The 54,431-nt window shown below is 32.0% G+C and carries 63 protein-coding genes; 60 read left to right on the top strand and 3 right to left on the bottom strand.

Features of this window, described 5'->3' with window-relative positions:
- Positions 1–279 (top strand): transposase (locus KQI16_RS07815; protein ID WP_216433350.1); only part of this gene is annotated, 279 nt, incomplete at its 5' end.
- Positions 280–444: 165 nt separating this feature from the next.
- Here KQI16_RS07815 and KQI16_RS07810 read toward each other — a convergent pair.
- Positions 445–1,236: an IclR family transcriptional regulator gene (locus KQI16_RS07810; protein WP_216433348.1), complete on the bottom strand. Its 792-nt coding sequence runs from the start codon at positions 1,234–1,236 to the stop codon at positions 445–447.
- A 435-nt stretch (positions 1,237–1,671) separates the two neighbouring features.
- Here KQI16_RS07810 and rlmD point away from each other — a divergent pair, with 435 nt between their 5' ends.
- Together rlmD and dcm are read left to right on the top strand one after the other, a co-directional pair.
- A complete protein-coding gene (rlmD, locus tag KQI16_RS07805) occupies positions 1,672–3,036 on the top strand; it encodes a 23S rRNA (uracil(1939)-C(5))-methyltransferase RlmD (RefSeq protein WP_216433345.1) in 1,365 nt (454 codons plus the stop codon).
- Between the two features lie 377 nt (positions 3,037–3,413).
- On the top strand, positions 3,414–4,382 hold the full coding sequence (gene dcm / locus KQI16_RS07800) for a DNA (cytosine-5-)-methyltransferase (RefSeq protein WP_216433343.1): 969 nt from the start codon (positions 3,414–3,416) through the stop codon (positions 4,380–4,382).
- A gap of 31 nt (positions 4,383–4,413) precedes the next feature.
- On the opposite strand, the gene KQI16_RS07795 is transcribed toward dcm, so the two are convergent.
- A complete protein-coding gene (locus KQI16_RS07795) occupies positions 4,414–5,211 on the bottom strand; it encodes a hypothetical protein (RefSeq protein ID WP_216433341.1) in 798 nt (265 codons plus the stop codon).
- A 12-nt stretch (positions 5,212–5,223) separates the two neighbouring features.
- Positions 5,224–5,433, bottom strand: a complete 210-nt coding sequence (locus tag KQI16_RS07790) for a helix-turn-helix domain-containing protein (RefSeq protein ID WP_216433339.1) — start codon at positions 5,431–5,433, stop codon at positions 5,224–5,226.
- A gap of 172 nt (positions 5,434–5,605) precedes the next feature.
- Between KQI16_RS07790 and KQI16_RS07785 the strand changes: the two genes are divergently transcribed.
- The 57 genes from KQI16_RS07785 (at position 5,606) to KQI16_RS07505 (ending at position 53,800) form a co-directional block, all read left to right on the top strand.
- Positions 5,606–6,394 (top strand): ImmA/IrrE family metallo-endopeptidase, encoded by a 789-nt coding sequence (locus tag KQI16_RS07785; RefSeq protein WP_216433337.1) that lies wholly within the window; start codon positions 5,606–5,608, stop codon positions 6,392–6,394.
- Between the two features lie 52 nt (positions 6,395–6,446).
- Entirely contained in the window at positions 6,447–6,827 is a 381-nt protein-coding gene (locus KQI16_RS07780) for a helix-turn-helix domain-containing protein (RefSeq protein ID WP_216433335.1), read from the top strand.
- 14 nt (positions 6,828–6,841) lie between these two features.
- Positions 6,842–7,210, top strand: coding sequence for a hypothetical protein (locus tag KQI16_RS07775; protein WP_216433333.1), 369 nt, complete (start codon positions 6,842–6,844; stop codon positions 7,208–7,210).
- 16 nt (positions 7,211–7,226) lie between these two features.
- Complete coding sequence (locus KQI16_RS07770; protein WP_216433332.1) at positions 7,227–7,913, top strand: ImmA/IrrE family metallo-endopeptidase; 687 nt, start codon at positions 7,227–7,229, stop codon at positions 7,911–7,913.
- A 206-nt stretch (positions 7,914–8,119) separates the two neighbouring features.
- Positions 8,120–8,347: a hypothetical protein gene (locus tag KQI16_RS07765; RefSeq protein ID WP_035380418.1), complete on the top strand. Its 228-nt coding sequence runs from the start codon at positions 8,120–8,122 to the stop codon at positions 8,345–8,347.
- Between the two features lie 216 nt (positions 8,348–8,563).
- Positions 8,564–8,887, top strand: a complete 324-nt coding sequence (locus tag KQI16_RS07760) for an HTH domain-containing protein (RefSeq protein ID WP_216433331.1) — start codon at positions 8,564–8,566, stop codon at positions 8,885–8,887.
- A 20-nt stretch (positions 8,888–8,907) separates the two neighbouring features.
- Entirely contained in the window at positions 8,908–9,159 is a 252-nt protein-coding gene (locus tag KQI16_RS07755; protein WP_216433330.1) for a hypothetical protein, read from the top strand.
- A 14-nt stretch (positions 9,160–9,173) separates the two neighbouring features.
- Positions 9,174–9,902, top strand: coding sequence for an antA/AntB antirepressor family protein (locus KQI16_RS07750; protein WP_216433329.1), 729 nt, complete (start codon positions 9,174–9,176; stop codon positions 9,900–9,902).
- A 151-nt stretch (positions 9,903–10,053) separates the two neighbouring features.
- The gene (locus tag KQI16_RS07745) at positions 10,054–11,217 is read left to right on the top strand and encodes a DEAD/DEAH box helicase (RefSeq protein WP_330654175.1); all 1,164 of its coding nucleotides are present in this window, start codon (positions 10,054–10,056) and stop codon (positions 11,215–11,217) included.
- On the top strand, positions 11,214–11,579 hold the full coding sequence (locus tag KQI16_RS07740) for a VRR-NUC domain-containing protein (protein ID WP_216433328.1): 366 nt from the start codon (positions 11,214–11,216) through the stop codon (positions 11,577–11,579). Before KQI16_RS07745 ends, KQI16_RS07740 begins: the two co-directional genes overlap by 4 nt.
- Positions 11,501–13,093 carry an AAA family ATPase gene (locus KQI16_RS07735; protein WP_216433326.1) on the top strand — a complete coding sequence of 531 codons (1,593 nt, stop codon included), beginning with the start codon at positions 11,501–11,503 and terminating at the stop codon, positions 13,091–13,093. The genes KQI16_RS07740 and KQI16_RS07735 overlap by 79 nt, the downstream gene beginning before the upstream one ends.
- 19 nt (positions 13,094–13,112) lie before the next feature.
- A complete protein-coding gene (locus tag KQI16_RS07730) occupies positions 13,113–13,568 on the top strand; it encodes a DUF669 domain-containing protein (RefSeq protein WP_078682710.1) in 456 nt (151 codons plus the stop codon).
- Positions 13,569–13,573: 5 nt separating this feature from the next.
- A complete protein-coding gene (locus KQI16_RS07725; RefSeq protein ID WP_078682709.1) occupies positions 13,574–15,265 on the top strand; it encodes a hypothetical protein in 1,692 nt (563 codons plus the stop codon).
- A gap of 203 nt (positions 15,266–15,468) precedes the next feature.
- Positions 15,469–17,343, top strand: coding sequence for a DNA primase family protein (locus tag KQI16_RS07720; protein ID WP_078682708.1), 1,875 nt, complete (start codon positions 15,469–15,471; stop codon positions 17,341–17,343).
- Positions 17,344–17,540: 197 nt separating this feature from the next.
- Entirely contained in the window at positions 17,541–17,843 is a 303-nt protein-coding gene (locus KQI16_RS07715; protein WP_078682508.1) for a hypothetical protein, read from the top strand.
- 1 nt (position 17,844) lies between these two features.
- Positions 17,845–18,261 (top strand): DUF1492 domain-containing protein, encoded by a 417-nt coding sequence (locus KQI16_RS07710; protein ID WP_078682509.1) that lies wholly within the window; start codon positions 17,845–17,847, stop codon positions 18,259–18,261.
- A 396-nt stretch (positions 18,262–18,657) separates the two neighbouring features.
- Positions 18,658–19,038 carry an HNH endonuclease gene (locus KQI16_RS07705; protein WP_078682604.1) on the top strand — a complete coding sequence of 127 codons (381 nt, stop codon included), beginning with the start codon at positions 18,658–18,660 and terminating at the stop codon, positions 19,036–19,038.
- 421 nt (positions 19,039–19,459) lie between these two features.
- Complete coding sequence (locus KQI16_RS07700) at positions 19,460–19,876, top strand: RNA polymerase subunit sigma-70 (RefSeq protein WP_442861804.1); 417 nt, start codon at positions 19,460–19,462, stop codon at positions 19,874–19,876.
- A 4-nt stretch (positions 19,877–19,880) separates the two neighbouring features.
- The gene (locus KQI16_RS07695; RefSeq protein ID WP_078682512.1) at positions 19,881–21,116 is read left to right on the top strand and encodes a site-specific DNA-methyltransferase; all 1,236 of its coding nucleotides are present in this window, start codon (positions 19,881–19,883) and stop codon (positions 21,114–21,116) included.
- 1 nt (position 21,117) lies between these two features.
- Positions 21,118–22,458, top strand: coding sequence for a DNA (cytosine-5-)-methyltransferase (locus KQI16_RS07690; RefSeq protein ID WP_286172971.1), 1,341 nt, complete (start codon positions 21,118–21,120; stop codon positions 22,456–22,458).
- A gap of 115 nt (positions 22,459–22,573) precedes the next feature.
- On the top strand, positions 22,574–22,750 hold the full coding sequence (locus KQI16_RS07685; RefSeq protein WP_180376979.1) for a hypothetical protein: 177 nt from the start codon (positions 22,574–22,576) through the stop codon (positions 22,748–22,750).
- A 2-nt stretch (positions 22,751–22,752) separates the two neighbouring features.
- The gene (locus KQI16_RS07680) at positions 22,753–23,646 is read left to right on the top strand and encodes an amidoligase family protein (protein ID WP_216433322.1); all 894 of its coding nucleotides are present in this window, start codon (positions 22,753–22,755) and stop codon (positions 23,644–23,646) included.
- A gap of 26 nt (positions 23,647–23,672) precedes the next feature.
- Complete coding sequence (locus KQI16_RS07675; protein WP_216433320.1) at positions 23,673–24,086, top strand: gamma-glutamylcyclotransferase family protein; 414 nt, start codon at positions 23,673–23,675, stop codon at positions 24,084–24,086.
- A 102-nt stretch (positions 24,087–24,188) separates the two neighbouring features.
- Complete coding sequence (locus KQI16_RS07670; protein ID WP_084478276.1) at positions 24,189–24,362, top strand: Spo0E family sporulation regulatory protein-aspartic acid phosphatase; 174 nt, start codon at positions 24,189–24,191, stop codon at positions 24,360–24,362.
- A 96-nt stretch (positions 24,363–24,458) separates the two neighbouring features.
- Positions 24,459–24,941, top strand: coding sequence for a phage terminase small subunit P27 family (locus KQI16_RS07665; protein WP_216433318.1), 483 nt, complete (start codon positions 24,459–24,461; stop codon positions 24,939–24,941).
- The gene (locus tag KQI16_RS07660) at positions 24,934–26,484 is read left to right on the top strand and encodes a terminase large subunit (protein ID WP_216433316.1); all 1,551 of its coding nucleotides are present in this window, start codon (positions 24,934–24,936) and stop codon (positions 26,482–26,484) included. The genes KQI16_RS07665 and KQI16_RS07660 overlap by 8 nt, the downstream gene beginning before the upstream one ends.
- Before the next feature lie 11 nt (positions 26,485–26,495).
- Positions 26,496–27,755, top strand: coding sequence for a phage portal protein (locus KQI16_RS07655; RefSeq protein WP_216433314.1), 1,260 nt, complete (start codon positions 26,496–26,498; stop codon positions 27,753–27,755).
- Between the two features lie 4 nt (positions 27,756–27,759).
- On the top strand, positions 27,760–28,503 hold the full coding sequence (locus KQI16_RS07650; protein WP_216433312.1) for a head maturation protease, ClpP-related: 744 nt from the start codon (positions 27,760–27,762) through the stop codon (positions 28,501–28,503).
- 33 nt (positions 28,504–28,536) lie between these two features.
- Positions 28,537–29,820 carry a phage major capsid protein gene (locus KQI16_RS07645; protein ID WP_286172970.1) on the top strand — a complete coding sequence of 428 codons (1,284 nt, stop codon included), beginning with the start codon at positions 28,537–28,539 and terminating at the stop codon, positions 29,818–29,820.
- Positions 29,821–29,947: 127 nt separating this feature from the next.
- Positions 29,948–30,595, top strand: a complete 648-nt coding sequence (locus KQI16_RS07640; RefSeq protein ID WP_216433308.1) for a hypothetical protein — start codon at positions 29,948–29,950, stop codon at positions 30,593–30,595.
- Between the two features lie 163 nt (positions 30,596–30,758).
- Positions 30,759–31,235: a hypothetical protein gene (locus tag KQI16_RS07635; RefSeq protein ID WP_216433306.1), complete on the top strand. Its 477-nt coding sequence runs from the start codon at positions 30,759–30,761 to the stop codon at positions 31,233–31,235.
- A 39-nt stretch (positions 31,236–31,274) separates the two neighbouring features.
- Positions 31,275–31,847, top strand: a complete 573-nt coding sequence (locus tag KQI16_RS07630; RefSeq protein WP_216433305.1) for a head-tail connector protein — start codon at positions 31,275–31,277, stop codon at positions 31,845–31,847.
- Positions 31,844–32,170 carry a phage head closure protein gene (locus tag KQI16_RS07625; RefSeq protein ID WP_216433303.1) on the top strand — a complete coding sequence of 109 codons (327 nt, stop codon included), beginning with the start codon at positions 31,844–31,846 and terminating at the stop codon, positions 32,168–32,170. Before KQI16_RS07630 ends, KQI16_RS07625 begins: the two co-directional genes overlap by 4 nt.
- On the top strand, positions 32,163–32,555 hold the full coding sequence (locus KQI16_RS07620; protein WP_216433301.1) for an HK97-gp10 family putative phage morphogenesis protein: 393 nt from the start codon (positions 32,163–32,165) through the stop codon (positions 32,553–32,555). The genes KQI16_RS07625 and KQI16_RS07620 overlap by 8 nt, the downstream gene beginning before the upstream one ends.
- On the top strand, positions 32,552–32,896 hold the full coding sequence (locus KQI16_RS07615; protein WP_216433299.1) for a hypothetical protein: 345 nt from the start codon (positions 32,552–32,554) through the stop codon (positions 32,894–32,896). The genes KQI16_RS07620 and KQI16_RS07615 overlap by 4 nt, the downstream gene beginning before the upstream one ends.
- Complete coding sequence (locus KQI16_RS07610) at positions 32,889–33,461, top strand: major tail protein (protein WP_216433297.1); 573 nt, start codon at positions 32,889–32,891, stop codon at positions 33,459–33,461. The genes KQI16_RS07615 and KQI16_RS07610 overlap by 8 nt, the downstream gene beginning before the upstream one ends.
- A 239-nt stretch (positions 33,462–33,700) precedes the next feature.
- A complete protein-coding gene (locus tag KQI16_RS07605; RefSeq protein WP_216433295.1) occupies positions 33,701–34,225 on the top strand; it encodes a type III toxin-antitoxin system ToxN/AbiQ family toxin in 525 nt (174 codons plus the stop codon).
- A 77-nt stretch (positions 34,226–34,302) separates the two neighbouring features.
- Positions 34,303–34,626: a tail assembly chaperone gene (locus KQI16_RS07600; RefSeq protein ID WP_216433293.1), complete on the top strand. Its 324-nt coding sequence runs from the start codon at positions 34,303–34,305 to the stop codon at positions 34,624–34,626.
- 47 nt (positions 34,627–34,673) lie between these two features.
- A complete protein-coding gene (locus KQI16_RS07595) occupies positions 34,674–34,820 on the top strand; it encodes a hypothetical protein (protein ID WP_216433356.1) in 147 nt (48 codons plus the stop codon).
- 12 nt (positions 34,821–34,832) lie between these two features.
- Complete coding sequence (locus KQI16_RS07590) at positions 34,833–36,896, top strand: phage tail tape measure protein (RefSeq protein WP_216433291.1); 2,064 nt, start codon at positions 34,833–34,835, stop codon at positions 36,894–36,896.
- Positions 36,896–37,600, top strand: a complete 705-nt coding sequence (locus KQI16_RS07585) for a distal tail protein Dit (protein ID WP_216433289.1) — start codon at positions 36,896–36,898, stop codon at positions 37,598–37,600. Before KQI16_RS07590 ends, KQI16_RS07585 begins: the two co-directional genes overlap by 1 nt.
- Positions 37,600–39,504, top strand: a complete 1,905-nt coding sequence (locus KQI16_RS07580; protein ID WP_216433287.1) for a phage tail spike protein — start codon at positions 37,600–37,602, stop codon at positions 39,502–39,504. The genes KQI16_RS07585 and KQI16_RS07580 overlap by 1 nt, the downstream gene beginning before the upstream one ends.
- Positions 39,505–39,516: 12 nt before the next feature.
- Positions 39,517–40,674: a hypothetical protein gene (locus tag KQI16_RS07575; RefSeq protein WP_163195591.1), complete on the top strand. Its 1,158-nt coding sequence runs from the start codon at positions 39,517–39,519 to the stop codon at positions 40,672–40,674.
- Positions 40,675–40,685: 11 nt separating this feature from the next.
- On the top strand, positions 40,686–42,374 hold the full coding sequence (locus KQI16_RS07570) for a hypothetical protein (RefSeq protein WP_163195592.1): 1,689 nt from the start codon (positions 40,686–40,688) through the stop codon (positions 42,372–42,374).
- A gap of 16 nt (positions 42,375–42,390) precedes the next feature.
- Positions 42,391–42,801 carry a phage holin family protein gene (locus KQI16_RS07565; protein ID WP_011838206.1) on the top strand — a complete coding sequence of 137 codons (411 nt, stop codon included), beginning with the start codon at positions 42,391–42,393 and terminating at the stop codon, positions 42,799–42,801.
- Complete coding sequence (locus KQI16_RS07560; RefSeq protein WP_216433284.1) at positions 42,794–43,279, top strand: HNH endonuclease; 486 nt, start codon at positions 42,794–42,796, stop codon at positions 43,277–43,279. The genes KQI16_RS07565 and KQI16_RS07560 overlap by 8 nt, the downstream gene beginning before the upstream one ends.
- Positions 43,280–43,298: 19 nt before the next feature.
- Positions 43,299–43,970: an N-acetylmuramoyl-L-alanine amidase gene (locus KQI16_RS07555; RefSeq protein ID WP_216433282.1), complete on the top strand. Its 672-nt coding sequence runs from the start codon at positions 43,299–43,301 to the stop codon at positions 43,968–43,970.
- 107 nt (positions 43,971–44,077) lie between these two features.
- Positions 44,078–45,367: a recombinase family protein gene (locus tag KQI16_RS07550; protein WP_216433280.1), complete on the top strand. Its 1,290-nt coding sequence runs from the start codon at positions 44,078–44,080 to the stop codon at positions 45,365–45,367.
- Positions 45,312–46,640, top strand: coding sequence for a recombinase family protein (locus tag KQI16_RS07545; protein WP_216433352.1), 1,329 nt, complete (start codon positions 45,312–45,314; stop codon positions 46,638–46,640). The genes KQI16_RS07550 and KQI16_RS07545 overlap by 56 nt, the downstream gene beginning before the upstream one ends.
- A 250-nt stretch (positions 46,641–46,890) precedes the next feature.
- Positions 46,891–47,112, top strand: coding sequence for a hypothetical protein (locus KQI16_RS07540; RefSeq protein ID WP_216433278.1), 222 nt, complete (start codon positions 46,891–46,893; stop codon positions 47,110–47,112).
- A 139-nt stretch (positions 47,113–47,251) separates the two neighbouring features.
- The gene (locus KQI16_RS07535; RefSeq protein ID WP_216433276.1) at positions 47,252–48,961 is read left to right on the top strand and encodes a hypothetical protein; all 1,710 of its coding nucleotides are present in this window, start codon (positions 47,252–47,254) and stop codon (positions 48,959–48,961) included.
- Between the two features lie 52 nt (positions 48,962–49,013).
- The gene (locus KQI16_RS07530; protein WP_216433274.1) at positions 49,014–49,490 is read left to right on the top strand and encodes a stage II sporulation protein M; all 477 of its coding nucleotides are present in this window, start codon (positions 49,014–49,016) and stop codon (positions 49,488–49,490) included.
- A gap of 14 nt (positions 49,491–49,504) precedes the next feature.
- Complete coding sequence (locus KQI16_RS07525; RefSeq protein ID WP_216433272.1) at positions 49,505–50,137, top strand: ATP-binding cassette domain-containing protein; 633 nt, start codon at positions 49,505–49,507, stop codon at positions 50,135–50,137.
- Positions 50,138–50,313: 176 nt separating this feature from the next.
- Positions 50,314–50,724, top strand: a complete 411-nt coding sequence (locus KQI16_RS07520) for a hypothetical protein (RefSeq protein ID WP_216433269.1) — start codon at positions 50,314–50,316, stop codon at positions 50,722–50,724.
- 133 nt (positions 50,725–50,857) lie between these two features.
- Positions 50,858–51,940 carry an efflux RND transporter periplasmic adaptor subunit gene (locus KQI16_RS07515; RefSeq protein WP_216433267.1) on the top strand — a complete coding sequence of 361 codons (1,083 nt, stop codon included), beginning with the start codon at positions 50,858–50,860 and terminating at the stop codon, positions 51,938–51,940.
- Entirely contained in the window at positions 51,930–52,628 is a 699-nt protein-coding gene (locus tag KQI16_RS07510) for an ABC transporter ATP-binding protein (RefSeq protein ID WP_216433266.1), read from the top strand. Before KQI16_RS07515 ends, KQI16_RS07510 begins: the two co-directional genes overlap by 11 nt.
- A complete protein-coding gene (locus KQI16_RS07505; RefSeq protein WP_216433264.1) occupies positions 52,616–53,800 on the top strand; it encodes an ABC transporter permease in 1,185 nt (394 codons plus the stop codon). Before KQI16_RS07510 ends, KQI16_RS07505 begins: the two co-directional genes overlap by 13 nt.
- The last annotated feature ends 631 nt before the right edge of the window (positions 53,801–54,431 follow it).

Here is a 54,431-nt window from a genome sequence, read left to right as displayed (position 1 = left end):
ACCTCAAAAAAATTTAATCGTCAAAGAAAAGAAGCCTTAGACAGAATAATTAGTGATGAAGGTTGCTTGCTAAGAATGAATAGGAGTATTCAAGCAGAAGGTTCCTTTGCGCAAGTTAAACAAGATATGAATTTTAGAAGGTTCATGTGTCGTGGACAAAGAAATGTTTTAGCCGAAAGTACATTGCTTGCAATGGCGCATAATATAAATAAAATTCATAGAAAAATCCAAGCAGGCCGAACTGGACAACATTTATTTGAAATAAAGAAAACTGCATAATTAATTTTAAAAAAGTCTTTTTTCTTAGGCTTATTAAAGTGCGCCTTTTTTAAGAAATAATTTTATTTTGTCAGCAAAGATTCGAATCTTCTCTTTTTATTGAAAAATAGGAGCTGTCGCTAGCGTTTTTTCACCCGCTAATGCGACAGCCCCAAGGTTTATTCTTTAATAATCACCATAAAGCAGCATATCTGTATTTACATGATTTTCAGTAAGGTATTTTTCTATTTCTGAACGAACTTCTAACAATAGTTTTTTTGTTAATTCAATTTTTTCTGAGCTTGCCCTAAAAGCAGGAATGCTAACGCTAAGAGCTGCAACAATCTTTTCGTTATTAAATAGAGGCACGGCTACACAATGCTGATAATCATTAAGTTCGCCAAACTCTGAAGCAAATCCATCAATTTTTATTTTAGCAGTCTGTTTATATAATTCATCAAAATTTGTTACTGTATTTTTTGTATATGCTTTTAATCCCTCAGGATATAATTCTTTTAATTCATCTAAATTTTTATTACATAATAAAGATTTACCCATTGCTGTACAATATGCAGGAAACTTCTTTCCTATAGAAGAGACAAGTCTAATAGGTTCATCTGATTCTACTTTTGCAATATAAAAAACTTCATTTTTATCTAAGACTCCCAATTGACATATTTCCTTAGCTTGATTTACAATGTACTGCATTTGCATCTTTATAAATTTAAATACATTTGTGTTATTAGCATAAGAGATACCAACACTATAGGAGGATATACCTATACTGTATCTTGAAGTGTTTTTATCTGCGTATAAAAACTTTCTTTCAGACATTGTATGAACTATAGGGTAAATAGTACTTATAGGAGATTTAATCTTATCAGAAATTTCAGTAAGGGTTAGTCCTTCTGGATGTGAAGATAATAATTCTAATATATCAAGAACTCTTTCAGTAGGTCTATGTTCAGTTTTTTTCATTGCAATTTTACCTCCTATTATATAAAAAAATTATAACAAATATGATAAGCTAAAACAATAAAGAGGAGTTTTCTTTCATTTGGAAATGAGGAAAAATGTTTATAAAGAAATAAAATTAAAATGAAAATGAAAATGATTATCATATATATATAACAAAAGTATATATTTTGTATTTTTATAGTATTAAATTAGTATAAAAATAATAAAAAATAAGAAAGTTTACAAAAAATTAATATTTATATTTATATAATTTACAGTATAATGTATAATATCTAAGAAATATGATATAATAAAAAATAGGAATTAAATGGCAACTAATTCTGAACACGGCATCGCATGGTGCCATTTTTTTTTGTATTTCATTATTATATATGATATTATTAGGTGAATTTTAGAATTATGATATTATGAAATAATCTATTTGAGGTGATAGGTTTGGTGGAAAAAAATAAAGAATATATATTAGATATAGTTGGAACGGGATATGAAGGAGAAGGTATAGCTAAAATAAAAGGATATCCAATATTCATAGATGGAGCTATCGAGGGAGAAAAAGTAAGAGCATTAATAGTAAAGGTTAAAAAGAATTTTGCTTATGGAAAATTAATTGAAGTTATAGAAGCATCAGAAGATAGAGTTGAGCCAAAATGCCAATATTATAAGAGATGTGGCGGATGTTCTGTTCAACATATGAATTATAATAAACAATTGAAATATAAGCATGAAAGAGTTAAAGACTGTATATCTAAAATTGGGGGCTTAGATGAAAACTTAGTTAAGTTTCCTATTGGAATGGAGAAGCCTGAAAGATATAGAAATAAAGTTCAGCTTCCAGTAGGCATTGTGAAAGGGAAACTATCAATAGGTTTTTATGCTCCAAGAAGTCATAATATAATAGATTTAGATAGCTGCCTAATACAAGATAAAGTTGCAGATATAGTTACAAAGATAGTTAGAGAATGGATGGAAAAATATAATATAGATCCTGCCAGCATAGATGGAATATTTAATAAAAAGGGACTTATAAGACATATTATGATTCGTAGAGGGTTTAAAACGAATGAAGTCATGGTAGTTTTAGTTTCTACAGATGAAAAAGTTCCATATATTAATGAGTTAATAGAGGAACTAAAAGAAAATATAGATGGTTTAAAGAGTATAGTTTTAAATATAAACAAGGCAGAAACTAATGTAATATTAGGACAAAAGTGTATTAGCTTATATGGAGAAGATACAATAACTGATTACATTGGAGAATTTAAATTTAATATATCACCATTATCCTTTTTTCAAGTTAATCCTAAACAAACAGAAGTTTTATATAGAAAGGCTTTAGAATACGCAGGATTAACTGGAGAAGAAACAGTATTTGATGCCTACTGTGGAACAGGTACAATAACATTATTTTTATCTCAAAAAGCAAAAAAAGTTTATGGCGTAGAAATAATAGAAGAAGCTATTCACAATGCAAGGAAAAATGCTAACAGTAATTCTGTGGATAATGCAGAGTTCTTTGTTGGTAAATCTGAAGAAGTAATTCCAAACTTAATAAATGAGGGAATAAGACCAGAAGTAATAGTAGTAGATCCACCGAGAAAGGGATGTGATATAAAATTATTAGATGCAATTGGGGAAGCAAAACCAGAAAGAATAGTTTATGTTTCCTGTGATCCAAGTACTTTAGCTAGAGATTTAAAAATATTAACAGAAAAGGGCTATGAAGTTAAGGAAGTTCAGCCTGTAGATATGTTTCCACACACTAGCCACGTTGAGACGGTCGTATTGATAGAGAAGAAATAGCTTGAAATCAAAGGCTTGGGGCAATTTGCCCCTTTTTTTCATGTGTGTTTTATGTTTCCGTAGACTAAGGTTTTGAAGGGATTTGAACCCCGGGGGTTCACTTTTTCGCAAATATAAATTGAGAGATAGCAGTTGGACGGATATTTGCGGGAAGGTATAGGAGTTTATGTATTTGTTTGTATGGATAAAGGGAAAATAGATATACAATTTTAATATTATTAAATGTTATAATACATTTGAGAAATTTATATTAGATATAGAATTAAATAGCTTTACTTATTGAATAGAAGAAGTTATTATGTTATAAGTGAAGCTGATTATATTGAGTTTTATAAGAGTAATGTTGGTAAAATTTGAGGAAGGGAGGGTATATCTTAGTGTTTAAAGATTCAGTTACATTTATAGATTTATTTGCAGGAATCGGAGGGTTTAGAATTGCATTGGAACATTTTGGTGGAAAATGTATTTTTTCTTCAGAAATTGATAAGTATGCCTGCATGACCTACAGAGCTAACTTCGGTGATATGCCACATGGTGATATAACTAAAATAGATGCAAAAGATATACCAAGTCATGATATACTTTGTGGGGGATTTCCATGTCAACCTTTTAGTATTAGTGGTTTGCAAAGAGGATTTGAAGATTCAAGAGGTACACTTTTTTTTGAAATTGCGAGAATTGCAGCTTATCACAAACCTAAGGTTTTATTTTTAGAAAATGTTGCTAATTTAGAAAAGCATTCAGATGGGGCTACTATTAGCCGCATGATTAGTATTTTAGAGGAAATCGGCTATAATGTTTTCTATTCAACATTAAATGCAAGTGAGTATGGAGTACCTCAATCTAGGAAAAGAGTATATATAATTGGATTTAGAAAGGACTTAGAAGTAACCAAATTTGAGTTTCCTAAGCCATCTTATAAAGACGTTGCGTTAGAGGATATTTTGCTTCCAGATGAAGAAACGAAGGATTATTTAATAATTAGAGATGATATTGTAATGAAAGATATAGTTGTTGAGAAAAGACAGCTAAAGCCAATAAGAATAGGTACTATAAATAAAGGAGGTCAAGGGGATAGAATATATAGTCCTAAAGGTCATGCAATAACTTTATCAGCAGAAGGTGGTGGAGCTGGGGCAAAAACTGGTGCATATTTAGTTAATGGAAAAGTAAGAAAACTTGCACCTAAAGAATGTAGAGCCGTGCAAGGGTTTCCAGAAAAATTTATAATACCAGTGTCAGATAGTCAAGCATGGAAGCAGTTTGGAAATTCTGTAGCAGTTCCAGTTTTAAAAGAAATCGTAAATAAAATTACACAAGTTGAACAGATATACAAAAAAAGTTAGAAGTAGTATAGCTACTTCTAACTTGTACAACTTATTTTAATGAATTGATAAATAGTATTAAGTCACGGTTATCTTGAGGTTTAATACATTCAACTGAAAAAATAACATTAGGATTATTAGTACTTCCTAATTTTCTAATTTCGTACATACCTTCATCTTCTTTAAATGTCAGTTGACAATTGATATCAGTTATAGAAAATTGATATTTGTTAAGTTGGGCATCTGATTGAAGAAATATTTTTTTGCCTTTTTGAGTTAAATAAAAAGGATTTGGGTGTTTGTTTTCAAAGTATTCTTTTACATCATTAAAATATTTTTGTGGTAGTTCACTAGAACCACTTTTTTTTCTTCTAAAATTTGCAGTAACATTAAAGTAATCACCATATTTTTCTATTGGGAATATAACAAATTCATTTTTATAGTAAGTTATAACAAATCTAACGCCTTTTTTTATATAATGATTTTTAATCCATTCTGTAAAGTAGGATATTGGTAGGTCGATTTCTAAAGCTCTTGTACTAACATCTTTATATAAATTGAAATTATTGTTAATATAATCCTTTATTAAGTGGGCATATTCATTTTCAGGAGTTTTATTTTCAGGACTATAAATGAATTTATCGCCTTCTATCAAAAGAACAAATTGACCACTTTGTGCTTTTGGCATTTTAGATTCAATTAAGAATTTAACTCTATTATTTACCATGACTTCAATATCAGATGTGGTAGAATCACTTTTGCCTTTTCCTATGAATTTTATATCATTGTTTCCAAAATTGCTGTTTAGAAAATTTACACATTCATTTTCGAAAATTTCCCAATTTGTCATACAAAATCCCCCTTAAAATTTAAAAAGTTCATATATTTGAATATCTAAAGCTATAGCTATTTTTTCAATATTGTTTAGTGATATACTTCTTGTCCCCCTTTCGACTGAACTTATATAAGTTCTATGAAGTCCAGTAAGTTCAGCTAATTTTTCTTGAGAGTATCCCTTGGCTTGTCTAAATTTTTTAACGTTTAGACCAAATCTTTTGCATATATTATCCATAAAATTCCCTCCAAATTAATTTTATAAAAAACACATACAATAAGTCTACATACAATAAGTAACATTGGTGTTGAATATGAATATTTGATTTTTGGATTGACAAGGAATAATATGCCATATTATAATGATGTTAGCAATAAAGCATACATGCATTTATGAGAGGGATGGTAGATTGATTCAATTGGATTTTAAAACTAAAAATAATGGGACTCCTGTTCTTAAAAGAGCAGAGATAGATGATTTAGCAGAAAGAGTTTTACAGGATTATAATTCAAAGGTTCTTCAGGAACCATGCAGTTTAGATGTTGAGCATTTTTCAGAATGCTATGCAGGATTGGAAATGGACTATCAAGATTTAACACATAATCAATCCATATTAGGAATGACAGTATTTAATGATTGTTATATTCCTGTATATGATGCAGATAATAATAAAGCGAAAAGAATACCAGTAAATGAAGGGACTATATTAATAGACAATAGTCTTCTGAATGAAGAACAATTAAGAAGAGGCCGTTTTACCCATGCACACGAGATAGCACATTGGCTTTTACACAGACATATTTACACAATTAATAAAATGCAGATGACATTATTTGATAGTGAACCCCAAAACGAGCCGGTGATAAAGTGTCGTACAACTGATATTGAAAGTACAGGGAAAAGGCAGCTTGTAACTGATGATGATTGGATTGAATGGCAGGCGGATTATATGGCTTCAGCATTATTGATGCCTAAGAAAATCTTTAACAGATATGTAACAGCTAAATTTAAGTCAGCAGGTATGGTGGGAATGTGTTATGAAATGGGAACTGATTTTGAAAAAGATTTATGGGCAGATGTCTTAAGCCGTGAAATTGCAGATATATTTGACGTATCTTTAACAGCTGCAAAAATAAGACTTAAAAATTTGAATTTCATTAAGGAAAAACAGGAATATAAGCAGTTTTCTATTATTTAAGTGTTCAAAACTCAATATTAAATAAATTTGACAGTGGAAGGAGGTGTATATTATGAGTAGTAAGTTTGGGGATTTTATTGCAGAAAAGAGAAAACAAAAGGATATAAGTCTAAGAAAGATGGCAGATTTGCTAGATATCTCTCCAGCATATTGGAGTGATATTGAAAAAGGGAGAAGAAATCCACCTAATATAAATAAGATGGAGGAAATAGCAAAAATATTAGGGCTAACACCAGAAGAAACAGATTATATGATTGATATAGCATCTGAAGATAGGGATGAAATCCCTATGGACTTACCTGATTATATCAAAGAAAGTGGTTTGGCTAGAACTGCCCTTAGAAAAGCACGTAAAATCGAAAGTGAGGGGAAAAGTGATATTACAGAAAAGGCTTGGCTTGAATTTATTAAAGCCTTAGATGAGAAAGAGTAGAGAGGGGGATACTCATGAATGATTATTTTAAATGTATGATAGAAGAACAGTTTTACCAACAAATTTTTGATACTTTACAAGATGAAATAATGAATAACTATTCTGAGTATGACTTAACATTAAGAGCTAGAGATGTAATAGAAGTTTTAGAAGCTGAATTGGATAATATAGAAATACTAAGGGTCAATAACATCAAGCAAGATGATGAAGAAGTAAGTTTTGATATACTTGTTAATTGCGATATAGAAATAGGGGATTATTTTGCTAAAGAAAATATTTCAGAGTCAATACGCCAATGGTTTAAATTAAGCTGCAGTGCAGTATTAGATAATGCTTCATTAAGTGATTTTGTTATAAATGACATAGAAGCTTACAATAAATAAAGGGGATGGGGGTATAATGAATTTGAATAATGATTTAGTTCCCATCATCAGAAAAGGGGGTATAGATAAAGAAGCAGCTAAATTTTTGCAAAAATACTATCCACAAGGTTTGAAAGAACCAATGGCAATACCAGTAGAAGATATTGCAGAGCTTAAAATGGGACTTGAAATAGACTATGTAAATATCGATAGAAACTGTGATACTTTAGGGATGATGATATTTTCTGATGGATGTGTGGAACTTTATGATAAGGATACTCAGCAAAATATTGTAAGACAATATAAAAAAGGAACTCTTCTAGTTGAAAGCGATCTTTCTGAAATAGCAAATAGAGGCAGAGAAAGGTTTACTGTTACCCATAAAATGGTTCATTGGGACAAGCATCAATTAAGATTTATGACCCTGTCCTATAAAGATAAAGCTATGGCAAAAGCCTGCAGATGTCCTAAACAAAAAGCATACAAGCCTAAAACAGCAGATGAGTGGATAGAGTGGCAGGCTGATAACATAGCAGCAGCAATCCTAATGCCAGCAGAAATGTTTAGAATAAAGGCAGAAGAGTTAAGAGGAAAATATTGTAGATTAAAAGGAATTAGTCAATCAATAATAAAAGATTTAATAATTGATGAATTAGCATCCACATTTGAAGTATCAAAACAGGCTGCTGGAATAAGATTAAATACTTTGGAAATTTCAATGTAAAGATGACAGCAGGAGCTATAGCTCGTGTTGTTATTTTAAAACAAGGTGTTCGCATGTGAGCGTGCATAAAACAAATGTGTAAATTTTACGATTACATTATCTTAATGGTTAAATGCATACAAGTTATAAAAGCAAGGAAAAATTTTTTAGTTATATGTTCGCTTAAAAGCTGACATGACACGAATGGAAAAAAGATGGAGGTGCCTATGGTATTAGAAGAAGTGAGAGACAAAGGAAAACATAAAAAGCTATTATTTAAAATTCTTATTGAAGAAGATGCTTTCTTAATATCAATAAAATGCAGAGAGCATAAGGAACCTGTTTTAATTGATATTAGTTCAGTTATAAGTCCATATGTGGATAAGACGACAATGGTACGAATTAAAGAAGTCTGTAAGTCTATTTATAAGAAGAAAAGAGAAGAAGCATCTTAAATAATATAAAAATCAAATAAAATCCAATCCCTTGTGAGCTGCTTAGATAGCCGGATTGAAATGTAAATGTGCACTTAAGGATTGTTCCTTAGCACATAACATTTCTCCGGCTATTTTTTTGCTGCAGAAACTAAAATTTTTTTAAATAAGCAAAAAGTCTGCATATTTAACTTTTATTCTTATATCACAGAGCAAAGGAAAGGGGGTGAGAAAGCGATGGGACCAAATGAAAGACGCATAGAAATCATAGAAAGATTATGTTATAGAAGGCAAGACACAATGGCTAACTTAGCAAATGAGTTTGGGGTTAGTATTAGAACCATTAAAAATGATATTGATATCCTATCGCTTTCTTACCCGATAGAAACTATTCGAGGACGACATGGTGGAGGTATCAAGATTGCAGATGGTTATAAGTTAAATCAAAAATATTTAAAGCCAGAACAAGTGGAATTATTAAAAAGATTAAGTATCATGCTGTCAGGTGACGACCTTGCCGTAATGAATAGCATTATCAAAGACTTTGCTCTAAAAGCATAAGGGTGAAGGAGGTGGAATTTATGACTGATATAAATTTAGTTCTTGCAGAAGAACTGGAAAGACTTGCAGCAGAATATCGAGCAAAAGCAAAGAACTATACAATGAATGATCAAATAAGCATTCAAGATATAAGCATGGTGCTAACAGAGAAAATAAAAAAAGGTAAAATAGCAGAAATTAAAGCACTATTAAGAAAATATGGTGCAGAAAAGCTAATTGAAGTTAAACTTGAAGATTATGCTGATATTTTTGAAGATGCTAAAAAAATATAAGGGAGGAAAAAGTTATGAATGAATTAATTAAAGTAAATTACAGTACAGAAGAACCAACAGTATCAGCAAGAGAACTTCATAAGTTTTTAGAAATAGCAACAGAGTTCAGGCATTGGTTTCCAAGGATGTGTGAATACGGGTTTAAAGAAGGAATAGATTATACCCCGGTCATTTTTGACCACCCCCAAAACCATCAGCCAATAAGGGACTATTGTTTAACAATACCTATGGCAAAAGAAATATGTATGATTCAAAGGACTGAAAAAGGGAAAATGGCAAGGCAGTATTTTCTTTCTATTGAAAAGGCATGGAATACACCTGAAATGGTAATGTCAAGAGCTTTGAAAATGGCGGAGAATCAAATTCAATCTCTAAAGCTAATAAATTCTAAATTAAGCGTTGAAAATGAAATTATGAGACCAAAGGCAGAGTATTTTGATGAACTGGTAGACAGGAATTTGCTTACTAATTTTAGAGATACAGCAAAAGAACTAAATATAAAGGAGAAAGTCTTTATAAAATTTCTAATTGATAATAAATATATTTATCGAGATAAGAAGGGAAATTTAAAACCATATGCTGATAAAAATAACGGTTTGTTTGAAATAAAAGAATCGAAGAATGATAAAACCGGCTGGGTAGGAACACAAACGTTAATTACACCTAAAGGTAGAGAAACATTTAGATTATTAATTAAAGGATTAGTTGATAGAAATGTTGTTCAGGCAGGTGATAAAAAATAAATGTAAATATGTATCCGCTGTATCAAATCTTTCAAACATAAGAGGGGGTGATGCCAAATGTTCAAGATAATTTTATACCCACATCAGGAAAGAACACTGAATCAGTCAAAGGATTACAGAAGGGTTGCATATTATCTTGACATGTGACCTAGTGGGATTAGGCAAGACATTTTTAGGTTCAGAGAAAATGAAACAATTAAATGCACCTTATAATCTTCTAATCTGCCAAAAGTCCAAAATCAAAGATTGGGAAGAACATTTTAAAAACTACTATGACTTAAAAGTTATAATTTTTAAGAATCAATCCATAGAGAGTATACCGCAAAATAGTGTAATTATTATTAATTATGATTTGGTATGGCGAAGGAAGCAATTACAAAAGCTAAAGGATTTTACATTAATACTTGATGAATCGCAGTATATCAAAAATGAAACATCCAACAGGGCAAAATTTATTTTAAGCCTTAATCCTGCAAATGTAATTCTTCTTTCTGGTACTCCAACAGGTGGAAAATATGAGGAACTGTGGTCACAGCTTAGACTTCTTGGATGGAGCATAAGTAAAAAGTCCTTTTATAATCACTACACAATTACAGAAAAGATTGATGTTGGAGGATTTAAAATTCCAGTTGTAAAAGGCTATAAAAATGTTGATAGGTTAAAGGAAAAACTAAAATCCCATGGTGCAGTATTTATGAAAACAGAAGAAGTATTTGACTTGCCGGATCAGATTGAACAGGTTATAACAATCGAGAACACAAAGGAATATAAAAAGTTTAAAAAAGACAGAGTTATTACGATTGATGGTGAAACCTTAGCAGGAGATACAGCACTTACAAAGTTATTGTATCTAAGGCAGTTAACATCTATTTACAACTCAAATAAACATCAGGTGCTAAAAGATATCTTTGAATCCAGTAATGATAGATTTGTTATCTTCTACAATTTTAAAAGAGAGTTTGAGATTATAAAAACCATCTGTTTTAAGATAGATAGACCCATTTCTTATATTAATGGAGATGGAACAAACCTTGAAAATTATGAAAATAAATCAAACAGCATTACTTTGGTTCAGTATCAATCAGGAGCATCTGGAGTTAATCTGCAGAAGTCAAATAGAATTATTTATTTCAGCCTTCCGCTATCTAGTGAATTTTGGATGCAGTCAAAAAAGAGAATACACAGGATAGGGCAAAGTAGGACCTGCTTTTACTACTATCTTATTACAGAAAACAGCATAGAAGAAAAGATACTTGAAGTACTAAAGGAAAGGCGGGATTTTACTGTGGAGCTATTTGAAAAGGAGATGTTATGACAGAAAAACAGTTTCAAACTAAAGTTATAAGATATTTAAAATCACTTCCTAATACTTGGTTTTTCAAGGTGTGGGGTGGGGGCTTTCAAAGAAGCGGTATTCCAGATCTAATCTGCTGTATAAATGGAGTTTTTCTAGCAATTGAGCTGAAAGCAGAAAAAGGAAAACCAACAGAACTTCAAAAAATGAATATAAAAAATATAAATGAAGCAGGAGGCATTGGAATAATTTTATACCCTAAAGGATTTGAAGAATTTAAAAAACTCATAGAGGGGGTGCTGATGTGCAATTTTCCCACAGCAGAGTTGAATGCTTTGAAAAGTGCAAGTACCAATTCAAACTGCGATATAAAGACAAATTAAGAACAATACCTTCACCGGCAGCAGATAATGCTTTAATTGCAGGTTCAGCTTTACATCTTGGGATTGAGGAAGGGATAGAGGCAATGGAGCAATATTATTATAATCAGTATCCGGTTATTACTGATGCTCATGTAAATGAAGTAATTAAGCTTACATCATTAGTAAAAAAGGCTCAGATTGTAATAAATACAATGCTTCATAATAAAGAGCCGACAGAAAAATATGAATTTAAAATTGATTTTCCAGAATTTATAGGATTTGTAGACTTTATTATTCAAACACAGGCTGGAAGTCTTAGCATTTATGACTTTAAATACAGCAATAATATAGAGCATTATCTGGAGTCAAAACAGCTGCACTTATATAGGTATTACTTAGAAAAACTCGGCTTTAAGGTATCGGAAATAGGATTTATTTTTATTCCTAAAACAGCTATAAGGCAAAGGAAGACTGAGGATTTATATCAGTTTAGAAAAAGGCTTCATGAAACTTTAGAAGATATGGAAGTTAAGGTAATTCAAATTCCATATGATGAATCTAAGGTTCAAGAATTTAAGCTAAGATGCCAGGAGATTATTAATGAAAAAGAATATGAAAAAACACCATCAAGACTTTGCGATTGGTGTGAATATCAAAGTTATTGTGAAGGAGGACAAACATATATGTTATTACCGCAAAATGTTAGGAGAGAACTGCAAATAGACAGGTATCCGGATATGTGGATATATGCCGACAGTTACGTTGGTAAATCAACTTTTGTTGATCAGTTCGATGATTTATTATTCTTAAATACTGATGGAAATACGGATAATACCACAAGTCCAGTTATAAGGATAGCTGATGAAGTAACTTTTGAAGGAAGACTTAAAAAAGTCAAAATGGCTTGGGAAGTATTCTTAGATGTTATAACTGAGCTTGAGAAAAAAGATAACACATTTAAAAGAGTATGCATTGATTTAGTTGAGGATTTATATGAACACTGCAGGCTCTATATGTATAACAAATTAGGCATAGACCATGAGCAGGATGCAGGTTTTGGTAAGGGATGGGATATGGTAAGGACTGAATACTTATCAGCTATCAAAAGACTTAAGAACTTAGGCTACCAAATTATATATATTTCTAAGGAAGTAACCACAGAAATAACTCTTAAAAATGGAGCTAAGCTTACAACAATTAAACCTAATATTAATGAAAAAATAGCTAACGTTTTAGCAGGAACAGTAGATTTAACTGTAAGAGCTTATATGGATGGTGAAGAAAGATTCTTGCAGCTGGAGAAAAAGGAGAACGTCTTCGGTGGTGGCAGATTTAACTTCAAAGTTCCAAAAGTAAAGCTTGATAAAGATGAGTTTATGAAAGCTTTAGAAGATGCTCAAGAAGGTATAAAAACTTATTCTAAAGCAGAAAAAGATACTTCTGATAATACAGCAGTAGTAGATAATACAACTGTATTAGAAACATCTGAAGTTAAAGAAGAATCAGTAAAAAAGAGCAGACGCTCTAGAAAATAAAAAATAGGAGGAGATAATTATGGCAACAAAAAATTTATTTGCTAAGTTTGATAAGGAATTTGATATTAAGGGTTTAAAGGAAGACTTAAAAAATGTAGGAACAGGAGAAGGACAATACAAAGATGTACCCCTTGGAACATATGAGGTAAAAATTGAAAAAATGGAACTTGTAGAGTCAAAGACAGGTAAACCTATGTTATCCTGCTGGATGAAAATCTTATCTGGCGAATATCAAAATTCCATATTGTTTATGAACCAAGTTATAAACACAGCTTTCGGACTTCATAACGCTAATGAATTTTTAAGATCTCTTGAAGCTGGAATAGAAGTAGAGTTTGAAAGTTTTTCACAATACTACGATTTAATACTTGATATCCATGAAGCAATTGATGGCAATTTAGAATATGCAGTAGAGTATGGGGAAACCAACAAAGGATTTAAAACTTTTAAAATTACTGAAGTATTTGAGGTTTAATAGGTATGATTCTATTCTTTGACGCAGAGGTTTTCCTGCAAGATTGGCTCTTCGTCGTAATAGACCCTATTAATCATCAAAAATATGTCTTTATAAATGATGCTAAGAAATTAGCATCATTTTATGAAGAACATAAAGAACATATCTGGATTGGCTATAACAGCCATCATTATGATCAGTATATTTTAAAAGGTATCCTTTGCGGTTTTGACCCACATAGTATCTCCAGCTTCATTATAGCAGAAAAAAATCAAGGATGGCAGTACAGCTCTCTATTTCAAAAGATACAGCTTTATGAATTTGATATTATGACAACAACTCACGGTTTAAAAGAACTAGAAGGATTTATGGGAAATGATATTAGAGAAAGCACTGTAAGCTTTTCAATAGATAGAAAGTTAACAGAAGAAGAATTAGAGGAAGTAGTAAAATACTGTACCCATGATGTTGAGCAGACTATAGAAATATTTTTACATCGTAAAGAGGAATTTGATAGTCATATAGCTTTACTTAAAGCTTTTAAACTGCCGCTTAAATATATAAGTAAAACAAAGGCACAGCTTGCAGCAGTTATTTTAAAAGCCAATAAAATAAATCGCTGTGATGAATTTGAACTTAATATACCAAATAATTTAAAAATAAATAAATACAATGAGGTTGTTGATTGGTACAAAAATTCAAGTAATCACAGTTATGATAAATCATTAGAAATAAATATAAGTGGTGTACCTCATGTATTTGCATGGGGTGGGCTTCATGGTGCAAAAGAAAAATATACAGGTGAAGGAATTCTTTTAAATGTGGATGTAGTTTCTTTTTACCCGTCTTTGATGATAGAGTATGGATTTTTATCAAGAAATGTAGAAGACCCTGCATTTTATAAAGAAATATATAAGGAACGTATAAAGCTAAAGGCTGAAAAGAACCCAATGCAGCAGCCTTATAAAATTGTTCTAAACAGTACCTATGGTGCTATGAAATACAAATACAATAACCTCTATGACCCAAGACAGGCTAATAATGTATGCGTAGCAGGACAGCTTTTACTTTTAGATTTAATAGAAAGGCTGGAACCGCATTGGACTTTAATTCAGTCCAATACTGATGGTTTAATAGGAAAAATAAATAGGAAATCAGATTTAGATAAAATCAAAGAAATCTGTAAGGAATGGGAAGATAGGACTTTTATGAAGCTTGATTTTGAAATCTTTAAGAAGATATATCAAAAGGATGTAAATAACTACATCATTATTAAAGAAGACGGCGGTTTTAAATCTAAAGGTGCCTATGTTAAGGAACTAAACAGTATTGATAATGATCTGCCTATAATAAACTTAGCTTTAAAGAAATATTTTATAGAAGGTTTTCCAGTAGAAAAAACTATAACGGAATGTAAGGAGCTTTTAATGTTTCAAAAGGTTGTAAAGCTTACTTATAAATATTCTCATGCTCTTTATGGGGACAAACCTTTAAAGGAAAAGACATTAAGAGTATTTGCATCAAAGAATGAAGATGACAAAGGAGTTTTTAAAGTAAAGCCTAGTGGCAGAGTTGAAAAAATAGCAAATACACCTGATAGATGTTTTATAGTAAATGACAGTGTTATAGAAAAAAGAGTCCCAAGACGCCTTGATAAGGAGTGGTATATAAATTTAGCAAAGAAAAGAATTGAAGATTTTGTTGGTGAAATCATATAAAAATTAATAGGAATTTGGGAGGTATATCCCAAAATACATTAAAAATTGGCTAGTTTCAGTACAAGAAAAGTAAAAAAACAGGCTGAATTTAATATTATTTGGGATATTTCATATGTAATTTGGTATAAAAACCTCCCAAAATATATGGCAATTTGGTATAAAAACCTTCCAAATTATAAAGCAAAAAGGTGGTGAATATTAAAGTGGAAATTTTCAAAGGGTATATTCCACTTAAGGGTAAGAAACCTATTGAAGAATATAAAAATAGAAAAGAATTTTACAACTATGATTATATAAGGAAAACAAGAAATGATTATGGCGGCATATTAAAAGATGATATTGTCCAGATAGATTTGGATTCTATGGAAGAGGCTGAAATTATTAAAGCTATGATTATAGATTTAAATGTTAAGTGCAGTATTTTAAAAACCGACAGAGGTATGCATTTTTATTTTAAAAATACAGATTTAAAAACAAGAAAAGTAAAAGTTAAAACACCTATAGGGTTAACAGTTGATGTAGGCCTTGGCTTGAAAAATGCAGTTGTTCCATTAAAAGTTGGTGGCAAAACACGAAGATGGTTAAATAAAACTGACGAAGTTGATTTTCTTCCAGAATGGCTAAAACCAATAAAATTCGCACCTGACTTTTCTAATTTAGATGAAGGAGATGGGAGAAACCAAGAACTTTTTAATTATATTCTTACTTTACAATCAGAAGGTTTTAGTAAGGACAGTATTAGAAACATCATTACATTGATTAATAGATATGTTTTAAAGACACCAGTGGATCAAAGGGAGTTAGATACTATTCTTCGTGATGGAGCTTTTCTTAAACAGTCTTTTTATAAGAAATCAAAATTTCTTCATGACCAGTTTGCAAAATTCTTAAAAGAAGAAGAGCACATTATTAAAATTAATAACCAGCTCCACGTTTATAAGGACGGAATTTATAAAAATAGTACTTTGGAAATTGAATCAGCTATGATTAAACATTTATCAGAGCTTAATAAAGCAAAGAGGAATGAAACTATAAATTACCTAGAACTTATTACTAATAACGTCATTCCAAGCTTTGAAGATTATAATCGCATAGCATTTAACAATGGAATTTATAACATAATAGATGATTCTTTTACAGAACATTCTCCAGATTTTATCATCACTAACAAAATTCCATGGGATTATAACCCAAATGCTTATTTCGAATTAGCAGATAAAACCTTAGATAAAATCAGCTGCAATGATGCTGAAATTAGAAGTGTACTTGAAGAACTTATAGGATACACATTTTATAGAAGAAATGAAATTGGAAAAGCTTTCATTTTAACTGGTGAAAAACAAAATGGGAAATCAACATTTTTGGATATGGTAACTACTCTTATAGGTATTTCTAATATTGCTGCTCTTGATTTAAAGGAGTTGGGAGAGCGATTTAAAACAGCAGAATTATTTGGAAAGCTTGCAAATATTGGTGACGATATTGGAGATGAATTTATTGCAGAGCCTTCAATGTTTAAGAAGCTTGTTACAGGGGATAGAGTTAATGCAGAGAGGAAAGGCAAAGACCCTTTTGATTTTAATAATTACTCCAAGCTTTTATTTTCAGCCAATAATGTTCCAAGGGTTAAGGATAAAACAGGAGCTGTCCAAAGAAGACTTCTTATAATTCCGTTTAAGGCAAAGTTTACAGCAGATGATCCTGATTTCAGACCAGATATTAAATATGAATTAAGGACAAAAGAGTCCATGGAATATTTGATTTTATTGGGTTTAAAGGGGCTTAAAAGAATCCTACAAAATAAAAAGTTCACAAAATCCATACAAGTGGAGCATGAGCTTAAAGAATATGAGAAGACCAACAATCCAATTATTGAGTTTTATGAAGAATATGAAACACAAGTGGAAAATGAGCCAACGAAAAATGTCTATAAGAATTATTTGGAGTTTTGCTTGAATAATAATCTGCAGCCTTTAAGTCATATAGAATTTTCAAGACAGATTACCAAGAGGTTCGGTTATAAAATTATAGATAAAAAAATTGATGGTAAAAAATACAGGATATTTGTGAAACTGTAAGTACAAGATGGGTTTTATATCAGTTCAACATAGGTACAAGATTAAAAGCAAGTAAAATCAACGGGGTACAAGATGTCTAAGATGTATATACCTTTTATATAACAAAATATAGTATATATAAAAATATTATTATATAAAAAAGAAATATATATATATAACTAGGTATCATGTACTCCCTGAGTAAGGGGGAATTGTAAATGGCCGATAGACAAGCATACTCAGATCCTACAGCTGCAAAGGCTGTTGGGAATGGAATAAAGGAATTTAAAAAGAAAAAAGTAATAAATAGTTGTTTTGCCTTAAGAAAAGGGAAATGCAGTGTGCTAAATGTTAAAAAATGTGATGAGCTAAGTTGCAGCTTTTATAAAACTAAGCAGCAGCTTCAGAAGGAAAAGCATTTGACTTTTAAGAGAATAAAAACTTTAGATAAAGATAAACAATTTAAAATTTCAGAAAGTTTTTATGGTGGCAAAATGCCTTGGTTAAAGGAGGAGATTTAGTATGACATCCAAAGAATATTTATCACAGGCATATCGTATAGACCAAAGAATTAATAGTAAATTGGAGCAGATAGTATCTTTAAGAGCATTAGCTACTAAAGCTACATCTACTTTAAGTGATACACCTCCAAGTGGAACTCGTAATGTGCATTCTATGGAGGATATAATTGTAAAAATAGTTGATTTGGAAAATGAAATAAATAGAGATATTGATACATTAGTTGATTTAAAGCGAGATATTATGGATGTTATTAAAAAAATTAATAATCCAGAACAACAAACCCTTTTAGAACTTAGATATCTCTGCTTTAAATCTTGGGAGCAAATAGCAGTAGAGATGGGGTACAGTATTCAAAATGCTTATAAAGTTCATGATAGAGCAATTGAAAATATAGCAGCTTTGAAAAGAGTAGAGTAAAGTTGATAGAAGTAGAGTATAAAAATATGATTTAGTTATAATTGGAGGATTAGAAAGATGAGTTATAAAGAAGCTTTACAAGATGGTATTAGAATTGAAAAGTGTGGCAGACAAAGCAGATATTATCCCCGCTGTATCTTTTGCGGCACGGAAGTAAAGTCATATAATTATATTCAACACTATAATTACATCTGTTCTGATTGCCGCAAGCTTAAAAATACTCTTATGAAAACAGGGATTTTTAAATTAAAAACAAAAAAGTAGAGTAAAGTTGATTGAATTAGAGTATTAAATGTTGTCTTATATAAAATAGAGAGATATTAGCAAAAAGCCATCACAGAAAAAACTGTGGTGGTTTTTCTTATGCAAAAACATAACTTGGGAGGACTGATGTATATGCCAGTAAAACCTAAACGACCCTGCAGTTATCCTGCCTGTCCTGAACTTACCTGTAGCAGATACTGTGAGAAACATCAAAAGGAGATAGATAAAAACTACAATAAAACCTGCAGACCTTACGGCTACCTTTATAATAGTAGTAGATGGAGAAGACTTAGGAAACAGTTTCTGCATAAACACCCACTGTGTAAAGAGTGTAAAAGAAAGGGGATTGTTACTGCCGCAACTGTAGTGGATCATATTAAACCTCATCAAGGTGATGAAAGGCTGTTCTGGGATGAGAGCAATTGGCAGAGTTTATGCAAAAGATGTCATGATAGGAAGACCGCTAAGGAAGATGGTAGATGGGGAAAGAAGGGAAGAGTCTACTCTTATTAAAGTTATCAACAATGCTGTGTTAATAACTTGTTGATAATCTGTTGATAATTCTTCGAGAAAGGGTAGGGGGGTATATTTCCTCACCACTTGAACCCCCCTACGTCGGGCGGCTCCCTTCGCACGAAATTTCGCAGAATTTGATAAGGGGGGTAGCATATATTTCATATAAAATCAGATGTAGCCATTGGAAAATCAGCAATCAAGCTGTTTTATATTTTGCAGATAAGTATCTGTAAAAAATCAGAAGTAAAAGCCTGTAAACCTTAAAAATACAAGGATTTATAGGCTTTTGATGTTTATATAAAAACTATTCAAAAATCAAGTTCAATGAGTGATTTTTAAATGTTTTTATGGCATTTTCTAAAGATTTTGCATTAATCTTATCGCAAAAAGGAAAGGAGGCATAAAGAAATTGACTAAGGTGGAAAAACAGCAGATTCATGAACTAAGGCTTAAAGGTTTAGGATATAAAGCAATAGCTGCAGTTCTTGGTTTATCAAGAGATTCAGTAAAAAGCTACTGTAAAAGGAATGGTCTTTGCGGTGATGTTTCTGTAGTAAGTTTGAACATTGAAGAGATGAAAAAGCAGAGTCTTGTATGCCTTCACTGTGGTAAGAAATTAAAACAAAAGAAAAAAGGGAGAGTAAGGAAATTCTGCTGTGAAGAATGCAGGAGAATCTGGTGGAAAAATAATCAAGATAAAAGAAACAGAAAGGATACAGCTGTTTATAAATATACCTGTGCCTATTGCCAGAAAGAGTTCAGCTCTTATGGAAATAAAAACAGAAAATACTGCAGTCACAGCTGCTATATAAAATCAAGGTTTGGGGAGGTTTAAGAAGATGCAGTTTAGGAAGTTAAAAATAGACAGCCTTATACCTGCTAAATATAATCCGAGAAAAGATTTAAAGCCGGGTGATAAGGAATATGAAAAGATAAAAAACAGTTTAACTGAATTTGGATATGTAGATCCCATTATTGTAAATTCAGACCTTACAATTATTGGCGGTCATCAAAGATGGAAGGTTTTAAAAAGCTTAGGCTATACAGAAGTTGATTGTGTTGTTATTGATATAGATAAAACAAAAGAAAAGGCTTTGAATGTGGCACTTAATAAGATAAGCGGAGAGTGGAATGAAGCACTTCTTGCTGAGCTTATTAAGGATTTGCAGAGTATAGATTATGATGTTTCCTTTACAGGTTTTGAACCGCCGGAGATAGAAGAACTGTTTAGCAATGTTCATGACAAGGAAATAAAAGAAGATGATTTTGATGTTGAAGATGCTTTAAAAGAACCTGTAATTTCAAAGCAGGGAGATTTGTGGCTGCTTGGAAGGCACAGACTGATTTGCGGGGACAGTACAAAAGCTGAAACATATGAAAAGTTAATGGATGGTAAAAAAGCTAATTTAGTGGTTACAGATCCTCCGTACGGTGTATGCTATGATGGAAGCCAAGGCACAATTAAAAATGATAATTTAAAGGATGACGAGTTTTATAAATTTCTTTTAGATGCATTTAAAAATATGGAAAACAATATGGCAGATGATGCTTCAATATATGTATTCCACGCAGATACTAAAGGACATATTTTTAGAAATGCTTTTCAGGATGCTAACTTTTATCTTTCAGGGGTGTGCCAGTGGGTAAAGCAATCCTTGGTATTAGGACGCAGTCCATATCAATGGAAACATGAACCCTGCCTATTTGGGTGGAAGAAAAAAGGCAGGCATAATTGGTATGCAGGTAGAAAAGAAACTACTGTATGGGAATTTGATAAACCTTCAAAGAGTAAGCTTCATAGCACAATGAAGCCAGTAGCTTTAATAGCGTATCCAATTAAAAATTCAAGCCTTACAAACTGTATAATTCTTGAGCCGTTCTCAGGAAGCGGAACTACAATGGTTGCCTGCGAGCAGACAGATAGGATTTGTTATGCCATTGAACTAGATGAAAAGTTTGTGGATGTTGCAGTAAAAAGATATATAGAGCAGGCTGGAACTGATGAAGAAGTATTTTTAGTTAGAGATGGAGTTAAAATTAAATATGCTGATATAAAAAAGGAAGGTTGTGATTAATATGACCTTCCTTGATTTCTTTGCAGGAATCGGCGGATTTCGATTAGGCTTAGAACTTGCAGGACATAAATGTATCGGATTTTGTGAAAAAGATAAATTTGCAGTAAAAAGCTATAGAGCTATGTTTGATAAGGAAGGAGAGTGGTATGCAGATGACGTTACAAAACTTAAATCAGAAGACATACCCTATGCAGATATCTGGTGTTTTGGATTCCCATGTCAAGATATCTCAGTTGCAGGAAAACAAAGAGGACTCAGTGGAGAAAGAAGCGGCTTATATTTTAGAATTATTGACCTTATCAAAGGCAAAGAAGAAAAAGATAAACCCTCATACCTTCTTATTGAGAACGTTAAAAACCTGCTGTCAATTAATAACGGATGGGACTTTGCAGCCGTTCTCTCTGAGCTGGATGAAGCAGGGTATGATGCTCTCTGGCAGGTGCTTAACTCTAAAGACTTCGGAGTTCCCCAAAACCGAGAGCGGGTGTTCATTATTGCAAATCTTAGAACCAGAGGTAGACGAGAAATACTACCTATCACAGGAGAAAACACAGCAGCTCTTAAGCAAATTATAAGTGGCATGCAGGGATACAGAGTATATGATACCGAAGGTATAGCCTGCACACTTCAAAGCAGTGCCGGCGGAGCTGGTGCTAAAACTGGTCTTTATTGTATAGGTAATATTAACTCAAGCGGCAAAGGTATGAATGGAAATGTTTATTCATCAGAAGGAATTGCTCCAGCAGTTACAACTAATAAGGGCGAAGGAAGCAAAATCTTTATAGATCAGTCTTATACAAAGCCAAAGCTCACAGATACCTCAAGATGCATTACATCACGTTATACAGCAGGAGTGGTTAATAGAACCGCAATGAATAGTGCTGTTCTTGAAGCAAGGGCAGTTATAACTCCTGAAAGAGAAAATAAACGTCAGAATGGAAGGAGATTTAAAAATGCAGATGAACCAATGTTTACTTTAACAGGGCAGGACAGACATGGAGTTGCAGTTAAAGAAGCCACAAAAAAAGGCTATGCTGAAGCTGAGATTGGAGACAGCATAAATATTTCAGTACCTAATTCAAAAACAAGAAGAGGCAGGGTTGGAAAAGGTATATCAAATACTTTAGATACAGGATGCCAAATGGCTACATTGGACAAAAATTACCGTATTAGAAGGCTTACACCGAAGGAATGCTTCAGACTTCAAGGCTTTCCAGATGAGTTATTTGAAAAAGCAAGGGCTGTAAATTCAGATGCTCAGCTATATAAGCAGGCAGGTAATGCAGTAACTGTAAATGTAGCTTTTGCAGTAGCTGCAAGTTTACCATCAGATGACGAATAGAGTCGTCAAAATTATGTGTTTTATTTGATAGATATAACTGGCTATATACCGCTTTCAGAGGTAATATGTAAACTTCCAAAAGGTAATAAACACACTTTGAAAGGGGTAAAACAAAATGAAAGAAGAATTAAGAAGGCTAACCAAGGATGGAGAATTGAAATTTTACGATGGAACCAGAGAAGAAAATAGGGAAAAGGCTTTAAAGCTTTTAGAAACAGCACAAAAAAGCGGTTACCAAGGTTATAAGGTTTACTCAAACAGCTTTGGATACATTGTAAGATTGGAGGGCTAAACTTGAAAAGCCAAAAATTTGGAATAGAAATTGAACTTACAGGTATTACAAGAGCTACTGCTTCAAAAGCAGTAGCGGCTTTTTTTAAAAGCAAAGCACAGCATGCAGGCGGGAGTTATGATGAGTATCACATCAAAGACTTTAATGAAAGAATATGGAAAGTAGTTCAAGACGGCAGTATAGAACCTCAAAAGAAAGTTGAAGGAGAAATTGTTTCAGCATCAGATATTTATAAAGTTGAGATTGTAAGTCCGGTTCTTAATTATGAAGATATTCAGACTCTGCAGGAATTAGTGAGAAAACTTAGAAAGACAGGGGCTTTTGCCAATAAAAGCTGTGGAATACATATACATGTTGATGGAGCAAATCATACACCTGTAAGTCTAAAAAATCTTATAAATTTAATAGCCAGCAAGGAAGATTTAATTTATAAAGCTCTTGATATTGAAACTTCAAGAATCAGATATTGTAAAAAGGTAAACGAAAATCTTCTTAACACCATAAATAAAAAGAAACCTAAAACTCTTGAAGAGCTTGCCGAGGTTTGGTATGAAGGCTACAGCAGAGAATCAAGAAGAAAACACTACCATCCAACAAGATATTATGGTCTTAACCTTCACAGCATATTTGATAAAGGAACGGTAGAATTCAGGCTTTTCAATGGAACAACTCATGCAGGCAAAATAAAAGCATATATTCAATTTTGTCTTGCAGTGAGCCATCAGGCAATAACTCAAAGAAGTGCCAGTGCAAAAAGAACTAAAACTGATAATGAAAAATATACTTTCAGATGCTGGATGTTAAGACTTGGACTTATAGGCGAAGAGTTTGAAACCTGCAGGTATCATTTCTTAGCAAACCTTGAAGGTAATTCTGCATGGAGACATGCAGCTTAAATATTGTATATTGGAGGAGAAAATAAATGCTGTATTTTGCTTATGGTTCAAATCTTAATAAGGTTCAAATGAAAAAAAGATGTCCTGATTCGGTTCCGATTATTAAAGTAAAGCTAAATGGATATAAATTAGTTTTTAACACGGTAGAAGATATTATTGAAAGTGATGATGATGTAGTTTATGGAGCTGTTTATAAAGTTTCAGATAAAGATATCAAAAATCTTGATATATATGAAGGGTATCCAAGACTATACAGAAAAATAAACGTAAAAGCGGAAGATGAAAATGGAAAAGTTTATAAGGCTTTTGCTTATGTAATGAATGAAAAAGGAACAGGAAAACCCTCAGATATGTATTACAGTATTATAAAGCAAGGTTTTAAGGATTGGGATTTGACGCTTGAAAGTCTCAAAGAAGCGAAATTTAAAAGCTTCAAGTAAAGAGATAACATTTATTAAAAGAAAATGTTTATTTAATAACAGGTATTGACAAAATACAACAATATTTTGTGCTATACTGTTGAAAAGCCGGGGGTGAGGGGAATGCTTAAGTTGTATGAGGAGTTAAAACGGGAAAAGAAAAAATTAGAAGATATGATTGAAATGGGATATGAAAATCTTACAAATGAACAGATACTTAAGCAAAGCGAAACTTTAGACAAGCTTATAGCAGCTTATCAAAAATTAAATATGCAGGATTTTAAACATAAAAAATGAAATTTATCCCATAGGTAAAAAGAAATATGCAATTTCAAGAGCTTACTTTTGTAGGCTCTTTTTATATATAAAAAATTTTGATGGGAGGTGATACCTATGGCTCAAAGGGGAAGAAAACCAAAACCAACCGCATTAAAAATACTTGAAGGAAATCCAGGGAAAAGACCACTTAATGAAGATGAACCAAAACCTGAGAAAAAAGCACCTAAATGTCCGAGCTGGCTTGATGCTGAAGCTAAAAAAGAATGGAGGAGAATGTCAAAGCAGCTTGAGGCAATGGGAATACTTACAGCGATAGATATGGCAGCCTTTGCAGGATATTGTCAAGCCTATGCAAGGTGGAAGGAAGCAGAAGAATTTATAACTAAACATGGAACTATTATAAAAACACCATCGGGATACTGGCAGCAGGTGCCACAGGTATCTATCGCTCAAACCTACCTTAAAATCATGAACAGATTCTGTGAACAGTTTGGGCTTACTCCATCAGCAAGAAGCAGAATAGTCACTGACAATATAAATGATGAAGAAGATCCAATGGAACTTATACTTTATAAAGGAGGCAGTAAGAGTGTATGATGAAGCAAAAGCACAGCATGCCGTAAACTTTATTAACTGCTTAAAGCATACAAAGGGTCAGTGGCGTGGTGTTCCTTTTGATCTTCTGCCTTGGCAGGATAAAATTATAAGGGATATATTCGGAACAGTAAAAGAAAATGGATACAGGCAGTATAATACTGCTTATGTTGAAATACCCAAAAAGAACGGGAAATCAGAGCTTGCTGCTGCAGTTGCTCTTTATATGACCTGCGGAGATGGAGAATGGGGAGCTGAAGTTTACGGCTGTGCTGCAGACAGACAACAGGCTTCTATCGTTTTTGATGTAGCTGTTGAAATGGTAGAACAGTGTCCTGCTCTTAAGAAAAGAATTAAACCCATTCTTTCTGTAAAAAGATTGATATATAAACCTACAAACAGTTTTTATCAGGTATTATCTGCTGAAGCCTACTCCAAACACGGGCTTAATATTCATTCGGTGGTATTTGATGAACTTCATGCCCAGCCTAACAGGGATTTATATGACGTTATGACCAAAGGAAGTGGTGATGCAAGATTGCAGCCGCTGTTTTTTCTTATAACCACAGCTGGAACAGATAGAAATTCTATATGCTATGAAGTACATCAAAAGGCAGTAGATATATTAGAAGGAAGAAAAATAGACCCAACCTTTTATCCTGTGATTTATGGAATAGATGACAATGACGATTGGACCTTAGAGAAAAACTGGTATAAAGCAAACCCTTCTCTTGGGCATACCATAGATATAGAAAAAGTGAGAAATGCCTTTAACAGTGCAAAAGAAAATCCTGCTGAAGAAAATATATTCCGTCAGCTTAGATTAAACCAATGGGTGAAGCAGTCCACAAGATGGATGCAGATGGACAAGTGGGATGAGTGTGCTTTTAAAGTTGATATAGATAAATTAAAAGGAAGAGAATGTTATGGCGGACTTGACCTTTCAAGTACCACAGATATCACAGCCTTTGTTTTAGTATTTCCTCCAAGAACATCAGATGAAAAATATATTGTTCTTCCTCACTTTTGGATACCAGAGGATAATTTAAATTTAAGAGTAAGACGAGATCATGTACCTTATGATATTTGGAAAAAGCAGGGATACTTAAAAACTACAGAGGGAAATGTTATTCATTATGGATTTATTGAAAGCTTTATAGAGGACTTAGGAAAGAAATATAACATAAAACAAATAGCTTTTGACCGCTGGGGTGCTGTGCAGATGGTTCAAAATCTTGAAGGCTTAGGGTTTACTGTAGTTCCTTTTGGTCAAGGGTATAAAGATATGAGTCCACCAACTAAAGAGCTTATGAAGATAACCTTAGAAAAGAAAATAGCCCATGGAGGACATCCTGTTTTAAGGTGGATGATGGATAATATTTATGTAAAAACTGATCCGGCAGGTAATATAAAGCCTGACAAAGAAAAGTCTACTGAAAAGATAGATGGTGCTGTAGCACTTATTATGGCACTTGACAGGTCAATAAGATATGAAAATAAAGAAAGTGTCTATGAAAAAAGAGGAATGAGGAGTTTTCTTGATTAGGAGGTGGTGCTTTGAAACTGAAAGATAGAGTGAAGTTATTTTTAACGCCGCAGAATGCCTTGTTTGAAGTCCTTCAGAAATATTCAGAGGATTTTTTAAGCGGCGAAGAAGTTGTAAAAGATAATTTTAAAATAGATACAGCAGCCGCTATGAGTTTTTCTGCAGTTTTTGCCTGCAATAGAGTTTTATCAGAAACCTTGGCAAGCTGTCCTATAATGCTTTATGAAAAAGATGATAAAGGAAACAGGAGGCAGGTTACAGATACTGCTGAATATGGTGTACTTCATTATGCACCAAATGCAGAAATGACACCAGTACAGTTTAAAGAGTTTGGAATGACAAATATAAACCTTGGAGGAAACTTTATAGCACAAAAGGTTTTTAATATTCATGGAGAGCTTTTAGAGCTTAGACCAATAGCATGGGATAGAGTAAAAATTGACATAGATAAATCTACAGGAAGACTTCTTTATTATATTGATGGAAAGACAGAGCCTAAAACAAGAGATGAAATATTTCATATTCCGGGACTAACTTTAGACGGGTATATAGGAATAACACCTCTTAGTTATGCGGCACTTACTATTGATATTGGATTATCTCAGGACACCTTTGAAAAAAATTTTTATCATAACAGGGCTTCAACCAGCGGTATTTTTCAGTATCCTAACGAGCTTTCAGATGAAGCATTTCAAAGGCTTAAAAAGGATATAAAAAAGAATTATACAGGACTTTCTAATGCAGGTGTTCCAATGATTCTTGAAGGCGGCGGTCAGTTTAAGGAAATAACCATGAAGCTTACAGATGCACAGTTTTTAGAATCTAAGAGGTTTAGAATAGAAGATGTGTGCAGAATTTTCAGAGTACCACTTCATCTGGTGCAGGATTTAACAAGATCCACAAATAACAATATTGAACATCAGAGCTTAGAGTTTATTGTTTACACTATGCTGCCGTGGTTTAAAAAATGGGAAGAAAATTTAAATCTTCAGCTTTTATCAAAGGAAACAAGAAGAAAAAACAGGTACTTTGAATTCAATATCAGTGGACTTTTACGAGGAGATATTAAATCAAGATATGAAGCTTATGCACAGGGAAGGCAGTGGGGTTGGCTTTCTGTTAATGATATTAGAAGGCTTGAAAATATGAATCCTATTGAGAACGGAAACCGATATCTCGAACCTCTTAATATGAGTGAAGCGGGAAAACAGGAAGAGCAGCTGAAGGCACTTAGGGAAGAAATCTTTAATATGATTAATGAAGGGAAGTGATAAAATGTCATTTTGGAATTTTAAAAATATCGAAGAAAATGAGGAGGAGATAGAACTTAGAATTGATGGAGATATCGTAATGGATGATGATTTTTGGTCTATGCTCTTTGGAAATGACAATGTAACTCCAAAGGGTTTTATGTCAGAACTTAATAAATATAAAGGTAAAGATATAAATGTTTGGATTAATTCTTACGGAGGTGATGTCTATGCGGCTTCAAGAATTTACACAGCTTTAAAGGAGCATAAGGGAAAAGTTAAAGTAAAAATTGACGGTGTAGCAATTTCAGCAGCTTCAGTTATAGCTATGGCAGGAGATGAAATACTTATGTCTCCAACATCAATAATAATGCTACACAACCCCTGGGGAACTTTTCAAGGTGAAGCTAAGGATTTAAGGCATGGTGCTGATGTGCTGGATGAAGTAAAGGAAACTATAATTAATGCCTATCAGCTTAAAACAGGCAAATCCAGAGCAAAAATATCTCAGATGATGGATGAGGAAACTTGGATGAGTGCTAAAAAAGCTGTAGCTGAAGGATTTGCAGATGGAATGCTTTATGAAAAGAATAAAGAAGAGCCATTGGAAAATTCTTTTATGTTCAGCAGATTTGCTATTCAAAATAGCGTTAATAACAGGAATAGAGATTTTATAAAACAGTATAATCAAAGGTTTAAAGAAACACATAAAGATGAAGAAAAAATTAAATTATTAAAATCAAAACTTGCCTTAGAGTGTGAACTTTAGGGCATCTATTATTTTGAAAGGTAGGTAATGTATATGTCAGAGAAAATGAAAGAGTTACTAGCTCAGTTATCAAATTTAGAAACAGAATCTAAAAATCTAATAAATAAAGAGGATGCTACAGCTGATGAAATAAATGCAAAGCTTGCGGAGATAAAGGCCCACAAGGCTAAAATTGAGGCACAAAAAGAGATTGATGCAATGGAGGCTGAAAGGCAAAAACAAGCACAAACACCAGTAAATGAACCAATATATGCTCAGCCTAAAAACCATCATGAAAAGAAGTGGAAGAGCATGGGTGAGTTTTTGGGTGCTGTTGCTAAGGCTTCATCTCCAGGTGGAAGAATGGACAACAGATTAACCTATCAGAATTCAGCCACAGGCTTAAATGAAAGTGTAGCTTCTGAAGGTGGATTCCTTCTTGAGAATGACTTTATTAATGATTTGTTTGAATCCATGATGACTCAAAGCCAAGTGGCAAACAGAATAAGAATGATTCCAATAGGTGCTAATACCAACAGGCTTAGAGCACTTGGAATTGATGAAAACAGCAGAGCAAACGGAAGCAGATGGGGTGGAGTTCAAGCTTACTGGGTAGCAGAAGCTGAAACAGCAGCTCAAAGTAAACCAAAGTTTAAAGAAATTGAAATGTCCCTTCAAAAACTTTTAGCACTTTGCTATGTAACTGATGATCTCCTTCAAGATACTACAGCTTTAGAAGCTATAGTAAGACAAGCCTATGCAGATGAAATGAGTTTTAAGATTGATGATGCAATTATTAATGGTACTGGTGTTGGAATGCCTCTTGGAATACTTAACTCGGATGCGCTTGTTACTGTACCTAAAGAAAAAGACCAAGCAGCGGGAACTATAAAGTATGAAAATATACTTAAAATGTGGAGTTCAATGCCTGCAAGACTTAGAGCAAATGCAGTATGGTATATAAACCAAGAGATAGAACCACAACTTTACACTATGGCTCTTAATATTGGAACTGGAGGAGCACCAGTGTTTATGCCTTCTGGAGGTGCTGCAACTTCTCAGTACAGCACATTACTTAACAGACCAATTATTCCAATTGAGCAGTGCTCACCTCTTGGTAAAAAGGGAGATATAATCTTAGCAGATCCAACTCAGTACATTGGAATAGATAAGAAAGCACCATCAGCAGATGTGTCTATTCATGTAAGATTCCTCTATGATGAGCAGGTATTTAGATTCATCTATAAATTTAATGGTATGCCTTATAAGAATAAACCAATAATGCCTTATAAGGGTGCAAATCCATTAAGTCCATTTGTAACTTTAGGTGATAGATAGAAATTAATAAAATATACCACAAATAATCATAAAATTGATAATGTTTATGGTATAATTTTGTTTGTAGAGTGTTCTAATTATAGAATAAATCTATAAATCACAGTTTATAGTGGAGGTATCAAAGACAATGGATATTAAGATATTCAAAGGATTTGAAGATATATATCCAGAAAAAGTAGATCAATCGGATTCTTGGTATTATGGACGATGGACGCCATGTTCAGAAGCCTATGAAGTACCGGATTTTGAAAATAAGTACCCTGGCACGAGACTATATTTTATTGAGTATCCATCAGGAAAAGTTTTAGAGCCAATCAAACAGGAAAAAAATGTGTTTCTAGAAAGACCTATTTATGAGAGTAAAGATAATTCATTTGGAATCATACTCTACGACTTTAATAAAGAAGTTATACAGGTACTTATCTTTAAACCAGAGTGTTCCAGTGTGAAAGTTCTTACAGAAATGCCTTTTTCAAAAGTTGGAGATATGATAAATGTTCGATTAGTAACTTCTCCATTTACATTAGTTAAGCACGATGTTCAAGGTGATGCAGTGGATTTTCTGTGGCCAAAAGAAATGCACATTCAACTTGAAGAAAATGAGAGTTTACATTTTCAGAATGATGGAAAATTGTACACGTCAAAATGGATTGAAGATCCGGATTACCGTGAAGAAATTATTATTAGAACTGCAGAAACTGGAGAAATTCTTGAGAGAAGTCCCGGATATTTACGAAGAATGGCAGATGGTTCTGTATGGAAGATGACTCGGTAAAAATTGCAATTTATAGTTTTAATTATTATTGAAGATAGCGGTGATGACTAAATGATGATTTTATCATTAACATTTAAAATAACATATAAGTAAAATAAAGACTTGCTAAATTGTAGGTCTTTTTCTTTTACCTAAATTTAAAAATTAGAAGGAGGATTTAATCATGAATTTAGTTGAAAAATATAAAGTGGTTCAGGCTGTAGAGCCAAAGACCACTAATGCTGCAATAACAGGAGCATATGTAAGTCTTAAAAATATAATAAGAGGAGCAGTTGTAGTAAATCTAACTCAGGCAGTAGGCCACGCAACTCAAGTTTCCTTGTATCAGGCAAAGGATGTTTCAGGAACTGATGCAAAGCCTTTAACAAATACTGTTCCAGTATGGGCAAATGAAGATGTATCTTCAGGGGATTCACTTTTAAGAAAAGCGGATGGGGTAAGCTACACTGTAGCAAATACAGCAAAAAATAAGCAGGTAGTATTTCATATTGATCCTGCAAAGCTTGATATAAATGAAGGATTTACTTGTCTTAATGTAAGAATTGGGGCAAGCACACAAGCTACTAACTTTGCATCTGCAGAGTACATTTTAGATAGTAAGTACGCAGGAGATAGCCCTTCATCTGTAGTTGTTGATTAATTCAGGGAGCCTTAGTGCTCCTTTTTTCGAGGTGATAAGATGGCAATTAAAATAATAAATCCACCATCAGTTGAACCCATAACTTTAGAAGAAGCAAAACACCATTTAAGAGTGGATGGAAATGATGATGATATTCTAATTATGAGCCTTATAAAGCAGGCAAGAGAGTGGTGTGAAGATTATCAAAACAGAAAATATATGACTCAGACTTTAGAATTAGTGCTTGACAGCTTTCCACAAGGAAACTCTATAATCTTTTATAACTGTTCCCCAGTACAAAAGGTAGAAAGTATAAAATATTACGATGAGAATAGACAGGAGTATTTATTTGATGAAAGTAATTACATTGCTGATTTAGATGGATTTGTAAACAGAGTTGTTTTAAATAGAGGAAAGCATTGGCCTACATTAGAGCTTCAGTCAGTAAATGCAGTGAGAGTAAGATTAATTTCAGGTTATGGAGATACTCCGGATAAAGTTCCTGAAACTGTGAAGTGGGCAATTATTCTTCAAATGAAACTTCTTTATGATGATTACAGACCAGAGGAAAAAACAAAATTGGAAGAAGCAAGAAATGCACTTCTTTCAATGAACAGGGTGATTCCAGTATGAAGGCTGAAGATTTAAGACATAGAATAAAATTGCAGAAAAATACAGTTCAAACAGATGATAATGGCTTTCAAACTGAAACTTGGACAGATTTTAAAGAGTTATGGGCGGCTGTTACAAATCTTCATGGCAGAGAATATTTTGCAGCAGCTGCTGTTCAAGCAGAGAAAACTGTAAAATTTACTATAAGATACACAGATGAGATAGATACTTCAATGAGGATTTTATTTAAAGGAAAGCAGTACAATATAACCGCTATAGATAACATTAAATATGCAAATAAGTTTATAGAAATCAAGGCTATGGAGGTTGATAACAGTGGCTAAGATAGAACTTGAAGGAATGCAAGAGCTTATAGACAGGGTAAACAAGCTGGGATCAAGAGGAGATGTAATAAAGAAAAAATCACTTGATAAAGCTGGAAACTTGGTGAAAGGCAGCATGGAGAAAAATGCTCCAAGGTCAAACAAAACAAAAAGACATATGGCTGATAATATAAAGGTTTCAGATATAGAAAAAGAAAATGGAATGGACTTTGTAGAGATTGGTCCTAATAAAGGAGATAATTCAGAGTTCTTTTATTCAAAATTCAGCGAATGGGGGACAAGTACACAGCCAGCTCAACATTGGGCAGAGAAATCTGTTCTGGAGAATAAAAGAGAGATAAATAATATTATAAAGGAAGAACTGCAAAGGGGACTTGAGGAATGATAAATAAATTGATTATAGATACCTTAAAGCCTCTTAAAATTCCAGTAGCTTTTCAAAAGTACAGTGGAAAATCAGAAACTTATATTACTTTTCATGAGTATTTAACTTCAGGTGAAGAGTATGAAGATGATGAGGAAGCTTTAACAGCACATTATATCCAAGTGGATGTGTGGTCAAAGAGTGATTATACAGATATAGTCAAAACAATAAAAGAACTTTTGCTTAAAGCAGGGTTCAAAAGATTAAATGAAATAGACCTTTATGAAGAAGATACAAAAATCTATCATAAAGGTCTTAAATTTTATTATTTAGAAGAAATGGAGAGTGATTCAAATGGCTAGACAGATAGGACTTAGAGATATTCATATTGCTATATTAAAAACAGATGATGCTACGGGAGCTGCCTATGATCCACCAATAAAGCTAGAAAGAGCAATAAGTGCAAAGCTTTCACCAAAATCAAATTCAGATAATATTTATTCGGATGATTCTGTTGAAGACATTATTACTGCCTTTGAAGGTGTGGACGTTGAAATTGAAGTGAATCAGTTATCACTTACAAGCAGAGCAAAACTGCAGGGATCGAAGGTTGTAAAGGGTGTATTAGTGGAAAATAAGGATGATATACCGCCAACGATAGCACTTGGCTTTAAATCCAAGAAAAACAATGGCAAATACAGATATGTATGGCTGCTTAAGGGTAAATTCGAACTGGCAACAGATGAATATGACACAGAGGCAGAAAAACCAAAGGCTCAGAGTGCAAAGCTAAAGGGTAAATTCTATTCAAGGGATTTTGATGGGAATTATAGATTTATCTGTGATGAAGATGCACAGGGAGTGGATGCAGGTATAATCAGTTCATGGTTTACTGCTGTACCAGAAGAGCCTGTAACTTCCTCATAATGATATAAAAATTTTAAAAAATTGTTGTTAATATTAATTTTAATGTGTATAATAATATTAGATAAAAGAGTCGGTAAAACCTCGACCGTATAATTGAGGAGTTAAAAGAGATGGTTAAACCCCAACCATAAAATGGGGAGTTGAAAAAGCCGGTAAAACCTCAGCCGTATAATTGAGGAGTTAAAAGAGTATGTAGAGTAGCCAAGTTGCTACTCTATTTTAATGTCAGGGGGATTAAAATGGGTAACAGAATTTACATATGTTCAATTACCAATCAATATGTAGAATACTTGAGGAATTTTGATGATGTGGTTAGAGAAAATAAAGAGGAAAGAAGAAGATATATAGGTGTTGTATTTGAAATAAATAATCAAAGATATTATGCACCGTTATCATCTCCTAAGAATAAATATGAAAAAATAAGTGAAAAGGCTCCTGACATTTTTAAGATTGATAAAGGATATTTAGGTGTTATAAATTTAAATAATATGATACCTGTACCAGATAGTGAGATAATTAGAATAGATATAGAGAGTATAAGCGATGAAAAATACAAAAATTTATTAAGAGATCAGGCTAAATTTATAAATTCAAATCATGAAAAGATAAGAAAAAAGGCAAAAGTGTTGTACAGTATAGTAAAAAACAATGCAAATTCAAATCTTAAAAAAAGATGTTGTAACTATGAATTATTAGAAGTAAAATGTAGAGAATATGAAAATATTGTTTCAGTTGAAGAGGTTGCGGCAACAAAGGAAGTATAGCTTATAATTATTGGTATGGATTTACCCTAAATGGTAAGTCCTTTTTTATTGTCTAAAATTAGAAAGGAGCTGTTACAGTGAAAGCATCAGAACTAAAAAATAAAGGAATAAAGTTTAAACTCAATGATAAAGAATATGAACTCAAATTTGATATGAATACCTTCTGTGAATTGGAAGAGGTCTATGGTGATATCAACAAAGCCTTTGAGGATTTACAGAATAGAAAGATTAAAGCAATAAGAGCTCTGATATATTCAGCAATTAAAGCTGAAGATGAAAGTGTTACTCTTAAAGAAGTAGGCAGAATGCTTACTTTAAGTGATATGGAGAGATTAGGTACAGCTATTAATGAAGCATTGGTGATAGCAATGCCGGAAGTAACTGAAAACATGGGGGAATAGAAAGCCACACTGATTCCGAAGGATGGGATTGGGAGTGGCTTTTCTATTTGGGAACAAACCTATTAAAAATGACTGAGGAGCAGTTTTGGGAAAGTACACCTAAGAAATTACAAGCACTTTTCAATGTATACAAAAGAGTAAATGGAATTGAGGAAGAAGAGGAGCTTGATTATATAGATAATGTTATTTTCTAGGGAGGTGATGTGATGGCGGCAGATGCAAGTACAGTTGTAGCAAGAGTTGGTCTTGATGATAGAGGCTTTCAAGAAGGTGTAGCTAAAATCCAAAGAGGGTTAAAGTTAGTTCAAAGTGAATTTGCAGCAGCTAGTTCCAAACTAGGTGACTTTGGTAAATCTGAAGAAGGATTAAGGCTGAAAGCAGATACTTTAAATAAACAGATAGAACTTCAAAAGGATAAGGTTGCAGCATTAGAAAAAGCATACCAAAAGAGTGTAGAAACAAAAGGCGAAGATGCAAAAGCAACAGAAAACCTGAAAATTAAACTAAATTATGCTACGGCAGAACTAAATAAAATGGAGCAAGAGCTAAAAGATACAACAAGGGAATTAAAAGAAAAAAGTTCTGCATGGTATAAATTATCCCAAAGCATGAATAGTGCAGGAGATAAGATGAAGTCAATAGGAGATAAGATGTCATCAATAGGCAGTAAACTTACAACATCAGTAACGCTACCGCTTATAGGAATAGGAACTGCTGCAACAAAAATGGCTATGGATGCTGTAGAATCTGAAAACCTATTTGAAGTTTCAATGGGTGCTATGGCAAATGATGCAAGAAAGTGGTCTGAGGAAACATCAAAGGCCCTTGGACTTAATGCATATAATGTAAGAAAAAATGTAGCAACATACAATTCAATGCTAACAAGTATGGGATTAACATCACAAGAAGCATTAAAAATGTCAGAAGGGCTTACTAAGCTTTCCTATGACATGGCCTCCTTTTATAATTTAAAACCTGAAGAAGCTTTTGAAAAGTTAAAGGCCGGAATATCAGGTGAAGCAGAGCCATTAAAGGCTTTAGGAATATTAGTTAACGAAAACACTATAAAAACCTATGCATATACCCACGGAATAGCAAAACAGGGTGAGGCATTAACTGAACAGCAAAAGGTGATGGCAAGGTATGGCGTAATTATGGAATCAACTAAAAATGCTCAAGGTGACCTTGCAAGAACTATGGACTCACCAACAAATAAATTAAGAGTTATGAAAGAGCAGGCAGAGCAGCTTGGTATTCAGTTTGGACAGATTCTAATACCAATTTTAGAAAAGCTAATAGGAGTAATTAAGCCTTTGATGGACAAATTCCAAGGCTTATCAAAGGAACAGCAGCAGATGATTGTAAAAATAGGTTTAATTGTAGCAGCAGTTGGACCAGTTATAGGGATAATAGGTAAGGTAATAAGTATAGCAGGAACACTTTCAACAATTATAGGTAGTGTGTCAGGGGCTATGTCTACAGCAGGTGGTGCATCAGCAGTTTTAGGAAGTGCATTTACTGCATTAACTGGTCCTATTGGAATAGCAGTTATGGCTATTGCAGGTATTACTGCAGTTGGAGTTTTACTTATTAAAAATTGGGATAATATAAAAGAGTCTATAAACAGTCTAAAAGAAAACATTACATTAAAATTTAACTCAATAAAAGAAAATATCTCAAGGGTATGGGAGAATGTGAAAAATATAACTACCAATATATGGAATAATATAAAAAATTCAATAAATGAACATGGTGGAGGAATAAAAGGAATAATTGGAGGCTATATAGATGTATATAAGGCAGTTTGGGGAAAAGGCTTTGAATATATGAATAACACAACAGGTGGAAAATTAGGTGAAATTTTTGAGAAAATAAAAAGTATAGCAAACTCTATAAAAGAAAAATTATCTGATATGTTCAATTTCAAACTACCTAAAATAAAACTACCACACTTTTTTATAAAGGGTGAGTTTAGCTTAAAGCCACCAAGCGTTCCACAACTTGAAGTTAATTGGTATGCAAAGGGAGGAATTTTTAACAGACCTAGCATTATTGGTGTAGGAGAAGCCGGAACTGAAGCTGTTCTTCCAATTGACAGGCTTGATGAACTTATGGCAAGGGCAATTGAAAAAGCAAAAGGAGGAAGTGGCAGCGGATTAACACTTCATATAGAAAACTTCATTAACAATACAGAGAAAGATATAGAGCAGCTTGCTTATGAACTTGAATTTTACAGGCAGAGAGTAGCAATGGGAAGGGGTGGTGCTTAATGCTTAGTTTTAATTTCGGCGGTAAAAACAGTTATATTGATTATGGCATTATTATTTCTAAAAGACCATCCCTGCCATCACCTAAAAGAAGAGTATCATATATAGATATTCCGGGTAGGGATTCAAATTTAAAATATGATGAAGGTACTTTTGAAGATATAACTATTACAGTTGAGTGTACTGTGAAGGGAAATAAAATCTTAGAGCAGCTTGATAATATAAAGGCGTGGCTATTTGGAGCGGGAGAAAGTGATCTAATATTTAGCTTTCAAGAAGATAAAAAGTATAGAGCACAGGTTGTAAATAGCATAGATTTTAGGCAAGTTTTCAAGTATACCTCGCAATTTCCCATAATATTTAACTGCAAGCCTTTTAAATACGCTGTGCAGAACAACATTTTTACCATAACTCAAAGTGGAACTTCAATAATAAATCCGGGAACACTTAAAAGTGAACCAATAATATCTGTTTATGGTTCTGGGAAGATAAGCCTTAAAGTTAATGAAACTACTGTGGACTTAAATGATATAACAGGAAAAATCATATTAGATTCAGTCATTCAAGATGCCTATAATGATGCAGGAGATAACTTAAACAGTAAAGTAAATGGTGATTTCATAACATTAAAAACAGGTTCTAATAAATTTGATTGGACAGGTAGTGTTTCAAAAATAGAAATTGTTCCAAATTGGCGGTGGTTATAATGATCTATGTATATGATAAGAAGACAAGCAGAGGAAACTTTGACAATAATGGGCTTGCTGTTTTAGATGAATGCCTTATGGCTGAGATAAATGAAGAGTTAAATGGAGATTATAGTTTAGAAATTGAATACCCTGCTCAATCTAAAAAAGCACAGTATTTAGAGGAACTCAATATTATTAAAGCTGATGGACAGCTTTTTAGAATATATAAAGTAGAGAGAACACAGGATAAAATAAGTAAAGTTAAGGTATGGGCAAGACATATATTCTATGATCTTGCCTTTTATTTTATAGAATCAGCAAAGGTGCTTAATGCAAATATGAAAGAAGCTCTTGAAGCAAGCATACCTCCGGAACTTCAAGGGTTGTTTTTATTTAAGGCATTGGAAGAAAATATAGCACCTTTTGCTGTTAAAGAGGTTAATGCAGTAGATGCTATTTTTAGACTTATTGAAATTTATGGTGGAGAACTTTTTAGAGATAACTTCAATATAGAGATAAAAGAGTCTATTGGTGAAAATAACGGAATCTTAATAAAATACGGCAAAAACATAAAAGGAATGAAGGTTATAGAGGATACCAGTGAACTAGCCACAAGAATATATGCAGTAGGAGCAAATAATTTATTGCTGCCAGAAAGATATATAGAAGTCGAGGGAGAAAGAGCAAAATTACTTCCCTATCCCATAACCAAAAGGGTAGAGTTTAAGGAGTGTAAGGATGTAGAAAGCCTTAGAGCAATGGCAGAAGAATATGCTGAAAAGGCTGCAAGTCCAAAGGTATTTATAACAATAGATTTTATGGAACTTAGTAAAACAGAAGAGTATAAAAACTATAGTCATCTTACTAAGGTTTGTGTTGGTGATTTTGTAAAGGTGAGAAATGAAAAGATAGCTGTAACTACTGATTTAAGAGTTATAAAGAAAAAGACAGACCTTATAAATCCTATAAATACAAAGATAGAGCTTGGTGATCCTTTAAACACAATTATTGAAAAGCTGGATACCAGTAAGCTTTTAGAGGAAATAAACAGTGCTGTAAGCGGTACTTTAAGCAGTGTAATAATCAAGAAAAACAGCGATACGCTGACTATCAGCACAAGCAGTTATCCAGCAATGATTATAGGAATAACAACAAAAGCAGATACAAACTTAAATTGTAATATCACTATGACTGGAAAGGTAAGTGCAGACTGCACGTTAACAATTCTATTTTCTTTAGATGGAAAATACTACGATTTTAAACCAATTCAAAAGTTAGCATTAGGAGATAATGTTATAGGATTGCCCCTTCCAATGCCGCAGGTAACAGCAGGAGACCATACTTTTATGGTAGAGATGAAAGTTTCAAATGGAATATTTACCATTGAAAAGAATAACCTGCAGGTAAGTATTGAGGGAAGAGATTTAGAGGGAGGACTTAGTGCAAGTATACCAAGGGCAGAGATAGTTTATACATTCCTTTATAATTTGTTCAATATCAAGATTGGAACATACAGTTTTAATACAGGACACAGTTTTAAGTATTATTTAGACAACAATGTGAGTGGAGTAGATAGCTATAGTCTTGAGAATTTCAATACAAGATTTAATATTGCTGCTATATCTCATGGAGACCCAAAGTTAATCTTGAATGTAATGGGAATTATAGAAGAATTTAATAACAGTAAATCAAGCAGCTATGCTTTTGATGCCGACTGGGTTGAGTTCAGTTCTGATTACGATAAAAACAAAGATGGAACCTATGACTTTTACAATAGAGCTACTATAAAAGAACCTGTTTTAAAAAGAGAAGGCGGATATATTGAGGACTTAGGAAATGGCGTAATTTATGCTGCAAATGTGCGGGATACTACACTTTATAAGGATTTAATTGCAATAAATGCATATCTTAAGCAAGGTTAGGAGGAGATGAGAATGCCAGTTATAAATCAAATATCCCTTCCAAAAGGAAATGCAGGAATGACACTTTATGGTACAAGAAATGATGATAGTACAGTAACTCTTCCTGATATAGGCTTTAACTTTAATTACAATGGTTCAGCCGTAAGACAGCTGTATACAAGCGGTAATACCTGGGTAGGTTTTGGGGCATCATCAGAACATCTTTGCATTAACAGAAGAGATGCCAGCTATAACAATCTTTATTATGCCAGTGAAGTAGAATACAGCACGAAGCTTTTCAGAATAAGGTTTGAAGGAAACAGTTACTATGGAAGCTGGGGCAGTAATGATCTTATTTGGGAACTTTCAGTATTTGAAACTGGAGTAATAAGGCTTGTTATAGAGAAGATACCCAATAACGGCATAAACAGCTTTAATAACCCGGGAATAGGAACGCAGACTTTAGTTTTATCACAGGGAAAGTCATATATTTTCACTCCAGCTGATTTATCAGGTAAAAATTACACAGTGCAGGAAGGTTCATATATTCCATGCATAACGAAATTTCTTATGGTGGATAGTGAGGGAGTTAAAAATTATCAAGGCAGCACTTGGACTAAAATTGGAGATTTACCTCTTACAGAAGAAATGTTTAAAACCTACGGCGTTGATACTCTGCCTGCATCCATGGCAGGGCTTTCAGGGACTTCGCCAGCTCTTTATATCTATACTGACAATCCAGACATTAAAACCAACAAAAACAGCAATAGATTTTTTATTGAAAAGACAGTATCAAGTAAGCCGAAGGTAATTATTCAAAACTATGATTTTAATATACATGATGGAAAAACCATAAATAAACTTGAAGCTGTCGTTCAATACACAAAGAAAGATTCAAATCTAAATGACGTTACAACCAATGGAAAGATAAGAATAGCCTTAAGTGTTGATTCGGGATTAAGCTGGTTTACTTATAATTTAAATACCTCAAGCTTTGAAAATATCGATATTACAGATGCTGCGGCATTTCTTACAAATGGCTTAAATCCTTCAATATTAACAAGTATAGATTATACAGCTTTAAATAATTTGATAAGCCAAAACAGAAAGCTAAGGTTTGCTTATATTTTAGAAAAACCTACATTAAATGATGTGTGTAAATTAAGGAAGATAAAAATTCTTTACAACTGAGGGGTGATGATATGTTTATTGAAGGACAATCTTATGAAAGTGTTGCTTACAATAAAGATTTGCTTTCAGGTGAGATTTCTGAAAGTAAAAAGAGTAAAAGGCAGAGAGGCATTAAAGGAAAGGTCTTATTAGAACTTTTTAATGCAGAAACTAAGGAGAAAATAAAAGAGGCATACACAGAAAACTTAATACCAGATTTATATTTTAAAGATACATTTTTAGGACATTTTGTTCAGGGAATAATGGGTTCTGGCAGTAACAGAAGGTGTGATAATTATAGCTGGTTTGAGTATCTTTATCTTACCGACAACGATAAACCAGAAAATGCTAATGAGCAAAGAATTATGGGAAATATTATAGGCTTTGCTCATAGAAATACTACTTACTCTGGAAATGATACAAGGCGAGGAACTATAAATAGAGCAGAATCAAAATTTGAAGTTACAGATTCTAAAATAAAGATGAATTTTGTATTTGACTTTCCAACCCATGCGGCAAATGGGAAAATTGAGAGCATCTACTGGGCCGAAGGTGACCCAGACAATAAAGATTATTTTTATTTGGGAACTGCAATCTATGGAAGGGAAACAGCTGATTCAGATTATGCTGTATATAATACTACAAACCCTAAGAGATACTGGGCGGTGTATACTTTATTTTCTTATGCAAGAACTATAAAATTTACAAGTCCAACAAAGGGATGGATATTAGCAGATTCAAGGGATACAAGCTTAACACAGTCAAGCTATATTCAATTTCCAGACAACTTAAAAGGACACTGGCTTATGATTCCATTTGATATAAATACAAATGATGTTGTGTTTTGGGATAAGGTTGTTAAACTTTTAAATTCAGAAGGAAATGCATTAACTATAGATAGCAATAATGCAGTAAGAAAATACGATGGACTTAGCCATGTCTGCCCGTATATTCAGCCAGATGGAGAGCTTGTTTTTATTGGGTATTACCTTTACAGCATAAATAGTGAAAGCTATATGAGGATATATAAATGGACAAAGGTTGGAGTGCAGTTAAGCTACGTTGATATAAATATGAGCCAAAGTTTTAAGGATACAGCGTATAATATACCTTTCACATATAGAGTAGTTTCAAGTGATGGTGTGTATCTTGACGGCTGTATTGATATTGTTGGATATACTTCAAGAACCGATAGCCAGTTTAACGAAACAGTTTATACAAACCGATGGATTAGAGTAGATTCAGCAGGCAATAAGGTTCAGGATATGAATATCAAGCCCAAGATAGGGAACAGCATTTGGTTTGGTAGTAAGGGAATGGACAGCGGAAATATTGAAAGAAGGTGTTATATTTACGGTTTAAATAGAAGTGCTAATAGAGTTTATCTCTATTATTATGGTACTCAAGGTGGTACAAGCTTTTATCAAGTTATAACTCCTCAAGGTAATTTACTGGAAGCCTATAAAATGTATTTCAGTTTTCCTAACAATTACAACTATTACTACTACCATAATATCCTTGGTACTGACAGGTGGATAAGCAGATACACTTATGCTTATAACAACTATGTTCAATTATGTATTCAAGCTCTTTTAACAAGCAGACCTATTGGAGCACATACCAAGCTTGCACAGCCTGTTGAAAAAACTGAAGCAAATACAATGAAAGTTCAGTATATGTTTGAGGTAGATTTGATTAACTATGGAGAAGATTTTTATTAGAGTGGAGGGATTTACAGTGAAAAATTCAATTAATTTTATTCAGGCAGTATTTGCTGCCATTGGCGGCTATATTGGCTGGCTTTTAGGAGGGGTTGATGGCTTTATGTATGCACTGATTACCTTTGTTGTAATTGATTATGTAACAGGTCTCATGGTAGCAGTGCTGGAAAGAAAGCTGTCAAGTGAGGTAGGATTCAGAGGGATATTTAAGAAAGTTTTAATTTTTGTAATGGTGGGCATAGGAAATATAGTAGATGTTCATTTGATTAAAAACGGTAGTGCGATTCGTACTGCTGTTATTTTTTTCTACATTTCCAATGAAGGAATAAGCATTATAGAGAACTCTGCTAAGATAGGCTTACCAATACCAGAGAAACTAAAGGATGTTTTAAAACAGCTAAATAAGGAGGATGATAAGGTTGACTAAGATAAAAAGATATTGTCAATGGTGTGATGATGAGTTCTATGTATATAAGTCCCAAATACGAAATAATGGAGGTAAATTTTGTTCAAAGTCGTGTAGGATGTCATATAGAAATAAAATAGATAATCCAGCTTGGCAATCAGAAGTTAGATTAAAAATAAGTGTTAATCATGCAGATGTATCAGGAAAAAATAATCCTATGTATGGAAAGAAAGGTTCTTTAGCACCTAGTTATATAGATGGACGCAGTTTCATCTCAGGTGATGTCTGGCGTAGGATAGCACTTGCAAATAAGCCTAAAAGATGTGAAGTTTGTGGGAAAGAAGAAGAAGGTAGACGTCTGCACATTCATCATAAAGATAAGAATAGAAATAATAACAATTTAAATAATCTACAAGTTGTATGTGCTAGATGCCATAACAATATTTTACACCCAAGGAGAAGAGATTCCTTGGGTCGTTTTATTGAGGGGGTGGTTTAAATGCCAAGGATTATAATGATTGATCCTGGCCATTAACGGTGGCCAAGATTCAGGGGCAGTATATAAGGGAAGAAAGGAAAGCAATGATGTTCTAAGCATAGGCAGAGCTGTAGCAGCAGAGGTAAGAAGGCATGGAGTTACAGTTGATGAAACAAGAACTTCAGATGCCACAGTAAGCCTTAATGAGAGAAGTGCTTTTGAAAATAGGAATAACTATGATTACTTCATTTCTTTTCATAGGAATGCTTATGATCCAGAAAAGGCAAAAGGTGTTGAAACATACACATATTTAAATGGAGGAGCAAAATCAAAAGCATTAGCACAAAGGATACAAACATCACTTGTAGCCTTGGGTTTTACAGATAGAGGAGTTAAAGAAGCAAACTATCATGTGTTAAGAGAAACCAAAGCACCAGCAGTTCTTGTGGAGATAGGTTTTATTGATAATACAGGAGATAATAATCTATTTGATTCAAAGAGAAATGAAATAATAAAGGCATTAGCAAAAGCAATCTTAGCACAAGTAGGAGTTGATTACATTGAACCATCAGTATCAACACAGCCAGCAAGTGGACAAACTCTTTATAGAGTTATGGCAGGTTCTTATAAGTCAAGAGAAAATGCCGAAAAGCAGGTGCAGAAGTTAAAGGCAGCAGGCTTTGATGCTGTAATTATGATTTTTAATAAGTAGCTGTTACTTAAGGTTTTAGGTAGCGGTTTTTCTTTTATTTAGCTTGACTTCTATCACCTTTAGAGTGATGTATAGTAGTACCAAATTGATAGAAGGGAGGAGATATAATGCGTGTTAGGATTATTGAACCTGTAAAAAATCAGGAAAACAAAAAGAAAAGGGTTTGTGCCTATGCAAGGGTTTCAACCGGCAGTGATGTTCAGGGTGAATCTTTAGAAAATCAGATTCAATACTATGAGAATCTGATTTCAAATAATCCTGATTACGAATATGCAGGTGTGTTTGCTGATAGAGGAATTACCGGAACTACAGATAACAGACCAGAGTTTCAAAGAATGCTTAATCTTGCAAGAGAAGGAAAAATAGACTTAATCATTACTAAATCTATCTCGAGATTCGCAAGAAATACAGCAATAATGCTTCAAGTAGTAAGAGAACTAAAGGACATTGGTGTAGAAATAATATTTGAAAAAGAGAATATCAAAACTTTATCAGGGGATGGAGAGCTTATGCTGACCGTCCTCTCTTCTTTTGCCCAGGAAGAAAGTAAAAATGTCAGCGACAACTTAAAGTGGAGGGTAAAGAAGAAGTTTGAACGAGGGGAGCTGATTATAAATACCAGAAGGTTTTTAGGATATGATAAGGACGAATACGGCGATTTAGTTATAAACCCTAAAGAAGCAGAAATAGTTAGAAGAATATTTGAAGACTACTTAAAAGGCAAAGGGACATTTACTATAGCAAAAGAATTGAATGAAGAAAATATTCTTACTGTTGCAGGTGGCAGATGGCAGGAAAGTACAATTTTAAATATCCTCAAGAATGAAAAATACAAGGGAGATGCCATACTTCAGAAATATTACACTCCAGACCATTTGAGAAAAGTGAGTGTAAGAAATGAAGGCGTAATTGACAGCTACTATATTGAAGATAATCACTCTCCTATAGTTTCAAGAGAAATGTGGGAGCAGGTTCAAATAGAAATTGCAAAAAGAGCAAAAGCAAAGGGAAATAAAGCAGGAGATACAAAAAAATATACCAATAGATATCCATTAACAGGAATGCTTTACTGTAGTAAATGCGGCTCTACTCTAAGAAGAAGGACTTGGAACAGCAAATATTCATGTAGAAAGATTGTATGGCAGTGCAGTAATTATATTAAAAATGGAAAGGACGCCTGTAGTGGAACATCAATTGATGATAAGGTTATAAGCAGGCTTAATATAGAAGAACCAATAATTATAAAGGAGGAAGTTAAGGATGGCAAGAAATATTACAGTTATACCTGCAAGAGCAAACAGGAGCAATTTAGCAGAGCAATTACAGCCACAGAAAAAGAGAATGGCAGCTTATTGCAGAGTATCAACAGACCAATTAGAACAGTTATCAAGTTATGAAGCACAGGTAGCTTATTATACATCCTATATAACAAATCATCCAGATTATGAATTCGGAGGAATTTATGCAGATGAAGGGATTTCAGGAACAAACACTAAAAAGCGTGAGCAGTTTAATAAAATGATTGAGGATTGCAAAGCTGGAAAAATAGATATGATAATAACCAAGTCTATATCAAGGTTTGCAAGAAATACACTTGATACTTTAAACTACGTAAGACAGCTTAAGGAATTAGGTATTGGAGTAATATTTGAAAAGGAAAATATTAATACTTTAGATTCAAAGGGAGAAGTACTGCTTACAATCCTCAGCTCCCTTGCCCAAGATGAATCAAGAAGTATAAGTGAAAACTCCACATGGGGAATAAGGAGAAGGTTTGAACAGGGAAAGCTTCATATAAATCATACTAAATTTTTAGGCTATGATAAAGATGAAGAAGGTAACCTTGTAATAAATGAAAAACAGGCTAAAATTGTAAGAAGAATTTATAAGGATTATCTCGATGGTAAAGGCCCTAATAGAATAGCTAGAGAACTTGAAGAAGAAGGTGTTCCTAACTGGAATGGGAAACCTAAGTGGTATGAAAGCAGTATAAGAAAGATTTTAAGTAATGAAAAATATAAAGGTGATGCACTACTTCAAAAGACTTACACCATTGATTTTTTAACCAAAAAAAGAGCAGTAAACAACGGAGAAGTTCCAATGTATTATGTAGAAGAAAGCCACCCTGCTATTATAGATAAAGAAATGTGGGAAGCTGTACAGCTAGAGATGGAGAGAAGAAGAGCCTTTGCAGAAAAATATAACATTAGTAAGCTTGATTATGCAACAGTTGATAATCCTTTTGCTGGAAGAGTTATATGTGGACACTGTGGCAGTGCCTTTGGACGAAAGGTTTGGAATTCTACTGATGAAAGGTTAAGAAGGGTTGTTTGGAGATGTAATAATAAGTACAAAGTTAAGGGGAAAAAGAGCTGTGAAAATAAGCACATAGATGATAAGGTTTTATATCAAGCTTTTGTAAATACCTTTAATGTTATGGTGGATAATAAGGATTATTTCATTGAGATGTGGAAGGATAAACTAAATAGTGAGAATGTATTGGTAAGATACAGAACAAAGCAGTTTATGGGAATTTTAGCTGATGCAGAGATAGTAGAGGATTTTGATGTAGATATGTATTTTAGATTGGTAGAGAAGATGACAGTGTTTGAAGGTGAGAAGATAATAGTTAGTTTGCTTGATGGGACGGAGATTGAGGTTGTAATTTAATAAAGGATTAAAAAGAGATAGTTGAGGTGATATAGAGTCACTTCGGGTGGCTTTATGTCTATGTCGTATTATGTAAAATAATGCATTATAGAAAACATGGATTTATATGCATGCATATGTATATAATTGTTATGGAAATTATATGAAACATATCTTATTATTACAAAACTTTCCTCAAATTTTAAAGGACAAGCATAATAGTGTTCTTTAAATTGAGATATATAATTATTTAGGGGAGGAGGTTGTTTAATTGTTAAAAATTATTGAAGTCCTTGGTGTAAGCTGGGGAACAGGAAATCTAATTTATGATTACCTAACAGGTAGTGCTTGGTGGGCATGGATGATTGATGCAGGATTTCTAGTAGCTGGTATTGTGAGTGGAGGAGTTGCTGCATTAATGAAACAAGCTGTAAAGATAGGACTAAAGCAAGCAATAAAAGGTTTAACTAAGAAAGCTGCAATTGCTCTTTAATTCCAAAATAAATCAAATTATTTAACAATGTAATAATTTGATCAATAGCTTGAAAATTTGAATATAGATAACTATACTAAATTTATAGTTATCTATATTCGACATTATGACTGTTATAGAACTTAAAGTAGGTGATATCATGAGTATAGTAAACGGATTAAGATTATATATTAGTCTGTTTTTTTATATAAATAAAAATTATTTTTATGAAAAGTTTAAATTTCTTAGTACAAGCTATAAAACAGATAAAATACTTTATGGAATTTGGTATTTTACAAAGGGTTATGCTACATTATTTTTATCAATGTTTTTAGTAACATATGTAATAAAGGTTCCGTCATTAAATATTTTTATTGTTCTAATTCCGCTATTGTCTATATTATTAAAGATAGACAATAAAGACTGGAAATTATTTAATAGAAATGATTTCATAATAGAGATTCCAAATGAGAAGGAACGGTTTAGAGTTATTTTATTTGGTAATATGTTTATAAATCTTATTTGTGAAAAAAATATAATAGTATTATTAGTCATTTTAGGTGAGGTGTCAAATTTTAGAGCTTATCAAATAGCGGTGTTAATTATAATGTATCTTATAACATACATAGCAATACTTTCAGCATGTTTTATGATACAAATTGGTGATGTAAAAATTAAACGATTATTTTCATGTTTCAGTTATATATTTGAAATGACTACAATCACTATTGTAGTTTATTGTATCATAGATTTTTTTATTAAATTATTTATCACTTTTAGTTTAGAATTGAAATCTAAGAATATTATACCTAGTTTATTTGAAAATATAATAAATTCTTTGAATCGGGTTGGGAATTTGATAGTTGACAAGGGTATATATTTAATTATTGGAGTGTTTATTTTTGACATTATTACAATTTTTATTACTTTAACAATTTTAAAAAATATGGACAGTAAATACAATAATAAAGAAGGTTATCAATATCGTGTTAATAACTTTTATCTGCTAAGCTTAGTTAGAAAGATTGCCTTTAAATTTTTAAATTTAGATAATTTTAATAAAGCTATGATAGACAAAGAATTTTCACTTTTTGCTTCAATATATAAATTCAATTTTAAAGATTATTTTTATATATTTATCTTAGATAGATCTTTTGGATTCCTAATGGCTGTAATGTTGATATTTTTAAAGTATCCTTTTAACAACTACTATGTAGTTATGTTAATACTTTCAGCAATGCTATTAATTACAGACATAAATTCAGCAACCGGCGTTAAGATGATTGTAAATTTATCTTTCATTGCAGACTATAATACTTTAATAACTGCAAATACGTATGGATTGAAAATTAATAAATTATTAAAAACTAAAATATTATTTTTTTATATAATGAAAGCATTCTCTTACGTTTTGTTAGTGGGAATTATTTCTGTATTTTCGTTAATGCTTGGAGCTCCAATTTGGTTCATAATACTTTTGATTTTAGAACTTATATTAATTATTGTGTTTATGCCTAAGGTATACATAACCAATAACCTTATATATACAAGAATGAATTACAAGAATTATGATAAGTACTTAGATGAAACAAAAATATTAGAGTATGGTATTAACGAATTTTATCCTTTAAACTTAATGTTTAGAATACTAAGTCTAGTATTAATATTTACTATAATAATACTGTTACTGTTTAAAAAATTGAGTATTTTAATAGTAATAATAAATATATGTGCTGTAGAAATATTTACTATTGCTTTTACATACTTAGTAATGGAGAGAATCAGAAACAATATTTTGGAATTTGTTGAAAGGGGTAATTATTCTGCAGACTTTACTAAAATATTCAAAAAATCTAATAATAAGAAATAAAAAGATAGTAATAACTACAGTAGCTATTTATATACTATCCTTAATAGGTATTGTGACAATTACATTCCAAACAAATATCAGCAAATTGCCCGATGTATCTCAGGTATATGAAAAATCTGTTAGCTTTACAAAGGTATTTACAAGTAATACAGTATTGGTTACTCAAAATATTTTTTTAGGATTAATAACATTAGGTATTTACGGAGTATATATTTTAGTTCAAAATGTAATTGTATTAGGATTAATATCAAACTCGTTAATTGCTCATTCAATGACTCCATATGTTTATAAAATGATTCCACATGGAATAATAGAACTTTTAGGAATATCATTTTCAGTAGTTATTCCGTTTGTGATATACATTCGTGGATTTAACTCTGTTGTTAAAGTGATTAAAAGAGAGGAAAAAATCCTGAGTGCATTAAAAAAGATGGGGGTATTCATAATAAAATCTATTAGCTTCTTAGTTATTTTGTTTTTTATTGCAGCAGTTGTAGAAGTTATAGTTTCAAGAATAAAATTTATATGATTAGGGGGATAAGAATGGCGTGCTTAATTGAAGTGAGAGATTTAACCTTTGGTTATGAAGATATTCCAATTTTAGAGAATTTAAATCTTAAAGTTAACAATGGAGAAATTTTATTAATTGAAGGAGATAATGGAGTTGGTAAGACCACTTTATTAAAATGTATTGGGTCTATAGTAAATGGAGGAAAGAACATTTATTTTGAGGGCAAGCACTTGTTAGAACATAAGGATCAAATAAAAAATATTTCGTTTGTTATGAGCGAGGATACACTATATGAATATCTAACTGTTGGCGAAAATATTAAATTTTATAAAAATTTATTTAGTGAAAAGTCTAGTTATGATGAAAGAGTAAAAGCGTATATACAACTTTTTGATATAGAGCAATATTATAATGTACTAGTTAAAAATTTATCCCAAGGAACACGAAATAAACTATATCTAGCAATAATGCTATCAAAGAATTTTAAATCTTTGATTTTAGATGAACCATTTACAGCATTAGATAAAAGTACTCAAGAAAAAATCATATCAAAAATTAAGTTTGAGGCAATGAACAATAATAAGAGTGTTATTATGGTGACTCATATAGATGAGTTTAAAAAAATTGCAACAAGAAGAATTACTATTCTGAAACATGCAAACTGAGTACAATAATAAATAAAATAGCTTATACAAGGAGGGAAATAAATGAGTTTTAGAGTAATGTTAAATGTAATATTACTAGTTGTTGTAGTTGTAGTTTTAGTATTCTTAAATAAATCAAAGAAAAAATAAACAATTAAAAACTTTATTTAGAAAAGTAATTATAATTGGAGGATTTTATGGAAAATAGTAAAAGTGAAAAAATAGGTAGTGGAATATTAATTGTATCAATTCTACAATTAATAGGATCGATATTAAGTATTTTGGGATATATTAGCATTATTTTAATGAGAGACCAGATTAACAAATTAAATACACTAGCAGGGAATGAACAAATTACAAATGGACAAATATTTATATTAATAACTATTACATTAGTAACTGTTGTAGGATTGATATTGATTTTAGCTAAAAAAAAGTTAGGAATATATATATATTACAGTAGTATTATAACTAATATAATTTGCAATATCATTGTGAGTGGGATTAATTTATTAAATATAAGTCTATCATTAATACTACCAATATTAATGATGATTTTTATAATTAAAAAGAAATATGTTTATAGGATAGGAGCTAATATAGATTAATAATATAATTGGTGTACTATAATAAGTAGTTTATATGACTACCATGTGTTCTTTTGAATCATAAATTATTAATTTGGTTTGACTTTTTCATATATAATGTGAAATTTTTATGATTAGGATGGAGTGTAATTAATTGAGAAAAAAAGTAGTAATTGGTATTATTGTAACATCGTTTAGCATACTGTTAGTATGCCTTTCTTTTTATTTAAAGAATAATAGTTCAGCTAAAAATAAAGATAGTAAATTAACAGTGTTTAAGATACAGTCGTCAGAAAAAACGTTTATAAATGGTATTATAATTCCGGAAAATAGTAAATATATATACCTCGATTCGACCAAGGGAAGTGTACATAAGATTAATGTTAATAATGGACAAGTAGTTAAAAAAGGTGATATTCTTTTTATTTATAAAAATGAGCAAGTTATAGAACAGATTACTCAAATAAATACTCAAATAAATACTAACAAAAATCAGAAAAAAAATCTTCTTAGTAAAATTGGGGAAGTTAAAAAACTAAATAAAGTGGATTCATTAGCTACGAGTATTGAAGCTCAAACAGAAGCATATGAAGAACAAATAGCATCAATTAACATTCAGATAAATTCATTAGAAGAACAATTAAAAACAGTAAAAGAGAAAGAATATTATTCAGTTATATCCCCTATTGATGGAATAGTTAATATTAATACAGATGAAAAGAACTTAACATCACCTTTTATAATAGTTGAAAGTAGTAATTTGTATGTTAGTGGTATTATAAGTGAGAAAGAACAGCCTAAACTTAAAGCAAATCAAATAGCGGATGTTCTTGTACTATCTACAAATAAGAGCGTAAAAGGTAAAATAATATCAATAGGTAATAGACCAGTTGATACAACTGCGAATGCTAATAATCTTAAATCTGGAGGCACAAATATATCAAATTATGAAGTTAAAATAGCTCTTGATTCTCAAGAAAATTTAACTAATGGGTTTCATGTACAAGCAACAGTGAAACTATCAGAACAACCAATGAAGATTCCTAAAAGTGCGATTATACCAGAAGATTACAAATATTATGTATTTAAAATTGTAGATAATAAGCTACAGAAAGTAGAGATAAAATATGAAAACTCTGACTCGAATGAAGTGACAGTCAAAGAAGGATTAAAGGAAGAAGATAAAATAATTACTAATGCATCAAAGGATATGAAAGAAGGTGATTATGTTGAGTAAACTTATAGAACTAAAAAGTATAGATAAGTTCTACAGGTTAAAAAATGATAATCTTCATGTTTTAAAATCCATAAACTTAACCATAGAAAAAGGAGATTTTTTAATAATAATGGGTAAATCTGGAAGTGGAAAGACTACCCTGTTAAATCTTTTAGGATTACTTGATAGTTTTGACAATGGTACATATATTTTTAATGGTAAAGATGTAACAAACCTAAATGAAAATGAAAAATCTGAACTTAGAAATAAATATATGGGTTTTATTTTTCAACAATTTCACTTGATAGATGCTTTTAGTATAGGGCATAACGTTGAATTACCATTACTTTATAAAGGCAATGTATCAATTAAAGAAAGAAACAGTAAAATAGAAAAATACCTTGATATAGTTGGGTTACTGAATAAGCGGAATGCATTTCCATCAGAGTTATCAGGAGGACAGCAACAAAGAATTGCTATTGCTAGAGCATTAATAAATAATCCTTATGTTATCTTTGCAGATGAGCCTACTGGAGCATTAGATAGTGAAACTAGTGAAGAAATAATGGGTATATTAAAAAAACTTAATGAAGAGAAGAAAACTATAGTAATGGTTACACATGATGAGGAATTAACAAAATATGCAAATAAAGTAATTCATATAAAAGATGGACAAATAATAAAGGTGGATGAAAGATGTCTCTTATAAATTTAATTAAAACTTGCGTTTATAGTTTAAAATCACATAAACTTAGAGTGTTTCTCACCATGATAGGGATAATAATAGGAATAAGTTCTGTAGTGACCATTCTTTCAATTGGGAATGGGCTTAAAGTAGAAGTAAATAAATCGGCACAAGATACAAATGCTAACAAAATAAATATTTATTATGTAGATGAAAACACTAATATTGATACTAACTTAATTGAACCTTTTAATAAAATTGATATAAATTCAGTTGAAAAAATAGATGGTGTTCAAAAAGTTGAGAGAAGTCAAGGTGGTTTTGATGGTATGGATTTTACAACTGTAGAAGCAGAGTATTTTAATAGAAAAGCAATGATATTTTTAGATAGTTATGTGGATAATAAATTAGGTATTTTATATGGGCGTACATTTAGAAAAGATGAAGAAGGTAAAAATTTAATTGTATTAACCTTTGAAGCGTCAAAAAAATTATTTGATAGTCCAAAAGAAAGTATCGGACGCGGAATAACTATTAATGGCATTAACTATGAAGTAATTGGAGTTATGGAGGAATCTAGTAGATTTTCATTAAGTGGTAACGTAAGCTATATTTTAAAAAGTGCTTTTAGCGAAATGAATATTGATACACCTATAGATAGTATTGATATTTATATTAAACCAAATAGTAATAAAGATATAATAATTGAAAATGTTAAAAAGGAACTAAAAGTTAATCATATGGAATTAAAGGGAGAGTATAAGGTTCAAGATCCACAGGAGATAACTAAAGCTTTTGAAAAAATAATTGGAGGCCTTACTACTTTTATAGCTTTTGTAACAGGAATTTCTCTATTTGTTGGAGGAATTGGAGTTATGAATATAATGTATGTATCAGTATCTGAACGGAAAAGAGAAATTGGTATAAGAAGGGCTATTGGAGCTAAACCAAGGAGTATATTACTTCAATTTCTTTTTGAAGCAATTTTAGTAACAGGTGCTGGAGGTTTGATTGGTATTTTAATGGGATACTTATTTGGTAAAGTAGCAGGTATTTTTATGCCGTTTTCACCAGTTTTAACTTTAGGTAGTTTTATAGGAGCAACACTTACTTCTGTTATGGTAGGCATAATTTTTGGAATAATTCCTGCGTACAATGCATCAAAACTCGAGCCTATAAAAGCAATATATAAATAAGTATATTTGAGAAATTTATATAATTATTTATATATTGGTTTCTAGAACGTAGAGGCTGTAAATATTTTTGTGTATTCTTATTTTCTTCTTAGAAATAATTGATAACTTGAATATTTAATTGATTTTTAATTTTGTCTAATAATGTATATTTGTAGTGAGCGAATTATTTAGCTCCTATGTATATTATCTCCAATTAGTGGTAATAATATACATAGGCCAAATAATTTTTTAAAGGAACTTTAGTATTAGGAATGTAAGCGTCAAAAATTAAGTACCTAGATAGCATATCTTCTCACTGATAAACTTATTTCATAAGATTATTATTGGGAGGGTAACTATGTCTAGAAAATTAGATAATGCAACTTTGGAAGAATATATTAATAAATTTGATGCCTGTAAAGGAACAATAACTGTTAAAGATTTTTGTGGTATTATAAATATATAAAATAAAATCAAAAGAGGTACTTATGAATCACGAAATTTTAACCAATGAACTTGATGAAGCTACTAAATTATTAATAAGTAAAGTTGAATTAATGGAAGAAGAATTAAGTGCAAAGGATAAAGAAATCCAGCAACTTAAAAATGAGATAGCTTTCCTAAAAGGTATTATATCTAATAAAAATAGAAA

The organism is Caproiciproducens sp. MSJ-32, from assembly GCF_018918055.1.
GTDB lineage: Bacteria > Bacillota > Clostridia > Clostridiales > Clostridiaceae > Clostridium.
The sequence above is the reverse complement of the archived record's forward strand: the minus strand, read 5'-3'. Positions and strand labels throughout refer to the sequence as shown.

What these genes read in the sequence shown, in the direction of transcription:
- KQI16_RS07725 (WP_078682709.1), top strand. Translation starts at nt 13,574, where the DNA reads ATGATTCTATTCTTTGACGCAGAGGTTTTCCTGCAAGATTGGCTCTTC.
- KQI16_RS07635 (WP_216433306.1), top strand. Translation starts at nt 30,759, where the DNA reads ATGAATTTAGTTGAAAAATATAAAGTGGTTCAGGCTGTAGAGCCAAAG.
- KQI16_RS07525 (WP_216433272.1), top strand. Translation starts at nt 49,505, where the DNA reads ATGGCGTGCTTAATTGAAGTGAGAGATTTAACCTTTGGTTATGAAGAT.
- KQI16_RS07775 (WP_216433333.1), top strand. Translation starts at nt 6,842, where the DNA reads ATGAATGATTATTTTAAATGTATGATAGAAGAACAGTTTTACCAACAA.
- KQI16_RS07645 (WP_286172970.1), top strand. Translation starts at nt 28,537, where the DNA reads ATGTCAGAGAAAATGAAAGAGTTACTAGCTCAGTTATCAAATTTAGAA.
- KQI16_RS07610 (WP_216433297.1), top strand. Translation starts at nt 32,889, where the DNA reads ATGGCTAGACAGATAGGACTTAGAGATATTCATATTGCTATATTAAAA.
- KQI16_RS07665 (WP_216433318.1), top strand. Translation starts at nt 24,459, where the DNA reads ATGGCTCAAAGGGGAAGAAAACCAAAACCAACCGCATTAAAAATACTT.
- KQI16_RS07740 (WP_216433328.1), top strand. Translation starts at nt 11,214, where the DNA reads ATGACAGAAAAACAGTTTCAAACTAAAGTTATAAGATATTTAAAATCA.
- KQI16_RS07510 (WP_216433266.1), top strand. Translation starts at nt 51,930, where the DNA reads ATGTTGAGTAAACTTATAGAACTAAAAAGTATAGATAAGTTCTACAGG.
- KQI16_RS07695 (WP_078682512.1), top strand. Translation starts at nt 19,881, where the DNA reads ATGCAGTTTAGGAAGTTAAAAATAGACAGCCTTATACCTGCTAAATAT.
- KQI16_RS07545 (WP_216433352.1), top strand. Translation starts at nt 45,312, where the DNA reads ATGGCAGCTTATTGCAGAGTATCAACAGACCAATTAGAACAGTTATCA.
- KQI16_RS07715 (WP_078682508.1), top strand. Translation starts at nt 17,541, where the DNA reads ATGGCCGATAGACAAGCATACTCAGATCCTACAGCTGCAAAGGCTGTT.
- KQI16_RS07755 (WP_216433330.1), top strand. Translation starts at nt 8,908, where the DNA reads ATGACTGATATAAATTTAGTTCTTGCAGAAGAACTGGAAAGACTTGCA.
- KQI16_RS07580 (WP_216433287.1), top strand. Translation starts at nt 37,600, where the DNA reads ATGATCTATGTATATGATAAGAAGACAAGCAGAGGAAACTTTGACAAT.
- KQI16_RS07770 (WP_216433332.1), top strand. Translation starts at nt 7,227, where the DNA reads ATGAATTTGAATAATGATTTAGTTCCCATCATCAGAAAAGGGGGTATA.
- KQI16_RS07730 (WP_078682710.1), top strand. Translation starts at nt 13,113, where the DNA reads ATGGCAACAAAAAATTTATTTGCTAAGTTTGATAAGGAATTTGATATT.
- KQI16_RS07520 (WP_216433269.1), top strand. Translation starts at nt 50,314, where the DNA reads ATGGAAAATAGTAAAAGTGAAAAAATAGGTAGTGGAATATTAATTGTA.
- KQI16_RS07590 (WP_216433291.1), top strand. Translation starts at nt 34,833, where the DNA reads ATGGCGGCAGATGCAAGTACAGTTGTAGCAAGAGTTGGTCTTGATGAT.
- KQI16_RS07570 (WP_163195592.1), top strand. Translation starts at nt 40,686, where the DNA reads ATGTTTATTGAAGGACAATCTTATGAAAGTGTTGCTTACAATAAAGAT.
- KQI16_RS07810 (WP_216433348.1), bottom strand. Translation starts at nt 1,236, where the DNA reads ATGAAAAAAACTGAACATAGACCTACTGAAAGAGTTCTTGATATATTA.
- KQI16_RS07675 (WP_216433320.1), top strand. Translation starts at nt 23,673, where the DNA reads ATGCTGTATTTTGCTTATGGTTCAAATCTTAATAAGGTTCAAATGAAA.
- KQI16_RS07585 (WP_216433289.1), top strand. Translation starts at nt 36,896, where the DNA reads ATGCTTAGTTTTAATTTCGGCGGTAAAAACAGTTATATTGATTATGGC.
- KQI16_RS07670 (WP_084478276.1), top strand. Translation starts at nt 24,189, where the DNA reads ATGCTTAAGTTGTATGAGGAGTTAAAACGGGAAAAGAAAAAATTAGAA.
- KQI16_RS07760 (WP_216433331.1), top strand. Translation starts at nt 8,564, where the DNA reads ATGGGACCAAATGAAAGACGCATAGAAATCATAGAAAGATTATGTTAT.
- KQI16_RS07780 (WP_216433335.1), top strand. Translation starts at nt 6,447, where the DNA reads ATGAGTAGTAAGTTTGGGGATTTTATTGCAGAAAAGAGAAAACAAAAG.
- KQI16_RS07505 (WP_216433264.1), top strand. Translation starts at nt 52,616, where the DNA reads ATGTCTCTTATAAATTTAATTAAAACTTGCGTTTATAGTTTAAAATCA.
- KQI16_RS07605 (WP_216433295.1), top strand. Translation starts at nt 33,701, where the DNA reads ATGGGTAACAGAATTTACATATGTTCAATTACCAATCAATATGTAGAA.
- KQI16_RS07625 (WP_216433303.1), top strand. Translation starts at nt 31,844, where the DNA reads ATGAAGGCTGAAGATTTAAGACATAGAATAAAATTGCAGAAAAATACA.
- KQI16_RS07615 (WP_216433299.1), top strand. Translation starts at nt 32,552, where the DNA reads ATGATAAATAAATTGATTATAGATACCTTAAAGCCTCTTAAAATTCCA.
- KQI16_RS07690 (WP_286172971.1), top strand. Translation starts at nt 21,118, where the DNA reads ATGACCTTCCTTGATTTCTTTGCAGGAATCGGCGGATTTCGATTAGGC.
- KQI16_RS07710 (WP_078682509.1), top strand. Translation starts at nt 17,845, where the DNA reads ATGACATCCAAAGAATATTTATCACAGGCATATCGTATAGACCAAAGA.
- KQI16_RS07705 (WP_078682604.1), top strand. Translation starts at nt 18,658, where the DNA reads ATGCCAGTAAAACCTAAACGACCCTGCAGTTATCCTGCCTGTCCTGAA.
- KQI16_RS07765 (WP_035380418.1), top strand. Translation starts at nt 8,120, where the DNA reads ATGGTATTAGAAGAAGTGAGAGACAAAGGAAAACATAAAAAGCTATTA.
- KQI16_RS07640 (WP_216433308.1), top strand. Translation starts at nt 29,948, where the DNA reads ATGGATATTAAGATATTCAAAGGATTTGAAGATATATATCCAGAAAAA.
- KQI16_RS07685 (WP_180376979.1), top strand. Translation starts at nt 22,574, where the DNA reads ATGAAAGAAGAATTAAGAAGGCTAACCAAGGATGGAGAATTGAAATTT.
- KQI16_RS07630 (WP_216433305.1), top strand. Translation starts at nt 31,275, where the DNA reads ATGGCAATTAAAATAATAAATCCACCATCAGTTGAACCCATAACTTTA.
- KQI16_RS07650 (WP_216433312.1), top strand. Translation starts at nt 27,760, where the DNA reads ATGTCATTTTGGAATTTTAAAAATATCGAAGAAAATGAGGAGGAGATA.
- KQI16_RS07535 (WP_216433276.1), top strand. Translation starts at nt 47,252, where the DNA reads ATGAGTATAGTAAACGGATTAAGATTATATATTAGTCTGTTTTTTTAT.
- KQI16_RS07795 (WP_216433341.1), bottom strand. Translation starts at nt 5,211, where the DNA reads ATGACAAATTGGGAAATTTTCGAAAATGAATGTGTAAATTTTCTAAAC.
- KQI16_RS07550 (WP_216433280.1), top strand. Translation starts at nt 44,078, where the DNA reads ATGCGTGTTAGGATTATTGAACCTGTAAAAAATCAGGAAAACAAAAAG.
- KQI16_RS07790 (WP_216433339.1), bottom strand. Translation starts at nt 5,433, where the DNA reads ATGGATAATATATGCAAAAGATTTGGTCTAAACGTTAAAAAATTTAGA.
- KQI16_RS07575 (WP_163195591.1), top strand. Translation starts at nt 39,517, where the DNA reads ATGCCAGTTATAAATCAAATATCCCTTCCAAAAGGAAATGCAGGAATG.
- KQI16_RS07750 (WP_216433329.1), top strand. Translation starts at nt 9,174, where the DNA reads ATGAATGAATTAATTAAAGTAAATTACAGTACAGAAGAACCAACAGTA.